Origin of the sequence: Sphingomonas montanisoli, assembly GCF_008274695.1 — a bacterium.
GTDB lineage: Bacteria > Pseudomonadota > Alphaproteobacteria > Sphingomonadales > Sphingomonadaceae > Rhizorhabdus > Rhizorhabdus montanisoli.
Map to the genome: position 1 here is coordinate 949463 of NZ_VTOU01000003.1, position 55875 is coordinate 1005337.

Genomic DNA, 55875 nt, shown 5'->3' on the forward strand with positions numbered 1-55875 from the left:
AAAAAATCGCCACCAGACCTGGTTAATCGTCGGTAACCACGATTCTGCTGATGCTTGACGCGCGGGGTGCACGGACCCACATTCCGGACATGGAAAAGCCCAAGCTCACCGAGGCCGAATGGCGCGAGCGCCTGTCGCCGATGCAATATCATGTGCTGCGCGAGGCAGGCACCGAACGTGCCTTCACTGGCGAATATTGGAATAACCACGACACGGGCGATTATGTCTGCGCCGGCTGCGGCGCGCCCTTGTTCGAAAGCGACGGCAAATATGATTCGGGCTGCGGCTGGCCCAGCTTCGTCGAGGCTGCGGTGGGCGAAAACGTCACCGAGCATCGCGACGTCAGCCACGGCATGGTGCGCACCGAGGTTCGCTGCGCCAATTGCGAAGGCCATCTCGGCCACGTCTTTCCCGATGGCCCGCGCGACCGTGGTGGGCTGCGCTACTGCATCAATTCGGCGTCGATCGACTTCAAGAAAGCCGAATGAGCCGTTCAGCCGCCTGCAAGCTGTCTTAGTCTAGCGATACGGTTCGGCGCGACGATGCTTGTGGCGCGCGGGCTAAGGCGATAGGGGCGCGTTCGGTGACATCTGGTGTCATTTCCTTGGCCGATCGGGTTCCTTCATGGGCTGGCTGAAGACCGCCGCCAAATATCTGCTTCTGCTGATGCTCGCCGGGTTGGGCGCGCTCGTGATCGCGGTGCTGATCGCGATGGCGTCGCTGCCGGGTTTCGATGAGCTGAAGTCGAGCCCCAACGGTCAGATGGTCCGCGTCCGCGCGGCCGATGGATCGGTGATCGTCTCGCTCGGGCCGAGCTATGGCGACTGGCTGGTCGGCGACCAGATCCCCGAATCGATGAAGACCGCGATCGTCGCGGTCGAGGATCGGCGCTTCTACATGCATCCGGGCATCGATCCGGTGGGCATCGCGCGCACGATCTGGGTTGCGAAACGCCTGCATGACGAAGGCCGCCGCCTGCAGGGCGCGTCGACGATAACCCAGCAGCTTGCCCGCAACCTGTTTCTCACCAACGCGTACAGCGCCGGCCGCAAGCTGCGTGAGGTGGTGCTGGCACTGGCGATGGAGCGCAAATTCTCCAAGGCGCAGATCCTCGAACTCTATCTGAACCGCGTTTACTTCGGCGGTGGGGCTTATGGCGTCGATGCCGCGAGCCGGAAATTCTTCGGTCATCCCGGCAGCAAGATGAGCATGGGCGAGGCGGCGATCGTCGCGGGTCTCGTCAAGGCGCCGTCCAATTACTCGCCCACCGCCGATCGCGATGCCGCCGTCGGCCGCGCCAAGGTGGTGCTGGAGGTGATGCAGGACACCGGCGCGATCACTGCGTCGCAGGCCGAAGCCGCCGATCCCGAAAAGGTCCGCCTTGCGCCTGAGACCGATCAGAATGCGGTCCGCTACTTCACCGACTGGGCGCTCGCGCAGCTCGACGATCTGGTCGACGAACGGACCCAGCCGATCGACGTATGGACCACGATCGATCCCGCGATGCAGGTCGCCGCCGACAAGGCGATCCGCGCCGATACGCCCGAAGGTGCGCAGGGCGCGCTGATCGCGCTCGATCGCGACGGTGCGGTGCGCGCGATGGTGGGTGGGCGCGATTATGTCTCGTCGATCTACAACCGCGCGACATCGGCGGTGCGCCAGCCGGGCTCGGCGTTCAAACTGTTCGTCTATCTGACCGCGATGGAAGCGGGGATGAAACCCGATACGCCGGTGGTCGACGAGCCGGTGACGATCGACGGCTGGAGCCCGCGCAATTCCAACCGCGAATATGCCGGGCCGATCGACATCCGCACCGCCTTCGCCTTCTCGATCAACACGGTCGCGGCGAAACTGGGGTCCGAAGTCGGTTTTTCCGCGATAGCCGACATGGCGCATCGCTTCGGTATCGGGACAGAGATCAACACGCATCCCTCGATGGTGCTGGGCACGTCCGACGTCCGCCTGATCGACATGACCCGCGCCTTCGCCGCCGTCGCGCGCAAGGGCGTGGCCGTCACGCCCTATGGCATCGTCAAGGTGACGACGGCCAAGGGCGACATGCTGTACGAGCATAAGTCCGACGACAATCGCGTCCTCGTCGCCCCCTGGGTCGCGGCCGAAGTGACCGATCTGCTCCAGACTGCGGTCAACACCGGTACCGCTCGCGCCGCGCAGATCGGCCGGCCGGTCGCGGGCAAGACGGGCACGACCTCGTCGAACAAGGACGGCTGGTTCCTCGGCTTCTCCAGCGGGATCACCACAGGTGTCTGGATGGGCCGCGACGATGCAAAGCCGATCCCCGGCCTGCAGGGCGGCCGTGCGCCCGCGCGCGCCTTCGCCGATTTCATGCGCGTCGCGGTCGCCAAGCGACCGGTTGAGCAATTCGAAACGCAGGTGACTTTGCCCGAATGGCAGCTTGAGCCCGACGAGGAAGCCTATTTCGGCGAACCCGACGAGGGGCTCGCTCCGAACCCCGATTCGGTGATGGACCAGGCGCTCGACGCCGCCGGGGTGCCTGAGGATCAGCAGGATCCGCCATCCCAGCAGGCGCCCGCGCCGGCTGCACCGCAGGCGCGCCAGCCGCGCACCGAACTCGACGGCCAGTTTCTCGACGGGGTCGTCGGGCGCGGCGGTGAGCGCCCGGCGCAGCGTCAGGGATCGCGCCCCAACCAGTGAAGCGACGCGCCGTTGGCGCGCAGCCAGGCGCGCTCGGGCGCCGGATCGCGGCCCAGCAGCCGGATGACCGCTGCGTGGAAGGCGGGGCTGTGATCCATGTGCAGCCGATGTGCCACTTCATGCGCCACGGTCGCCTCCAGCACCGCGTAGGGCGCCAGGATCAGCCGCCAGCTGTAGCGTATGTCCCCGCGTGCCGAACAACTGCCCCAGCGCGAGCGCGGATCGCCCACCGCGACTTTGGTGACGGTGATATCCGCCAGCGCGGCGAATCGATCGGTTTCGGCCTGTAGCCGCGTCAGCGCTTCGCGCTTCAGCCAGCGGACGAGGCGGCTGGCGAGCATATCCTCCGGCCCCGCGACGAGGAGCCTATCGCCATCGCGTTTGACGCCGCGACCGCTGACGAGCGTCACGGTCAGCGTCTCGCCCGCGACGTCGATCGCCATTCCGTCGGTCAGGCTGCGGGTCGGCGGCAGAGCATCGAGGGCGTTCTCGATCCAGTCGCGCTTCGCCTCGGCCCAGCGTAGCGCCTCGCGCATCGATCCGCGTTTCGGCAGTACCAGCCGCACGCCTCCGTCGCGCGGATCGACCGATAGCCGCATCCGCCGTGCCAGCGGGGAGCGCAGGATCTGCAGCGCCCGCGTCCGCCCACCGCCGTGAAAGACGAGGTCAGAGCTCACGATCGATGAGATGATGTTCGAGATCGTCGCCCACATCGGTTTCGGATACCGTCCATCCGCGCACGGACACCTTCGCGGTGTGGACCGCCTCGCGATCGCCGCACACCAGATAGTGCCAGTCGGCAAGCGGCTTGCCCTCGTCGATCAGGCGATAGGCGCAGGTGGTCGGCAGCCAGTCGATCTGACGCAGTTTGCGCGGGGTCAGCCGCACGCATTCGGGGACGAAGGCGTGTCGATTGCGGTAATTGCCGCACTGGCCGCTGCGCCGATCGAGCAGCTTGCAGGCGACGTTGGTCGCCATCAGTTCGCCCGTCTCCTCGTCCTCCAGCTTGTGCAGGCAGCATTTGCCGCATCCGTCGCACAGCGATTCCCATTCAGCCCGGCTCATCTCGTCGAGCTGCTTGGTCTCCCAGAAGGGCCTTTCGTCGGTCACTTCACCCAGCGTTTCATCTCCGCCGCCATTTCGGCGGGCGACTTGTCCTGCGGGATCAGCGCCAGCGGCGCACCGTTCGGATCGAACAGCACCATCTGGGTCGAATGATTCATCAGATAATTGGGGTTGCCGTCCTTGGTCGGCACCTTGGCGTGGAACACCGCATATTCCTTTGCCACCGCATCGATCTCGGCCTGCGTGCCGGTCAGCCCGATCAGGCGGGGGTGGAAGGCGGGGACATAGGCTTTGAGTATGGCGGGCGTATCGCGCGCCGGATCGATGCTGATGAAGATCGGCTGGATCTTCTCCGCGGCCGCCGCATCGTCCTTTTCCAGCGCGCGCATCCCCTGTCCCAGCTTCTGCAGATCGGTGGGGCAGATGTCGGGGCAGAAGGTGTAGCCGAAATAGACGAGCCGATATTTGCCGGCGAAATCCTTGTCGCTCACGCGCTTGCCGTCCTGATCGGTCAGCGTGAAAGGCCCGCCGATCCTGGCGCCGGCGAGCGGGGGCGTCTCATTGCCTCCTCCGCAGCCAATGGGGCCGGCAAGGGCCAGTGCGATGGCCAGTGCTACGGGTGCGAAACGGTTGCGATACGGATTGTTCATGGCGGCGCCAGCCATGCTTTGCTATGCGCGCCCTTTCAAGAGCGACGAGCCCCAGGGACCAGACAGTCAGATGAAATATACGGCATCGAAGGCGGCGCGGATGATCGGACGGGCGGCGATTGTCGCGACGGCGACCCTGATGGCCGCCGGCCCGGCGATGGCGCAATTCTCCGACAGCTACAATTTCCTGAAGGGTGTCCGCGATGCCGACGGCGCCGTCGTCACCAAGGCGCTCGACAAGAGCGCCAACGGCATCGTCAACACCCGCGATTATACCAATGGCGAAACCGCGCTCCACATCACGGTGAAGCGCCGCGACATGACGTGGACGACCTTCATGCTCGCCAAGGGCGCGAACCCGAATGTGAAGGACCAGCAGGGCGAAACGCCTTTGATGGCCGCCACCCGAGTCGGCTTCATCGAAGGCGCGAACCTGTTGATAGAGCGTGGCGCGCAGGTCGATCTGCCCAACGGCAATGGCGAAACCCCTCTGATCGTCGCCACGCAGGCGCGCAACGTGCCGATGGTGCGCATCCTGCTCACCGCCGGCGCCGATCCCAAGAAGGGCGATCGCATCGCGGGCAAGTCGGCGCTCGATTATGCCACCAGCGATCCGCGCTCGGTCGCCGTGCTCAAGGTGCTGCAGGAAGCGCCTGCCGCCGCCAAGCCCAAGCCGAAGATTGCCGGCCCGGGCCTCTAACGCGCGGCTTTGCGCCGGCTCAGTGCCGCGATGCATGAGGCGCGGTCGATATCGTCGCCAGCCGGCGACCGTGCGTCGATGTGGGTGACGAGGGGCTCGCGTCCCGCCGCAGGCGGATAGAGATAGGCATCGAGCACGCATACCCCGCTCGCATATTGCAGCTTGCGCGCGGGCGGCTCGCGCATGTCCTGGTCGGGATTGCCGAACAGGGCGATCAGCGCACGGGCATCATGCCCCATCACGCGATCCAGCCCCATGTCGACACGGACCGGCGGCGGCGTGGCGTTGACGACGGGGATGGTTTCGCCGCACGCGGCGAGCATCAGAGTGAGGGCGATGAGGGGGATCGAGCGCTTCATGTCGCCTGACAGCATCTTTCCGACGAGAATCGCAACCCTCGATGCGGTCGACTGCTTTGCCGGGACGCCGCAATCGGCTAGCGGCAGGCGATGACCGCGCCCCAGTTCGATATCGTCGCGATCGGCAATGCGCTGGTCGACGTGCTCAGCCACCAGGAAGACGAGTTCGTCGTCGTGCGCGGCATCACCAAGGGGCTGATGGCCCCCATCGCCCCGCAGCGCGCGGTCGTCCTCCACCGCGAGATGGGGATTTGCGAGGAGGTGAGCGGGGGATCGGCCGCCAACACGCTGGCGGCGCTTGCCGGCGCAGGTGCGCGGTGCGCGTTCGTGGGGCAGGTGGGCGATGATCGGCTGGGCACCTTGTTCGCCGACGATCTCCATCGCCATCACATTGCGTTTGACGTGGCACCCTTGCCCGAGGTGCCGACCGGCCGATGCCTGATCATCGTCCATCCGGATGGGCACCGGACGATGAACACCGCTATCGGAGCGTCCGAATATCTGCCGCCCGCCTCGCTCGATCCCGCGCTGATCGCGAGCAGCGGCATACTCTACGTCGAAGGCTATATGTTCCGGACGGAACAGCCGCGCGCCCGCGCGATCGAGGCGATCGGGTTCGCGCGCGAGGCTGGGCGCAAGGTGGCGTTTACCCTGTCGTCGGAATTCTGCATTTCGGAACATGGCGACGAATTCCGCGGGCTGATCGCGGATGGACTGATCGACATTCTCTTCGCCAATGATGGTGAGCTGTGTGCGATCACCGGCATCGCCGATTTCGATGCGGCGCTGGCGCATCTGGCGACTCAGGTGCCGCTGCTGATCGTCACGTGCGGCCCTGAAGGCGCGGTCGGTGTGGCGGGTGGCAAGCGCTTCGATGTGCCTGCCGAGCCTGCCGGACCAGTAGTCGACACGACGGGTGCAGGCGATGCCTTTGCGGCCGGCGTATTTGCCGGTCTGGTGCGGGGCGAGCCGCTGCCCGTCGCCCTGCGGATGGGATCGGTCGTCGCGGGCGAAATCATCACCCGCATCGGCCCGCGCTTCCGCGAGGGCGAGGACGTCGCCGCCCTGATCTCGGAGCGGATGGGGCGCTGACCCCACCCGCTCGCGACGATCAGTTTACCGGCGGAACCGGCGGCGGCGGGATGTCCGCGTCGGTCTCATGCGTATCGATCACGCCGCGGCCCACATGGCTGCGCGATCGGCTGTAGCCGAAATAAACCAGCAGGCCGATCGCCGCCCAGATCACGAAGAGGATGATGCTCTTATGATCGAGGCTGGCGAACAGATAGACGCAGCCCAGGATCGAGAGCGGCGCGGTGATGTTGATCAGCGGCGTACGGAACGGGCGATGACGGCTCGGATCGGTCCGGCGCAGCACCATCACCGCGATCGAAACCGCCGCGAAGGCGAACAAGGTGCCCGAATTGGAGATGTTGGCGAGCTGCCCCACCGGGAAGAACGCCGAGAACAGGACCACGAACACACCGGTGATGATCGTGATCACATGCGGCGTGTGGAAGGTCGGGTGGATCTTCGAAAAGGCACGCGGCAGCAGGCCGTCGCGGCTCATCACGAAGAAGATGCGGGTCTGACCGAACATCATCATCAGGATGACCGAAGGCAGTGCCAGCCCGGCGGCGAGTCCGAGCAGGTTGCCGATCTGCGGCCAGCCGATTTCGCGTAGCGTGAAGGCCAGCGCCTCCTTCGAACAGACAACGTCCTTGAAGCCTTCGGTGGCGCGGACGGCGCATTGCTGCGCCAGTTCGCGGCTGCCCGGTTCGAGGATCGCGCCTGCGGCTCCGACCACCGGCTGGGTGCTCAGACCCGGGGCACCGATTACGCCCGCTGCGACGAGGATGTAGAAGATCGTGCAGATGCCCAGCGAACCGATCAGGCCGATCGGCATGTTGCGCTGCGGGTTCTTGGTTTCCTCGGCCGCGGTCGAAACCGCGTCGAAGCCGACATAAGCGAAGAAGATCGATGCCGCCGCCATGGAGATGCCGACGAAGCCGGTCGGTGCGAACGGCGAGAATTGCGGCGTGTTCATCACCGGCACGGCCAGCGCGATGAACAGGGTGAGTGCCGCGACCTTGATCGCCACCAGCACGGCGTTGACGGTCGCGCTTTCCTTGGTGCCGATGACGAGCAGCCAGGTGACGAGCGAGGCGATCGCCATCGCGGGCAAGTTGATCAGCCCGCCGTCGAACGGCCCGAGCACAAGCGTGTCGGGAATATCGATCCCGAAACTATGTTCGATCAGGCCGACCACATAGCCCGACCAGCCGACCGACACCGCGCCGGCGGCCACCGCATATTCGAGGATCAGTGCCCAGCCGACCAGCCACGCGATCAGCTCGCCCATCACGGCGTAGCTGTAGGTGTATGCGGAGCCGGAAACCGGCACCATCGACGCCATTTCGGCATAACAGAGTGCGGCGAAGGCGCAGACCACGCCGGCGATGATGAACGACACCATCATGCCCGGCCCGGCTTTCTGCGCGGCCTCGGCCGTGAGCACGAAGATGCCGGTGCCGATGACAGCGCCGATGCCCAGCATCGTCAGCTGGAAGGCGCCAAGAGAACGGTGGAGTGATTTTTTCGCCGCTGTGGCGAGGATGGCATCGAGAGGCTTTACGCGCCCGAAAATCATGCGGATTTCCCCAGTCGCCGGCGTCCCTAAGCGCCGACGGTCATGGGGTGGGGAGCCTAGCCGTCTTTTCGTGACGCGCAATAGCGCGCGGCGGCAGGAAACGCCGAGACGTTCAGACCCCCGGAATCATCTCGCGGAACTGGCGCCCGCCGAAGATGTGGACATGAAGGTGCGGAACCTCCTGATGGCCGTGGCCGCCGATGTTGGCGAGCAGGCGGTATCCGGGCTCGACCAGACCCGCCTCGCGGGCGACATGCCCCACCGCGCGGATGAAGCCGGCAAGCTCGACATCGCCCGCCTTCGTGCTGAAATCATCCCACGAGACATACGGCCCCTTGGGAATCACCAGGATATGGACGGGCGCCTGCGGATTGATGTCATGGAAGGCGAGGGCGAAATCGTCCTCATAGACTTTCTTGCACGGTAGCTCGCCGCGCAGGATTCTCGCGAAGACGTTGCCGTCGTCATAAGGCTGGGTCGCGTCGATCGGCATGTCTCTCTCCGGTCAGTCTCTCGGTCGCGCTGCTTTTTCGGCGATGCCCGAGACGCCCTCGCGTCGATCAAGCTCGGCCATCACGTCGGCGATCGGAACGCCCGACGCACCGAGCAGGACCATCAGGTGGAACAGCAGGTCGGCGGCCTCGCCGGTCAGTTCGGCCGCGTCGCCGCGCATCGCCGCGATCACCGTTTCGACAGCTTCTTCGCCCAATTTCTGCGCGATCTTGGCCATGCCCTTGGCGTTGAGCCGGGCGACATAAGAGGAGTCGGGATCCGCGCCGCGGCGGGCGGCGATGGTCGATTCGAGCCGGTCGAGGGTCGCGGTCATGCGCCCCCCAAAGCGCATGAAGCGGTTTCGGTCAATCCGGCGTGATCAATCGAGGGTTACTTGCTGCCCTTGCGACGGCTGGCGATCGCGAAGCGGCCGATGATCAGGCCGGCGGTGCCGATCATGAGCATCACGATCGCGCTCGGCTCGGCCAACATGTCGCCAACCGAGTGTTTGGGGGCGGCCAGCGTGGCCCATGCCGGGGCTGCCAGCGCGTTGACATAAGCGATCAACATCAGTCGCGCCGTGATCTTTTCGAGAACCATCGTCTTCCCCCAATTCTATCTGCAAACGTTAACGCAAACGTCATGCCAGAGTGAGGAAAGCGCCGATTTCGGGCGTCGGACGAAATGGTGGCCGTTAACCGTGTAAAATGTTCCGACAGCTTAGCTGCGGACAGGAAGCCCCGCTTGCCGCAAAGCATTGCGCGCTTCGGCGACACTGTGCTTGCCGAAATGGAAGATCGATGCCGCGAGGACGGCGCTCGCATGCCCTTCGGTCACGCCCGCGACGAGGTGGTCGAGATTGCCGACGCCCCCACTCGCGATCACCGGCACGTCGACCGCGTCGGCGATAGCGCGGGTCAAGGCGAGGTCATATCCGTCGCGCGTGCCATCGCGGTCCATCGAGGTCAGCAGAATCTCGCCCGCGCCCAGCGAGGCGAGCCGCCTGGCATGGTCTACCGCGTCGATGCCGGTCGGCTTGCGGCCGCCGTGCGTGTAGATTTCCCAGCGGCCCGGGCCCACATTGCGCGCGTCGACCGCGCCGACCACGCATTGTGCGCCGAAGCGTTCGGCCATCTCGGCGCACAGTTCGGGCCGCGCGACCGCCGCCGAATTGACCGCGACCTTGTCGGCCCCTGCCAGAAGCAACGCACGGGCATCGTCGACGGTGCGCACGCCGCCGCCGACGGTGAGGGGCATGAAACAGACCGCCGCGGTGCGCGCGACCACGTCGATGATAGTGCCGCGTCCCTCATGGCTGGCGGTGATGTCGAGGAAGCAGAGCTCGTCGGCTTGTGCGGCGTCATAGACCTTCGCCTGCTCGACGGGGTCGCCCGCATCGGCGAGGTCGACGAAGTTGACGCCCTTCACCACGCGGCCGCCCGCGACGTCGAGGCAGGGAATGATGCGGACGCGAACCGTCATCCGCGTTTTACTTCGGAACGGGCGACCCGAATCGCCTCGGCCAGATCGAGCCGTCCATCGTAGAGCGCGCGCCCGGTGATGACGCCCTCGATCCCGTCGACGGCATGGGGCGTCAGCGCCTCGATATCGGCGATCGATGCGACGCCGCCGCTCGCGATCACGGGGATCGATGCATGGCGGGCGAGCGCGACGGTCGCCTCGACATTGCAGCCCTTCAGCAGCCCGTCGCGACCAACATCGGTGAACAGGAGCGACGCGACCCCCGCATCGGCGAAGCGATCGGCGAGGTCGTAAATGCTGACGGTCGACACATCGGCCCAGCCATGCGTCGCGACGAAGCCGTCGCGCGCATCGACACCAACGACGATCCTGCCCGGCAGCGCGCGGGCGGCCTCCTTCACAAGTTCGGGATTCTCCAGCGCGGCGGTGCCGATGATCACGCGCTCGACGCCCAGATCGAGCCAGCGATCGATCGCGGCGCGGTCACGAATGCCACCGCCGAGTTCGACTTTGCCGGGAAAGGCATCGAGGATCGCTTCCACCGCCTCGGCATTGACCGCGCGGCCGGCGAATGCGCCGTCGAGATCGACGACATGAAGCCAGTCGGCGCCCGCTTCCGCGAACTTGCGCGCCTGATCGGCGGGATCGTCGCCATAGACGGTCGCGCGCGCCATATCGCCTTCGGCCAGGCGCACGACCTGCCCACCCTTGAGGTCGATCGCGGGAAAGACGGTGATCGGCATCTACGGTTTCCAGTCGAGAAAGCGGGAAAGGAAGGTGAGGCCGTAGGCCTGACTCTTTTCGGGGTGGAATTGCGCGCCGACGATATTGTCGCGGCCGACGGCGGCGGTCAGCGTCGCGCCATGCGTCGTGGTCGCAAGGACATGCGCAGGATCGGTCACGTCGAAGGCATAGCTGTGCAGGAAATAGGCTTCGCCGGGAACGATCAGCGGGTGCGTCACGGCGGGCACCACATCATTCCATCCCATGTGCGGCACCTTGATCGCGGGCTCGGTCGGCTGGATCAGCCGCACGTCGCCGCCAATCCAGCCGAGGCCGGGGGTCGACCCATATTCATGCCCCGCATCTGCGAGAAGCTGCATGCCCACGCACACGCCCAGGAACGGCGCGCCGCGTGTGAGGACGGCCTCGCGCAGTGCATCGACCATGCCGGGGATCGCTTCCAGCCCACCCATGCACGCGGCGAAGGCGCCGACGCCGGGCAGGACGATGCGATCGGCGGTGCGGACGATCTCGGCATCGGCGGTAACCGTCGGATCGCCGCCGGCCGCCCGCAACGCATTCTCCACCGACCGCAAATTCCCCGCGCCATAATCGATCAGCGCGATCGTCTCGGCCACTTCAGAGCGTCCCCTTGGTCGACGGAATCGCGTCGGCCTTGCGCGGATCGATCTCGGTCGCGACGCGCAGCGCGCGTGCCAGCCCCTTGAAGCAGCTTTCGACGATATGGTGGTTGTTCGAACCGTAGAGATTTTCGACGTGCAGCGTGATCCCCGCCGACTGCGCGAAGCTGTGGAACCAGTGTTCGATCAGCTCGGTGTCCCATTCGCCCAGGCGCGGCATGTTGAGCGCGACCTTCCACACGATCCAGGGCCGGCCCGAAATGTCGAGCGCGACGCGGGTCAGCGTCTCGTCCATCGGCGCATAGGCATGGCCGTATCGGGTGATGCCGCGCTTGTCGCCCAGCGCCTTGGCCAGCGCGTCCCCGATCGCGATGGCGCAATCTTCGGTCGTGTGGTGCTGGTCGATGTGGAGATCGCCCGAAACCTTGACGTCGAGGTCGATCAGCGAGTGGCGCGACAGCTGCTCGATCATATGATCGAGGAAGCCGATTCCGGTCGACACCGTATAAATGCCAGTTCCATCGAGGTTGAGCGCCACCGAAATATCGGTTTCGCTGGTCTTTCGCGTGATCGTCGCGGTGCGCATCGCGTGCTTGTCCCCCGGGCCTTTATGGCGCCGCCGCCTATAACGGGTCGACGCCGCACTGCAACGCACGACTTGACCCGGCGGGCGGGGGCGTTCACCTAAAGCGCCATGAGCGACCAAGCGCCCGACAGCCTGATTCCCTATGACGAGATCGTCCAGGAGGCGCTGCGCGCCGTGGTCGGCCGCGTGTTGGGCGAGGTCGAAAGTGCTGGCGGGCTGCCCGGCGAGCACCATTTCTACATCACTTTCAAGACGGGCGCACCGGGAGTCGACATTCCCCGACACCTCGTCGAACGCTTCCCCGACGAAATGACGATCGTCATCCAGAATCGCTTCTGGGATTTGAAGGTGAAGCCGGACGGCTTCGAAGTAGGGCTGTCGTTCAACCAGGTTCCGGCCAAGCTGATCATCCCGTTCGGCGCGGTCACCGGCTTCGTCGATCCCGCGGTCAACTTCGCACTCCAGTTCCAGGCGCAGATCGACGATGACGGCGAGGAGCCCGGCCACGAGACCGCCGGCAACGACGCGCCGATCGCGACCCCGGTCGAGGACGGATCGAACGTCGTCTCGATCGATTTCACCCGCAAGAAGTAAGCGCTTGGCCTGACGGCTGATCGTCCTATGTTGCGATCGATTCGCAAGTAGGAGATTCGTCATGGCCGATACCCGCACCGAAACCGACAGCTTCGGGCCGATCGAGGTGCCGGCCTCGGCCTATTGGGGTGCACAGACCCAACGATCGATCGAGAATTTCCCCTTCGGCGAGCGCGAGCGGATGCCGATCGCGATCCCGCATGCGCTGGCGATCGTGAAGCAAGCGGCGGCACGGGTGAACCGGGCGCATGGTCTCGACGCCAAGGTCGCCGACGCGATCGAGGCGGCGGCGGCGGAGGTGGTTGCGGGCACGCTCGACGATCAATTCCCGCTCGTCATCTGGCAGACGGGGTCGGGCACCCAGACCAACATGAACGTCAACGAGGTGATTGCCGGCCGCGCGAACGAAGCGCTGACCGGCAAGCGTGGCGGCAAGGCGCCGGTCCACCCCAACGATCATGTGAACATGGCGCAATCGTCGAACGACAGTTTTCCGACCGCGCTCCACATCGCGGCCGCGCGGACGGTGCACGATCGCCTCTATCCCGCGCTCAACCGGCTGACCGACGCGATCGAGGCGAAGGTGAAGGCGTGGGACGGGATTGTGAAGATCGGACGAACCCATTTGCAGGATGCGACGCCGCTGACGCTGGGGCAGGAATTTTCAGGCTATGCCGCGCAGCTTGTGGCCGGGCGTAAACGGATTGAGGCGGCGGCGGCAGGCGTGTTGCTGCTCGCGCAGGGCGGCACGGCGGTCGGCACCGGGCTGAACACCTCGCCGGGATTTGATGTCGCGGTGGCGGCCGAAATTGCGGATCTGACCGGCCTGCCCTTCGTCACTGCACCCAATAAGTTCGAGGCGCTGGCGTCGAACGATGCGCTCGTCCACCTGTCGGCGGCGCTCGCGACGTTGGCGGTTTCGCTCACCAAGATCGCGAACGACATCCGCCTGCTGGGATCGGGGCCGCGCTCGGGGCTCGCCGAATTGATGCTGCCGGAAAACGAACCTGGAAGCTCTATCATGCCGGGTAAGGTCAATCCCACCCAGTGTGAGATGCTGACGATGGTCGCAGCCCAGGTGATCGGCAATCATCAGGCGGTCACGATCGGCGGATTGCAGGGGCATCTCGAACTCAACGTGTTCAAGCCGCTGATCGGTGCGGCGGTGCTGCGTTCGATCGATCTGCTCGCGACCGGCATGGAAAGCTTTGCCGAGCGCGCCGTCGACGGGATGGAGGCCGACGAGCGCCGGATCGCCGAACTGGTCGGCCGCTCGCTGATGCTCGTCACCGCGCTGGCGCCCGAAATCGGCTATGACAATGCCGCAAAGATCGCCAAGCATGCCCATCATGAGAGGCTGACCCTCAAGGAAGCGGGCCTGGCGCTGGGCCTGATCGACGAAGCGACCTTTGATCGCGTGGTGCGGCCGGAGGATATGATCGGGCGCTAGACGCCCACCACCCCACACCGTTCGTTGGGGATCAGACGAGACTCTTCGAAACCTGCTCGAACACGTCCTTCGACAGGCCCGGCGTTGAGACGATGCGCTCCAGTTCGGCGCGCATTGCGGTCTGCGCCGTCTCGCCGAATCGGCGCCAGCGGCCGAGCGGCGGGACGAGCTTCGCGGCGGTCTGCGGGTTGAGCTTGTCGACCGCCAGAACCATGTCGGCCAGGAAGCGGTAGCCGCGCCCCGATGGATCGTGGAACACCAACTGGTTCGCGGAGAGAGCGCCCACCAGCGATCGCAGCCGGTTAGGGTTGTTCAGCGTGAAATCGGGATGGTCGGCAAGGTCGATCACTTGATCGATCGTGTCGGGCCGCACCGACAGCGCCTGGGTGGTGAACCATTTGTCGAGCACCAGCCCATTGTCGCGATAGCGCGCGTAGAAGTCCGAAAAGGCCGCGTCGCGTTCGGGCGCATAGACGTTGGATAGGATGCCGAGCGCGCCCTGCCGGTCGGTCATGTTGTCGGCGGCGTCGAACTGGTCCTTGGCGATGCCGGGCACGTCGGTCGCCTTGCCCGCCATCATGAAGCCGAGCGAGACGTTGCGCAGCCGCCGCGCGCCCTTGGCCTGCGGAGTCTGTTCGAAACGGTTGGCGCGGCTGCGATCATAAGCGTCGCGCCATGCGTCGGACAGGGTGGTGCCCAGATCGCGGCGCAACGCCTCGCGCGCCTGATGGATCGCCTGCGGATCGACGACGAGCATCTGATCGCCGATGAAACCCTCGGACGGCAGCAGGACGGCCTCGCCGATGAAGGCACTGTCGAGCATCGGGTCGGTCAGGGTGCGCTGCACCGCCTCGATCACCGGTCCGTGATCGGCTTTGCCGTTCGCGACACTGCCCACCAGCGTGTCGAGCATCAGCTGCTGCATCGCCTCATACCGGGCGAAAGGATCGTCATCATGCGCCGACAGGAAGGCGAGGTCGGCCGCGGAGCGATCCGTTTCGATGATGACCGGCGCTGAAAAGCCGCGGTTGATCGACAGGACCGGGCGCTCGCCAATGCCCTCGAACGTCACGTCGAGCCGATCGTCGTCCAGCATCACCAGCCGTTCGCCGCCGAAGCTGCGCTGCGTCTTCTCGCCGAACAGGTCGAGCCGCAATGGGATCGGCATCGGTTGCTTGTCGGGCTGGCCCGGCGTCGCTGGCACGCTCTGTTCCAGTGTGAGGTGCGCACGTCCGCTCGCCGCCTCATGGGTCAGCGTCGCCTTGACGCGCGGGGTGCCCGCCTGACTGTACCACAGGCGGAAGCGCGACAGATCGACCCCGCTCGCCTCCTCCATCGCCAGCACGAAATCCTCGCAGGTCGCGGCGGTGCCGTCATGGCGGGTGAAATAAAGGTCGGTGCCCGCCCGGAAACGCTGCGGCCCCAACATGGTGTGGAGCATGCGGATGATCTCCGCGCCCTTGTTATAGACGGTCGCGGTATAGAAGTTCGAAATCTCGATATAGCTTTCGGGCCGGATCGGATGGGCCAGTGGCCCTGCATCTTCGGGGAATTGCGCTGCACGAAGCCCGCGCACATCCTCGATCCGCTTGACGGCCGGCGAACCCTGATCGGCCGAAAAGGCCTGATCGCGGAAGACGGTGAAGCCTTCCTTCAGCGATAGCTGGAACCAGTCGCGGCAGGTGACGCGGTTGCCCGACCAATTGTGGAAATATTCGTGCGCGACAACGCCGGCGACCGCGTCGAAATCGGCATCGGTCGCGGTTTCGGGATCGGCGAGAACGTAGCGCGAGTTGAAGATGTTGAGGCTTTTGTTCTCCATCGCGCCGAAATTGAAATCGGCGACCGCGACGATGTTGAATTCCCCCAGATCATATTCGCGGCCATAGACCTTTTCGTCCCACGCCATCGACGCCTTGAGCGCGGCCATGGCATGACCGGTCTTGGGGAGGTCGGCCTCGGCCACCCAGATGGCGAGCTTGACGTTGCGGCCGCTCATTGTCGCGAACTGATCGACATTCGCCTTCAGGTCGGCGGCGACCAGAGCGAAGAGGTAGGTCGGCTTGGGAAAGGGATCGACCCAACGCGCGAAGTGGCGCCCCCCGTCCAGATCGCCCGAGCCGACCAGATCGCCGTTCGACAGAAGCACGGGGAAGCGCGCCTTGTCCGCCTCCAGCCGCACCGTGTAGCGGCTGAGGATGTCGGGCCGATCGGGGAAGAAGGTGATCCGACGGAAACCTTCGGGCTCGCACTGGGTGCACAACATGCCGGTCGAGGCGTAAAGGCCCATCAACTGGGTGTTGGCCTGCGGGCTGATCTCGACCTCGGTTTCGATCAGGTGCGATTCGCCGCTCAGGTCGATCAGCAGGTCGTCGCCAGCCATTCGCCAGGCGTCGTCGTCGGCCGCGCCGTCGATCGTCACAGACAACGCCGTCAGCCCGTCTCCATCCAGGCGCAGCGGGCGGTGGTGCGCGCCGTTGCGGGTGACGTGGAATCGCGCCTTGATGCGCGTCGCCGCGGGATCGAGTGCGAAGTCGAGCTCCACTTCGGGCACCAGCCAGTCGGGCGCGCGATATTCCTCGCGGCGGATGATCGGCGGGGCGGCGGTGGCGGATTGGGCGTCGAGCATGGTGGGTGGTCTAATCCTGGGCGGGGGGCGAAACAATGGTTTCGGCTCTGGGTCAACGCGCTAAGAGCACCCGATGTCCTCGATCCTGATCTTCGGCCCCGGCTATACGGCGAGCCGCATCGCCGCTGCGTTGAACGCGTGCGGCTGGCATGTCGCGATGGTGGGGCGATCGGCGATTGGCGACCTGGCGGCGGTTTCCGCGCAGATCGCGGCGGCGACGCACATCCTGTCGTCTGTCCCGCCCGATGCTGACGGCGATCCCGTGCTGGTTCGCCATGCCGATGCCCTTGCGGCGTCGGACGCCCGATGGATCGGCTATCTGTCGTCGTCCGGCGTCTATGGCGATACGGGCGGCGCATGGGTTGACGAGACTGCGCCGGTGGGCGGCGGCCGGCGCAGCGCGCGGACCGACGCCGATCTGGCGTGGCAGGCGCTGCACGCCCAGGTTCGGGTCTTCCGCCTGCCGGGCATCTACGGCCCCGGCCGTTCGCCGCTCGATCGGGTGCGGGAGGGTAAGGCGCATCGCATCGACCTGCCCGGACAGGTGTTCAGCCGGATCCATGTCGACGACATCGTTGGTGGGGTGCTGGCGAGTGTGGATCGCGGGCCGGCGGGAGTGTTCAACATCGCCGACGATCGGCCGGTGCCGCAGAACAAAGTCATTGCCTATGCCAGTGCCTTGCTGGGTGTCGCGCCGCCGCCGCTCTTGACGCTGGCCGAAGCGAAGCTGTCGCCCGCCGCCGCCGCTTTCTATGCGGAGAATCGCCGCGTCTCGGCGGGCAAGGCGCGTCGCCTGCTCGGCTGGCGCCCGCTTTATCCCGATTATCGCGCGGGCTTGGCGGCCCTCAGCGCGATGACCAGCCCGATCAGCGCCAACGCCGATCCCGCGATTGCCGGCAGCGACCAGCGATAGCCTTCGAGGATCGTCGACAGGATCATCGCCACGATCGGCACCGTCACCCCCGAATAGGCCGCGCGCGCCGGGCCGATCTGTCGGATCAGGAAGAAATAGAGCGGGAAGGTGAGCGCCGATCCGAACAGGCCAAGATAGACGGTCGATAGCACAAAAGCAGGGGAGAGTGCCGTCGGCGGCAGCATGCCCGATCGCCCATATCCCAGGATCATCGCGGCAATCGACGCGATCACCATCGACCAGACCAGCACCGCGATGGGCGGTAGTGACTTTGCATAGCGGCTCGCCTGCGCGACGTTTGCAGCCGATGAGAATAACAGGCCGACGAGGGTCAGGGTGATGCCGATGATCGCGGCCTCGGCATTGCCGTGCGCGACAGCGGCGATCTCGCTGGCGAACAGCATCGCCATGCCAACGATCGCCACCGCCGATCCAATCAGGAATTCTCTGCTCATCGGCATCTTCAGGAAGATGCGCGCCAGGATCGCATTGGGCACGATCAGCAACGCGAAGAACATCGCGACCACGCCCGACGTCACATGACGCTCGGCTTCGTAGATGAACAGGAAGCAGAGGAAGAACTGCAGAAGGCCGATGATCGCAGCATAGGCGACGCCGCGCGGTGGCAGGCGCAGCGGCGCGCGGATCAGCAGCGACCAGCAGATCATCGCGATCGCGCCGATCAGTGCGCGCAGGCTCATCGCCCAGAACATGTCGACCCCGGCGTCGATCTGATACCGGATCGCCGTCCACGTCGATCCCCCGCTCAATGTCACGATGATGAAGGGCAGGATGATACGGGTCGGCACCACGCCGACGGGAGCTGGACCGACTGGCGTTGGCGGGGCGATGCTGCCCATCAGGCTGGCTTGCGCGCGCGCATCGCGATCACGAGACCGCCGAGCGCCAGCAGCGATCCGATGACAGCGGGCATCGACCAGCGATAACCCTCCAGGATCGTCGACAGGATCATCGCGATCACCGGCACCGCCACCCCGGTATAGGCCGCGCGCGCCGGGCCGATCTGGCGCAGCATGAAGAAATAGAGCGGGAAGGTCAGCGCCGATCCCGCCAACCCCAGATACAGGGTCGATCCCAGATAGAGCGGGGTCAGCCCCGTCGGCAGGCCGCTGCGCACGAGCGCGACCAGGATCGCGAAGGTCGCGCCCGCGGTCATGCCCCAGGCGAGGACGCCCAGTGGCGGCAGCGCACGGACGCGCACCGCCCCCTGCGAGACATTGGCGAAGGACGCGAAGATCAATGCGATCATCGTATAGCCGATGCCGAGCGCCGCCTTGTCCGATCCGTCGCGCGCGACAGCGCCGATTTCGTGCGCGAACAGCATGGCCAGGCCCGCGCCGGCGATCAGCGATCCGATGATGAATTCGCGCCCCACCGACGCCTTCAGGAAGATGCGGCCGAGGATGGCATTGGGGATGATGAGCAGCGCGAAGAACATCGCGACCACGCCCGACGTGACGTAGCGTTCGGCCTCGTACACGAACACGAAGTTCAGGAAGAATTGCGAGCTGCCGAACGCGATCGCATAGGCATAGCCGCCGATCGGCAGGCGCAGCGGCTGGCGAAGGGCGGCGCCATAAGCGAAGATCGCGGCCGCGGCGATGCTGAAGCGCAGGCCGATCGACCAGAAGGGATCGATCCCCGCCTCGATCTGATATCGGATCGCCGTCCAGGTCGATCCCCAGATCAACGTCACGATGATGAAGGGCAGGATGACGCGGGTCGGGACGATGCCGACCGGCGCGGGTGGGGCGAGGCTGCTCACAGGGCCGCGACCGCGGCCGCAAGTGCTTCGACCTGTTCGGCCGGTTGATCCCAACTCGTCACCAACCGTATCTCCCCCGGCGCCCAATCGTAGAAATCGAAACCCTGCGCACGCAGCCTCGCCGCTTCGTCGGATGAAACGCGGACGAACAGTTCGTTCGCCTGCACGGGATATACGAGCCGGCCGTGGGCGGCATCGGCAACGCGCGTCGCGGCGGTGTTGGCCGCACGGGCGTTGCGCAGCCAGATGTCGTTGTCGATCATCGCCAGGATCTGCGCGGCGGCGAAGCGGCCCTTGGAAAAGAGGTGACCTCCCCGCTTGCGGCGGTACCGCGCCTGCGCGGCGAGCTCGGGGCGGAAGAAGATCAGTGCCTCGGCTGACATGCCGCCATTCTTGACGAAACCGAAGCTGAGCACGTCGACCCCGCCGCGCCACGTCAGATCGGCGGGCGAGGCCCCGGTGGAGGCGACGGCATTGGCAAAGCGTGCGCCGTCCATGTGGAAGCCCCAGCCGCGCGCCTTCGCGATGTCGCCCAGCGCGCCGACCTCGGCGGGAGAGTAGGTCAGGCCATATTCGGTGGCGTTGGTGATCGAGAGCGCGGCCGGCTGCGTTTGGTGGACGTCGTGGCGGATCGGCGCGACCCGCGCGGTGACGGCCTCAGGCGTCAGCTTCGCACCTTCGCCGCCGACGAGCATGAGCTTCGCGCCGCCCGTGTAGAATTCGGGCGCGCCACACTCATCCTCCTGGATATGCGCCTGTTCGTGGGTGACGATCCCCTGATAGGGCTGGACCAGCGATGCGAGCGCCAGCGAATTGGCCGCGGTGCCAGTCGCGATCCACAAAGCGGCGACTTGGGTTTCGAACAGGTCCGAAAACGCGCCGTCGAGCCGCTTGCTGAGCGCGTCGCCATCATAGGCGGTGTCGACCGCATTGGCGCGGGCGATGGCGTCCAGGACTTCGGGGCAGACACTGGCGGCATTATCGGAGAAAAAGCGCATGACGCCCGCATCGCGCGGGGCAAGCGGCCAAGTCAATCGCGCTGCGTGCGACTCCGAAAGCCCGTAGCGACAGTCAGGACCAGCGCGATCTGTGCCGCGAGCATCGTCCACAGATGATAACGCAGATCGGAAGCCACGCTAAACACCGTATAACCGAGGCCGTAGCACAGCGCCGATGCCGAGAGCGCCGCGACGAAGCGCCGCTCGGCCAGCCAGGGCGACAGGATCAGCAGGACGGCCGCACAAAGAATCCAGACGAATGGTCGGCCGAGCGGCGACCGAGCCATCGCCCATGCGGCGTCGGATACGGCATGCGCCGCCGGGCGGGCGGTGAAGCTGAGGCTCAGATCGTTCGGCGCGCTCATCACATAGACCGCATCGTTGGGGATGACGGGCGGCGCGACCCGCCAGTTGCGGTTGAGATGCGCGATGCGGTGCGCGGCATAGGCGCGGGGCGAGGTCAGGACCGCGTTGACCCACACGCCGACGCCGCTTTCGCCCGGCCGCTCGATCCAACTGGCCAGGCTTTCCTCGGGCGCGGCGCAGCCGACCTGATCCTTCAGGCCGTAGAGGGCGGGGTCGTAGCAATGCGCGGTGTAGCGCCTGGCCTCGGCGTCGCTCAACGCCGGATAACCATTGGCGCCGCCATGCGCGACGATCCCAGCAAGGTCGAAATTGACGAGGCTGAGGAAGGGTTGCGACCGGTGGGGCTTGAGCGCCTGCACGTTGATCAGGTTGCTCGTGATCGCGAGGCCGCCGAGCGCGGCGACCAGCAGGCTCAGGATGATCCACGGCCGCCGGGTCCAGCGTGTCGGTAAGGCGAGCAGGAGCAAAGGCGCGGCGGCGAACAGGGCGTTGAAGCGGGTGGCGGCGGCAATGACGATCAGGACGACGGTGACGAGCCGCCCGGCGGTCCATCCGCGCCACAGCAGGGCCGCCGCCATCGTCAGCAGGCAGGCGAGCAACGTGTCCTTCAACAGCGCGCCGATCTGCCCGAACGAGATTGGTAGCAGCCCGACCATCAGCAACGCGACTGCCGCCGCGACACCCGCCTTGCGTCGCAGCCCATCGGCGATCAGCGCGAGGCCGCCCCAATAGAGCGCAGCGTCGAAAATCAGATATCCCGCCCCACCCGGCGCCACGCGCAACAACTGCCGCCACAGCCAGGCCGTCACCGGCGGGTGCCAGTCGTCATATCGGCCGGTCAGCGCCTGCCCATATTGCAGCACGCCGTCGGGCGTGACGACGCCCCAGCGGAAGATCGCGATCTGGACGATGGCGAAGATCGCCGCCAGCGCCGGGATGGCGAACGAGGCGGCTTTTTCAGGCCGCATCGACCCGGCCCGATCGTTCGAGCTTGCCCCAGCCGACCTTCGGCCCGCGCATCGCCTGCGCGATCGCCTTCAGAACGACATAATACATGATCTGGCGATAGCCGATCCGCTGCGGGATCAGCAGCCACAGCAGCCGCCATTTCTCGCGCCGTTCGAGCGCGAAGGCGATCACGGCGGCGAGCAGGTCGATCGCGGTGAAGACCAGCCAATAGGTCAGCATCTTGTCGATATCGGTCTTGGTCTGCGCCCAGCCATGCTGCTCGACCGAGATCCACGTGCCCGCGATGCTGACGATCAGCGCAAGGTCGATCACCGGCGATATGGCGGCGAGCAGGATCTGGAAGATGATCGCTTGCGGCAAGCCGATCCGGGCCAAGCCCTTCGGTTTCCCGCTCTTGATCGCGCCGCGATGCTTGAACAGGCATTGCAGCGTACCATAGGCCCAGCGGAAGCGCTGCTTGGCGAGGGCTGCGAAGCTTTCGGGCGCCTCGGTCCATGCGACGGCGAACTGGTCGTAATCGACGCGCCATCCCGCGCGCTGGATCGCGATCGTCAGATCCTGATCCTCGGCCAGCGTATCGGGCGGATAGCCGCCCACTTCGCGGATAGCCGCCAGCCGCCACGCGCCGACCGCGCCGGGCACCACCGTGATCGCATCGAGCCGGGCGAGCGCGCGCCGCTCCAGATTCTGCGCGGTGATATATTCGAGCGCCTGCCAGCGGGTGACGAGGTTGACGCGGTTGCCCACCTTCGCATTGCCTGCAACCGCGCCCAGCTTCGGATCGTCGAACCAGCGCGCGAGCCGCGCGATCGTCGTCGGCTCGAACTGGGTATCGGCATCGAGCGCGATGACCAGATCGGATCGGACCAGCTCGAGCCCCTTGTTGAGCGCGCGCGCCTTCCCGCCATTTTCCAGAGTCAGCAGACGGACGCGATCGTCCCCCGCGAACGTCTCCGCGACGATCGCGGAGGTGCGGTCCTTCGAACCGTCGTCGATCACGATCACCTCGATCTTGACGTCGCGGCTGTCGAGCACGCGGCGCACCGATCGCTCGATCACCCGCTCCTCGTTGAAGGCGGGGATCAGGACGGTGACGAATCGATCGGGATCGATCGGGGGAAACACGGTCTTCTGCTCACGCCGCGCCTGCCACAAGGCGAGACCCGACAGCGCGATGGCGCGTAGGATGCCGACCGTGATCGCCACCCCGAAGATCCATTTGAGTGCGATCACGATCCCGCCCAGCGCGCTGAACATCGCCAGATCGGCCTCGGCCGCGAAGCGATCGCCCTTGGAGATCGGCGGATTGACCGCGGCGTGGCTCAACCCCGCCAGCGTCGAGACCGGCACGAAGCGATAGCCGCGCGCGCGCAGTTCGCGGATGATGATCGGCAGCGCCTCCACCGTCTGCGCGCGATCACCGCCGGCATCGTGGAGCAGGACGACATTGGCGCTGAAATCGTCGCGCGCGCCCTCCACCCCGTCGATCGTGCGCTGGACGATCTGGTCGACGCCGGGGCGCATCCAGTCGTCGGGGTCGACATGCAGGCCGACCGAGAGATAGCCGCGCTTCTGCGCTTCCTCGATCGGCACGATTTCGTCGGCGGTGGTCGGTTCGGCATCGCCGAAATAGGGCGCGCGGAACAGGCGCAGCGATCGGCCGGTATAGGCCTGGAACAGCCGCTGGTTGGCGTTGAGCTCGAGTGCGGTTTCGCGCGGCGTGGCATTGGCAAGGTTGGGGTGGGTGTACGTGTGGCTCCCCACCTCATGCCCCTCGCGGATCACCCGCTCGATCAGCGGGCGCTGGGTCAGCGCATTTTCGCCGACCATGAAGAAGGTGCCGGGAACGTGGTTGGCCTTCAGGATGTCGAGGATCTTCGGGGTCCAGACCGGGTCGGGCCCGTCGTCGAAGGTGAGGGCGATCAGGCCGGGGCGGTGGCCGGTCCGCTCGATCTGATAGGGGCTGGGCAGCCGAACGAAGCGAATGTCGGTGATCGCGCCGCTCTTGTCGGTGGTGACGGTGCGGTGGCCGGGCACCGGCACGGCACCGATGCGCAATATCTCGCCGGTGCCTTCGATATCCACGTTCGTGCCCGCGGGGATGTCCTCGATCGCAGTCGCAGGCGGGATGCGACCTTTGCCGCGCCCGAACATCGTCCAGATCGACGGATCCTCGGTGCCCAACCGCCACAGAGCGGTCGCGTTCAGCCCGATTTGTTGGAGCGCGCTCAGCTGCGCGCGCATCGCCGCTGCGTCGAGCAGCCAGATGTCGTGGCGGGCATCGCCCTCCTGATAAGCGAAGCGGCTGTTCGCGCTTGGTCGATCGAAGCGGACGTCCGCGCCAGATTCGCGCGCCATCAGCCACACATCCTCGACCGAGTGGGCGACCACATCGCCGCCCTTCTGCCAGTCATAGGCGTAGGATCCGAGCGCCACGACCACCTTGGCCCGCGGCAGGCCACGCACCGCGCGCGCGACCGAATCGGCGAACCAGGGCGTGCTCGCGATCGGTCCGGGATCGCCGACCTCCGAATGCTCGTCATAGGCCATCAGGAACAGCCGGTCGGCGACCTTGGCATAAGCCTTCAGATCCCACGCCTCGTCGGCAACGGGCACCGCGATCGACACGATCATGTTGCGCGGGGCGAGCCGCGCATGCGCTTCGGCCAGGAAGGCGCGATAATCGGCATGGGCGCTGTCGGGCAGTTCTTCGAAATCGAAGAAGACGCCGCGCGCCTGATTGTCGATCAGCAGCTTTTCAACGCGGTCGAGCGTCCGCGCGCGGGCGGCCGGATCATGGAGCAGGGCAGCGATCCCTGCGCCGTCCCACCCGCCATCGAGCGCATTCTGCACCATCGGCATCAGCTTGGGCCGGTGATGTGCGCTGCTCAGCACCGCCTTGCCGCGCGTGTCGGGGAAGCTCGTCACCTTGTGATCGGATCCGGTGATCGAGATCCAGCCGGGGATAACCCAGTCGACATCGTTGATATGGCGCGCCAGCGAGGCCGAGGATGCGTCGTCCCACGGCGCATGGAAGGCGTAGCTTTCGGGAGGGAGTCCGGTCGCAGGGCGCGTGCCGGTCAGCGATCGTTCGAAGTCGCGCCACAGATGGCGGATGCGCCGCCCGCCGTCGCGCACCAGCGTATCCTTGCCCGATGCGGGCCTGATCGGCGGGCTATCGACCGCGAACGGCAAAGGCGGCTGTGGCTGCACCTCGACGATCGAGCCGAAGAAGATGCCCGCCGACAGCAGGATCAACCCGATGAAGGCCAGTAGGGCCAGCGCGAAGCGGCGGCGGCGGCGGCCGGAGGCATCGTAGAATATCGGCCGATCGTCCATTCCGCATCCGTCATGCGCGTGTCGCAACTTGCGAGGTTAGAGGCGCGTTGAGCGCCTTAATCAAGAGATTGAAAAGAGGGGATGGCGATGGGCGATGCGGCAATCACGGGGCTGCAATGGTATGGTGCCGTGGCGGGCGCGGTCGCGGCGTTGATCGTGTCGCTCGATCTGGGTCGGCGCTGGACCGGGATCGGCTTCGTCATCTTCGTCACGTCGTCGATCGCGCTAGTCCTGTGGGGATTCCTCGGCCCCGAGGCGAAGGGGATCGGGACGCAGAATATCATCCTGTTCGTCATCAACCTGATCGGCGTCTATCGCTACCTCATCCGGAAGAAGGCGCCATCGCCGGCGTAGAAAAAGGCCCGCCCCACGAGGGGACGGGCCGATAGTCTCGAATGCCTGTCTGCGTCAGGCCACGTGCGCGAGCGCGGCGAGCAGCAGCAGGGCGACGATGTTGGTGATCTTGATCATCGGGTTCACGGCCGGGCCGGCCGTGTCCTTGTACGGATCGCCCACGGTGTCGCCGGTCACCGCGGCCTTGTGGGCCTCGCTGCCTTTGCCGCCATGATTGCCGTCTTCGATATACTTCTTGGCATTGTCCCAGGCGCCGCCGCCCGACGTCATCGACAGCGCGACGAACAGGCCGCTGACGATCACGCCGAGGAGGAGGGCGCCCAGCGCCGCGAAGCCGTTCGCCTGTCCCGCCACCGCCTTGATGACGAAATAGACCGCGATCGGTGCCAGAACCGGCAGCAGCGACGGAATGATCATCTCGCGGATCGCGGCGCGCGTCACCAGATCGACGGTACGGGCATAATTGGGACGGCTGGTGCCTGCCATGATGCCCGGATTGTCGCGGAACTGGCCACGCACTTCCTCGACCACCGCACCCGCCGCACGGCCGACCGCGGTCATGCCGAATGCGCCGAAGATGTACGGCAGCAGCGCACCCAGCAGTAGTCCGACGATGACGTAGGGGTTGCTGAGCGAGAAGTTGACCGCAAGGTCGGGGAAATAATGCTGCAGATCGGTGGTGTAGGCGCCGAACAGCACGAGCGCGGCAAGGCCCGCCGAACCGATCGCATAGCCCTTGGTCACCGCCTTGGTGGTGTTGCCGACCGCGTCGAGCGCGTCGGTCTTGACGCGAACGCTCTCGTCCAGCCCCGCCATCTCGGCGATGCCGCCGGCATTGTCGGTGACGGGACCATAAGCGTCGAGCGCGACCACCATGCCGGCCAGCGCCAGCATCGCCGTCGCCGCGAAGGCAATGCCGATCAGGCCGGCGAGCTGATAGGCGACGATGATGCCCACGCAGATCACCAACGTCGGCAGTGCGGTCGCCTCCAGGCTGATTGCCAGACCCTGGATCACGTTGGTGCCGTGGCCGGTTTCCGAAGCTTTGGCGATCGACCGGACCGGGCGATAGTTGGTGCCGGTATAATATTCGGTGATCCACACCAGCAGGCCGGTGACGGCCAGCCCGACCAGCGCCGACCAGAACAGGTTGATCGCCGGGAAATCGACCCCGCCCACGCCGATTGGCGAGTTCATGTCCTGAACCGTCCAGTGAACCACGCCGTAGATTGCGGGGATGGAGAGGATCGCGGTGGTCCAGAAGCCCTTGTAGAGCGCGCCCATGATCGACTGGTTCTTGCCCAGGCGGACCATGTAGGTGCCGATGATCGATGTGATGATGCACACGCCGCCGATGATCAGCGGCAGCACCATCAGCTTGCCGATCCAGCCGGCGTCGCCGGTGACAAGCAGGGCGGTCAGCACCATCGTGGCGCCGACGGTGACGACATAGGTTTCGAACAGATCGGCCGCCATGCCCGCGCAGTCGCCGACATTGTCGCCGACATTGTCCGCGATCGTGGCGGGGTTGCGGGGATCATCCTCGGGAATGCCGGCTTCGACCTTGCCGACCAGATCGGCGCCGACGTCGGCGGCCTTGGTGAAGATGCCGCCGCCCAGACGCGCGAAGATCGAGATCAGCGAGGCGCCGAAGGCGAGCGCGACGAGCGCGTCGATCACGACACGGTCATTAGGCGCGTGGGCCGCGGGGCCGGTGAGGTACCAGAAGAAGACGGCGATCGCGAGAAGGGCAAGGCCGGCGACGAGCATGCCGGTGACGGCGCCTGCGCGGAACGCGACGGTCAGGCCGTTCTGCAGGCTGACGCGCGCGGCCTCGGCGGTGCGGACATTGGCGCGAACCGAGATGTTCATGCCGATATAACCGGTCACGCCCGACAGCAGCGCGCCCAGTACGAAGCCAATCGCCGAAGTAACGCCCAGGAAATAGGTGACCAGCACGGCGACGACGATGCCGACGATCGCGATCGTGCGATATTGACGGCCGAGATAAGCGCCCGCCCCTTCCTGAATGGCGGCGGCGATGTCTTGCATCGTCTGATTGCCGGGCGAAGAGGCCAGAACCTGGCGGCTTGTTATCAATCCATACAAGATGGCGATCAGGCCGCAGCCGATCGCGACTTCCAAGATGAGCATCGCTTCTCCTTCCCTCTTTTTGAACCGTGCGGAGCGAGGATTGCCTTTTGGTTTTTTGGCGACCGCACGGATTATCGAAAGTCTGTCAGTCTTGGCGCGGGGCCGCAAGCGGGCATTTCAGGCGAGTCGCGAGGGATGGAGCAACGGTTCTGGCGTCTGCGCAATCGTTGGAAGTTGCCAAAGTTGTCACCACGTCCCCGCCCGAGAGCGTCACGCTGCGTCGCCGTCAGGCGACGGCGGAGCGGGGCTTTCGAATTGGGCATGCGCGCAGGTTAGCGGGGGTGGCGCCATGTAGGACAGCGCTAGGCCATCCATCGATTTATCTCAGGCGCCGTGTTCCCAGCCGAGTGACGCGGGCAGGTCGATGGGCGTGCCCGCATCGACGAGTGCAAGTCCCTCGCCCTCTTCGAAATACCCGATAGGCGAGGCCGCGGCGCGATGTTCGGCGGCGATGCGTTCGACATCGACGGACGAGGTGGCGAAGAGGAGTTGGTAGTCGTCGCCGGCGGTGGCGGCTGTCAGCGGATCGAGACCGAGGGTTTTCGCTTCGTCGGAGAGGGGGACGGCGGCGAGGTCGATCGTGACGGCGAGGCCCGATGCGGCGGCGATGCGCCGGGCGTCGATCAGCAGGCCGTCCGACACGTCGGCCATTGCCGAGACGTGCGGTGCGAGCGCACGGCCGAGCGCGAGGCGGGGCATCGGCAGTCGATAGGCCTTGAGCAGGCGGCGCGGGCCTTCGATCTGGCCGAGCGCAATCTGGAGGCCGAGGCCGGCGTCGCCGATGGGACCGGTCACCCAGAGCCGATCGCCGGCCTTTGCACCGCGCCGATCGGGCACGCCGCCCGCCGGTGCCTGCCCGACGGCCGTGAGGCCGAGGACGCGGGCTTGCCCGCTCGGCTGCGCGACGGTGTCGCCACCCAGCAGCGATACGTTGAAATGGGTGAGAGCGCGGGCAAGGCCGTCGACGAAAGCTGCATCCCATGCGGTATCGCCGGTCAGGCCATAGCCCATCAGCACCCCGATCGGGGTCGCGCCCTTGGCGGCGAGATCGGAGAGGTTCACGGCCAACAGCTTCCACGCGACGTCGCCGGGCGGGCAATCGGGCAGGAAGTGGACACCCTCGACCAGCATGTCGTGGGTCAGGACGAGATCGCGGCCCACAGGCGCCGGCAGGACGGCGGCATCGTCGAGCAGGCCGCGCGCGGCGGGGTGGGGCGCCAGAGCGCGCAGCCGCGCGATCAGGTCGCCCTCGCCGCTCATGCCACCAAGGCGTTCCGGATCAGGAGGATGCCGATGAGCAGCAACAAGGTGTAGGCGATCAGATAGAAGGATTCGGGCTTCACCCGCCGGACCAGCTTCACCCCGGCCAACGTCGAAATGATCGCGATCGGCAGCAGCGCGGCCGACGCGATCAGGTTCGCCGTCGTGAAGGCGCCGAGACCCGCATAAGCGGGCACCTTCACCCAGTTCATCACCGCGAACTGGATCGACGTCGTCCCGACCAATACGTCGCGTGGCAGACGGCGGGGCATCACCCACAGGGCATAAGGCGGCTGGCCGGCATGGGCGATCTGGCTGGTGATGCCCGATCCGATCCCGCACAGGAAGCCGGCCCAGTCGGGCCACATCTGCGCAGGCGCGGCGCGACCGCCCCGTTCGATCCACAGGCGGTGGCTGGCGAAGCAGACCGACATGACGCCCAGCGCGCCGAGAACCCAGCGATCGGGCAGCACGGCCGCGAAGGCCCAGCCGATCGCGATGCCGACGATAGCGCCGGGGATCATGATCTTCAGGACATGCGCGTCCCATGATTTTCGGAACGCCCAGACGCCCACCGCATCCTGCACCAGCAACAGCGGCAGGATGATCGCGGCGGCCTGAACCGGCGGCACCGCCAGCGCAAGGATCGGCGTGCCTAGCATGCCGAGACCCGTGAACCCGCCCTTGGCGAGCCCGATGATGAAGATGGAGAGGAAGCCCATCACCCAGAAGGCGGGCTGGTGCAGCACCGCCACCTGGGCGATCAAGCGCGCGCCGCCTTTGCCACCGCGTCGAGCACGCCGTTGACGAAGCCCTTTTCGCGCTTGTCGTAAAAGGCGTCGGCGACGTCGACATATTCGCTGATCACGGTCGCGGTGGGCACGTCCTGCCGCGCGAGCAGCTCGTAAGTGCCGGCGCGCAGGATCTGGCGCATCGGCTTGTCGAGCCGCTCGATCTTCCAGTCGGCGGACAGCTTTGCCGAAATCGCCGCGTCGATCTCCTCGCGGCGCGCATCGACGCCCTTGACGAGATCGTCGAAGAAATCGGCCTCGGCGTCCGCATAGGTCACGTCCTCGATCGTCGCGCCGAGGCGGTGGCGGTGAAACTCGTCCAGCAGGCGGACGAGGGGGGTGCCCTCCATCTCCTGCTGATAAAGTGCCTGCACCGCGGCGAGGCGGGCGGCGCTGCGGGTGCGGCTGCGTTCGTTGGTCTTGGTCATATCTTATCCTAACCGCAAAGCGACGGAGGCGGCATGTGCGGGAAGTCCCTCAGCCTCGGCCAATGCGACCGCGGCGGGACCGATCGCGCGCACGGCGGCGTCGTCCAATGCGATGAAACTGGTGCGCTTCATGAAATCGAGCACCGAAAGGCCCGATGCGAAGCGTGCGCGGCGCCCGGTCGGCAGCACATGGTTGGGGCCGGCGACATAATCGCCGACGGCTTCGGGGGTGTGGCGGCCGAGGAAGACCGATCCGGCATGGCGGACCTTGTCGAACAGGCGCTCGGGATCGGCGACCGCCAGTTCGAGATGCTCGGGGGCCAGCCGGTCGCAGAGCGCCGCGGCTTCGTCGAGCGAGCCGACGAGGACGATCGCACCGTTGTCGGCCCAGCTGGTCGCGGCGGTCGCGGCGGTCGAAAGGTTGGGGATCTGCCGCTCGACTTCGGCGGCGACCTTGTCGGCGAAGCCGGCATCGTCGGTGATCAGGATCGACTGGCTGGTCGGATCATGTTCGGCCTGGCTGAGCAGGTCGGCGGCGATCCAGGCGGGATCGTTGGCGGCGTCCGCGACGACGACGATCTCGGACGGGCCGGCGACCATGTCGATGCCGACGACGCCGTAAAGCTGGCGCTTGGCCTCGGCGACCCAGGCATTGCCGGGGCCGACGATCACGTCGACGGGCGCGATCCGATCGGTGCCGTAGGCAAGCGCGGCGATCGCCTGCGCTCCGCCGACGCGCCACACCTCATCGACGCCAGCGATGGCGGCGGCGGCGAGGACCAGCGGGTTGGTCGCGCCCTTGGGGGTGGGGGTGACCATCGTCAGCCGCCCGACGCCCGCGACCTTGGCGGGGATCGCGTTCATCAGCACCGACGACGGATAGGCAGCGCGGCCGCCGGGAACATAGAGGCCGGCGGCGTCGACCGCGGTCCAGCGCGCGCCCATGCGAACGCCCGCCGCGTCGATCGAATCGCGATCCTCGGGGCGCTGTGCGGCATGATAGGCCCGAATGCGCTCCGCCGCGAGTTCGAGCGCCTCACGAAGCTTGGGATCGAGCGTGGCGAGCGCGGCCTCGCATTCGGCACGGTCGACCTTCCAGCCGCCGGCATCCAGATCATGCCCGTCGAAGCGCTGCGTATAATCGGCGAGCGCCGCGTCGCCTTTCCCGCGCACCTTGGCAATGATCGCGGTCACGTCGCGCGAGACATCCTCGTCGGCTTCGCGGCGGGCGTCGACCAGATCGGCGAAGGCTGCGGCGAAACCGGGGTCGCGGCTATCAAGCCGAAGCGGCATCGCTGCCTCCGACGGCCTCGCGGAACGCCTCGACCAGCGGCACGATGTCCCCCGCGCGCGTCTTGAACGCGGCACGGTTGACGATCAGGCGCGACGAGACCTCCGCGATCGTCTCGACTTCGGCCAGGCCGTTGTCCTTGAGCGTGCGGCCGGTCGACACCAGATCGACGATGCGGCTGGAGAGGCCGAGGACGGGTGCGATCTCCATCGCGCCGTTCAGCTTGACGCATTCGGCCTGCACGCCGCGCGCCTCGAAATGCCGGCGGGTGATGTTCGGATATTTGGTCGCGACGCGGACGTGGCTCCACTCGCGCGGATCGTCGTTCGCGGCCATCGCCACCGGCTCGGCCACCGAGATGCGGCAATGGCCGATCCCCAGGTCGATCGGCGCATAAATCTCCGAATAATCGAACTCCATCAGCACGTCCGAACCGACGATGCCGATCTGCGCCGCGCCATGCGCGACGAAGGTCGCGACGTCGAAGGCGCGCACGCGGATCAGGCCGATATCGGGCCGATTGGTCGCGAAACGGAGCAGCCGGCTGTCCTCGTCGCCGAACGCGGCCTCGGGGACGATGCCGACGGCTTCGAACAGCGGCAGCACTTCCTTGAGGATACGTCCCTTGGGGACGGCGATGATGATCTGATCGGCCATGACGGGCGGGCCTTAGACGAGCAGATCGCGAATCGCCAGTATTCCGAGGGCGAGGAAGATCAGCGCCGCGGCAATGCGCATCCACTTGAGCGGAATGATGCGCGTGATTCGGTCGCCCACGAAGACGGCAGGGACATTGGCGATCATCATGCCCAGCGTCGTGCCGATCGCGACCAGCGAGACCGCGTGATAGCGCGCGCCCAGCGCGATGGTGGCGATCTGGGTCTTGTCGCCCATCTCGGCGGCGAAGTAGGCGATCGTGGTTGTCAGGAACACGCCGAATCGGGCGGGCTTGTCGTTCGCGTCATCGTCCATCGCGTCGGGAACAAGCGTCCAGGCGGCCATAGCGAGGAAGCCGATCGCGACCGCGAGGCGGAACCAGTAACCGTCGAGCAGGCCGGCAATCTCGGCCCCCGCCCACGCGGCCAGCGCATGATTGACGATGGTCGCGGCGAAGATGCCGGCAATGATCTGCCACGGCGCACGGAAACGCGCGGCCAATATGATCGCAAGCAGCATCGTCTTGTCGCCGATTTCGGCGAAGGCGACGAGCAGGGTGGAGGCGAGGATGACGTTCATCGGGCAATTCCGGGGCCGGGCAGGCGGTTGACGGACGACACCGGCACCTTCCCGCCCGGCCATGAGCGGAAAGTCCCGGTGTCATCGGTCTTGCCGCGGCTGGCCTATCTGGCCGGGCCGGATCGCACCATGAGGTCTCCCCCAAGTATGTTGACGCGATCTTCCGTTCGGATCGAACGGACGGGCTACTCCCCGGATGACGGCGTGCCATTAGCCTAACAGCGGGGAGCCATCAAGCTGTCGGCTGGGTCAGAAGGAATAGGACGACATGACGAGAAATCCGCTCTGCTCGCGTTGCTTGTAGCGGATGTCGATTTCGCCAGGCGGCAGAGGCTGATTTTCCTCGATTCCGTCGCCTAGAACCTTGCTGTCGATATCGTACATTACGCCGATGCCGATGTTGAAGCTGTCGGTCGCTTCGGGTGATCGACGAAAGCCCACCATGATTCCTGCGCCGATCGCATCGATCACCGCATCCGAGCCGGGTTGCAGGGCGACGAAGGGGCCAAACCCCCACTTGGGTTGCTTCTCATATCGATTGCTGATGAGGCCGAGAAAGCTGACTTTCGGCGTGAACAAATAGTGCGATTCGAGAACCAGCCGAGCTTTCACATTGTCCGAATTCTTAACCCGTACCACACCCCCCACGACACTGGCGTCGCGGATGCGATTGTGCTTGCCCAGATCATAGGTGAAAGCCGCGCCCACGCCGAACTCGATGCCGCCAAAGGTTTGCTTGCCGTTGCCGTCCCGCAGCGCGGTCTGGCTATAGGGCTCGACCCTAACCTCGGTAGTACCGTCCATTTTGGTTGATGCCGTCGCGACAACACCTTGTGTGGCGCCAGCGGCTTTCGCGGCGGCCACGCTGGCTTGCTCCAGTGCCGTCGCCGTTGTCGTCGCAGGGATCGGATTGCTGATGGCGGTGACGATGCCCGTCTTCAGTTCAGTTGCGCCGGGTTCGAGTTTGGCCAGCAGTTTGCGTGCCTCCGCGGCATGAGCAACAGCTTGTGCTTCTGCGGCAATGGCTGCCTTGGCCGCTGCGACCTGCATGGCGACAAGTTCCGCATCCAGTTCCTGCTGCCGTTTTACCGCCTCGTCTCTTTCCCGCTGCACGTCGGCGAGCGTTCGGTCTTTGGCATGGGCGCAGGTGGACCACGCCAGCACGGCAGATATGACGAGGAGATGTACTGAAAGGCGAGGTGTGCGGAAATGCTGTTTCACGTCAGAATGCCCCCAAACCACGTGATCTGGGGGCATTCTAAACGATCATGATCGCCTCATGACTGAAGACGTGTCCGTTATGGACTTGAACGATCAGCCGTTGCGCGATGCTTCGAACAGGAACCAGGCGCGCTCCTCGGCCTGGTCGGTCCATTCGTCGAGAATGCCCGAAGTGGCATTGTCCTTGGCCGCGTCGACGATGTCCTTGGCCTCGCGCAGCTTGGCGACGAGCGAGAGATTGTCCTCGCGCAGTTCCTTCAGCATGTCCGCTGGCGCGACATAATCGGCGTCATTGTCCTTCACCGACTGGCGGCGCGCGATGTCGCCGATCGAGCGCAACGTGACGTTGCCGGTCTTGCGCACGCGCTCCGCAATCGCATCGGTGGTCGCGAAGATCTGCGCGGCCTGATCGTCGAGCAGCAGATGATAGTCCCGGAAATGCGGACCGGAGACGTGCCAGTGGAAGTTCTTGGTCTTGAAATAGATCGCATAGCTGTCGGCAAGGATGCCGTTCAGCGCGTCCGCCACGCTCATCGCGCTGTTGCTCTGCAGATCGGTTGGCGTCGCGAGCGGCGCCTTGGGCTTCTTGGCCATATCTCTTCTCCCGCTGGATTCGATTCGGAACGCTAACGAACCATGTGCCAAATGGTGGCAGATAAAGGGAGTAAATTTCGTCGCTTGCTGATATCGACTGGCCCGATAAGCGGACTCGTGCTTGACTCTGTGGGCTTGGCGCGGTTAAGGGCGCGTCCGATCAGCGGCGGCGACGCCGCTTTATTTTTTCTGGCGGCCAACCTTCGAGGGTGCCCGTCGCACCAACGCTTAGGGAATCAGGTCATGGCAAAGCCGACCACCGTCAAGATCCGCCTCGTCAGCACCGCTGACACCGGCTTCTTCTACGTCACGAAGAAGAACCCGCGCACCCAGACCGAGAAGTTCAGCTTCCGCAAGTATGACCCCGTCGTGCGCAAGCATGTCGAGTTCAAGGAAGCCAAGATCAAGTAAGCCGCGCCGGCCCCGCGGGGCCGCATCGCTGAACGGACGAGCGCCCGCCCTTATCGGCGGGCGTTTGCGTTTGTGCCAATAGTCGGGGCGCGCTCAGGCCCGCGCGAAGCCCAGCCCGTCGTTCATCCCGTCGCCGAGCGGGCCGATCAGCTCTTCGACCGAGGCGACGAATCGCATCACCGTGATCGGCTTGGAAACGTAGGAATCGGCCCCCGCCTCGCGCACGCGGGCTTCGTCGCCCTTGCCCGCATAAGCGGTCACCGCCATCACCGGGATCTTCTCGAGGTCGGGCAGCGCGCGCAGCCGCTGGATCAGCTCGACCCCGCTGACATGCGGCAGATGGATGTCCATGATGACCAGATCGGGGTGGAATTCGGCGATGCGATCGACGGCGACGCGCGAGTCGCGCACGCCCACCACATCGGCGCCGTGCGCACGCAACAGATCCTGAAAGAGCCGCAGGTTCAGCTCATTGTCCTCGACAATCAGGACTTTCTTCGCCACGCACCCTCGCACACCTGTTCAAGCTCACGTTAAACTATCCGAGTCCGGATACAAAATTGAGAAATCACGGAATTGACAGCAGCGAGGCGATGGGCATGGCGCTTTCGGCGCTGGGCTGGGCGCTGTCCGAATCCGCGCGCGCCGAACGTCTGCTCGCCCTTACCGGGCTGACGCCCGAGGGCTTGCGCGCGGGGCTTGGCGACCCGGCGCTGCTGGGTGCGGTCCTCGGTTTCGTCGAGGCGCACGAGCCCGATCTCATCGCCTGCGCCGACGCGATCGGCTCCAGTCCGGAGAAGCTGGTCGCCGCGCGCCACATATTGTCACCGGAGGGGAACTGGGAATGAGTGGAAGGCCGCTGCTGATCACCGATTGCGACGAGGTGCTGCTCCACATGGTGGGTCCGTTCCAGACCTGGCTCGATCGTGATCATGCGATCGACTTCGATCTGGAAGGCGAGAATTTCGAAGGCGCGCTGGTTCGCCGCCACGATGCCAGCGTGGTGCAGCCGGGCGAGATCTGGCCGCTGCTCGATGCCTTCTTCACCAATCAGATGCACAGCCAGACCCTGGTTCCCCACGCCGACCGCGCGCTTGCGACGATCGCGGAGGTGGCGGACATCGTCGTCCTGACCAACATCACCGAACAGTTCCACGCCGGCCGGGTCGATCAGCTCGCGGCGCTGGACATCCGCCACCGGGTCCAGTGCAACCAGGGCGGCAAGGGTGAGCCGATCGCGCGGCTGGTCGAGGAATTCCAGCCGTCGGTCACCGTCTTCGTCGACGACACACCCTTCCATCACGGCTCTGTCGCCAAATATGCGCCCGAGGTGTGGCGGCTCCACATGATCGCCGAGCCGCGCGTCGCCGTGCGCCGCCCGCCCGCGCCCGATGCGCATGCACGGATCGACGATTGGAGCGACGCGCTGCCGTGGATCCTCGGTCGATTCGGCGAGGGCGTGAAAGCCGCAGCTTGACGGCATGGAAGCCGGTGGCGACAAGGCGGGCATGACGATCGAAGCCCGCCTGTCCGAACTGGGGATCACCATCCCCGCCCCCGCCGCCCCCGTCGCCGCTTATGTGCCGACCGTCGAGGTGAACGGGCTGCTCCATATCTCCGGCCAGCTGCCATTCCGCGAGGATGGCAGCTTCCAGAAGGGCTATCTGGGCAAGGATGTGAGCCTGGAAGAAGGCCAGGAGGCGGCGAAGCGCTGCGCGATCATGCTGATCGCGCAGATCAAGGCTGCGCTCGGCGGCGATCTGGACCGGGTCGAGCGGATCGTGAAGCTCGGTGCCTTCATCTCATCGACGCCCGACTTCACCGATCAGCCCAAGGTCGCCAATGGCGCGTCCGAACTGATGGTCGCGGTGTTCGGCGATGCAGGCCGCCATGCGCGCAGCGCGGTGGGCGTGCCGGTGCTTCCGTTGGGCGCCGCGGTGGAAATCGACGCGATTGTCGCTGTTCGGCCTGCTTGATCGGATCCGCTACAGGCGGTCCGAAGCGCGCCGCATCGGCTGGCTCGCCCGGGTGCCCTACGCCCATCGCGGGCTGCACGGCACGCAGAATGTCGAGAATAGCCGCGCGGCGGTCCGCGCCGCAGTAGAGGCCGGCTATGGGGTCGAGGTCGATGCTCGGCTCAGCCTCGACGGCATGGCCTATGTCTTCCACGATGCGACGCTCGATCGGCTGACCGACAGCAGTGGGGAGCTTCGCCGCATGGCGGGGCACGATCTGTCGCAGACGAAGCTGAAGGGCAGCGACGAGACGATCCCGCGCCTCGCCGAAATCCTGGAGATCGTCGCGGGGCGGGTGCCGATCCTGATCGAGATCAAGGCCGAAGGACCCGTCGCGCAGACCTGCGTCGCGGTTCGCCACGCGCTTGCCGGCTATCGCGGCAATGCGGCGGTGATGAGCTTTTCGGGCGACGTGGTGAAGTGGTTCTCCGAACATGGCGAACATATCACCCGCGGTCTGATCCTGTCGTCGAAGGACAAGGATCAGCGGCGCGATCGCAATTTGCGGATGCGCGCGGAGTTCGTGGCGGTCGACATCCGCGATCTGCCGAGCCGGTTCGCGCGTCGCCTGCGCTCGCGCCGCATCCCTGTGCTGACCTGGACGGTGCGTGATGCGGCAGCGCAGGCGCTGGCCAAGGACGAGGCCGATCAGATCATCTTCGAGGCCCCGGGATGGTGAAAGGCGCATGGTAGAGGACGCCGTTGCCCGGATGGGCGAGGGAGTCCTGGGCTTCGACGCGGGCGAGTGGGATGCGTGTGCGGGCGCCGACAATCCCTTCGTCAGCCACGCTTTCCTGTCGGCGCTGGAAGAATCGGGAAGCGCGGTCGCGCGTACCGGATGGCAGCCGATCCCCATCGTGGTCGACGATACGGACGGACGGCCCGCAGCGATCCTGCCGGCTTATGCCAAGAGCCACAGCCAGGGCGAATACGTGTTCGATCATGGCTGGGCCGATGCGTGGGAGCGCGCCGGCGGGCATTATTATCCCAAGCTGCAGATCGCGGTTCCGTTCAGCCCGGTGCCGGGGCCGCGCCTGTTGCTGCGCGATCCCGATCTCGCTCCGGTGCTGATCGCAGCCGCCGAGGCTGTCGTGCAACGGCACGGTTTGTCCTCGGCTCATGCGACCTTCGTGGAGGAGGCGCAGATTCCATTGTTCGAGGCGGCGGGCTGGCTGATCCGCACCGATCGACAGTTTCACTGGGCCAATCGCGATTATGGCAGCTTCGACGACTTCCTGGGCGCGCTCGCCTCCCGCAAACGCAAGGCGATCCGCAAGGAGCGGGCGGCGGCGGTCGAAGGGCTGGAGATCGTGCGGCTGACCGGCGACGCGATCGGCGAAGCGCATTGGGACGCCTTCTGGCATTTCTATCAGGATACCGGCGCGCGCAAATGGGGGCGGCCTTATCTGACGCGGGCCTTCTTCACGCTGCTGGGGCAGCGGATGGCCGACAGGATCATATTGGTGCTGGCACTGCGCGATAGAGTTCCGATTGCGGGGGCGCTCAACCTGATCGGCGCCGACACGCTCTACGGCCGCTATTGGGGATGCACCGAGGAGGTGCCCTTCCTCCATTTCGAGCTGTGCTATTATCAGGCGATCGACATAGCGATCGAACGCGGCCTCGCCCGCGTGGAGGCGGGGGCGCAGGGCGAACACAAGCTCGCGCGTGGCTATGAGCCGACGCCGACCTGGTCGGCGCACTATATTCCCGATCCGAACTTCCGGCGCGCGGTGGCGGACTATTTGGTAGCCGAACGTCGGGCCATTGCCGAGAATATTCAGGATCTCGGCGAATATACGCCGTTCAAGAAGGGCTGAGTCTTTTTGTTTAAGCCCTCAAACGCCGGGCGCCGGGCATCCGCCCGGCTTGGCTTCCTCGCATAAGCTCGGGCGGCCGTTCGGCCTTGCGGGGCCTGCGGCTCCGACCCTCATTCAAGCGATCACGCGGCCAGGCGGTTGCCCATGCCCAAAAACGCACGCGCCTGGCGCTGCGCTTCGATGATCTCGCGGGCGGACATGTCTTCGGAAATCTCGCTGCGATATTCGGCGGCCAGGCTGTTGCCCTTCACGGCGGCGATGTTGAACCACTTATGGGCTTCGATCAGGTCGAGGTCACAGCCGTCGGTGCCGGCCGAATAAGACACGCCCAGTTCGAAACAGGCATCGCCGTCGCCGCGCATCGCATCGCGCCTACGGCTTTCGGTCAGGAAGATCTGCGTGTTGATGCTGTGGCCCATGATTGTCGCTCCTCAAGTCGGGAGCGACGAGCCTCGTCAAAACCTCTTCCGTCGGTCCCTGTGAGGGTTAACGGCGTCTGCACCTTAACGTTTAGTAACCGGCCTCAACTACTCATTCGAAAGTCTATTCGCGATCGTTCGATTTTACATCGATTTGACATTTTCGACCGAAATATTGTCGATCAGCCGGGTTCTTCCCAACTTGGCGGCGGCGATCAGGCGTGCCGGCGAATCGATCGATTCGACGGGCTCGAGGCTGTCGGCATCGACCAGCGCGACATAATCGATCGGCCCGAACCCCGCTTCGGTCAGCCGTGCCTTCGCGGCGTCGAGCGCCGCTGCGACGGATGTGCCACGCCCGATCGCGGCAACAGCGTCGCCCAGCGCGCGGGGGAGGGCGCGCGCGGCGATCCGCTCCTCGGGCGAGAGATACGCATTGCGCGAGGAGAGGGCGAGCCCATCATCGTCGCGCTGGGTCGGCACCCCGACGATCTCGATCCCGACGTCGAGATCGCGGACCATCCGGCGGATGACGGCAAGTTGCTGGAAATCCTTTTCGCCGAAAAAGGCGATGTCCGGTCGCACCTGAAGCAGCAGCTTGGCGACGACGGTGGCGACCCCGGCGAAATGGCCGGGCCGCGCCTCGCCTTCCCAACGCGCGGTGACGCCCTCGACCTCGATCGAACTCGCGAAGCCCGCCGGATACATTTCCGCGACATCGGGTGCCCACAGGATCGCGGCGTCGGCCGCCTCCAGCATCGCGGCATCGGCCGCCTCGCGGCGGGGATAGGCGTCCAGATCCTCGTTCGGTGCGAACTGGGTTGGGTTGACGAAGATCGAGACCACCACCTGGCATCCGCGCGCGCGCGCCGCATCGACCAGCGCGATATGGCCGGCATGGAGCGCGCCCATCGTGGGGACGAGTGCGACCGGGCTTCCAGTGTTCACCAGCGCACGTACGGCGACGCGCAGCTCGGTTATGTGACGAATGATTTGCACGGCTGCACGGCCTCGGATAATCGCGGAACCGGGCTTCTTTGGGTGACCGGGGGGCATGAATCAAGCCCACCAGAAACAGGACAGGACGCCTTGGGGAACGGTCATCTCATTGTATTCGCGAACGAAAAGGGCGGTTCGGGAAAATCGACCACCTCGGTTCACGTCGCCGTCGCGCTGAGCGTTGCGGGCAAAAAGGTCGCCGCGGTCGACATGGACACGCGCCAGCGCACGCTCGGTCGCTATCTCGAAAACCGCGCCGCGACTGTCCGTCGGACCGGACAGACGCTCCCGCTGCCGCATTTCGAAACCTTCGATCCCGCAATCGATGACGATGCCGGCGCGCTGATCGAACGGCTGCTGTCCGAATATGAAGTCGTCGTGGTCGATACGCCCGGGCGTGACGACGTCTATACGCGCGCCGCGATCGAGCGGGCGGACACGCTCGTCACGCCGATCAACGACAGCTTCATCGATCTCGACCTGATCGGGCAGGTCGACCCCGATACGTTCAAGATCAGGAAGCCCAGCTTCTATGCCGAGGTGGTGTGGGATGCGCGCAAGGCCCGCGCCCGCGCCGATGGCGGCACGGTCGACTGGGTCGTCCTGCGCAACCGGCTCCAGCATCTCGAAGCGCGCAACATGCGCCGCGTGGCCGAGGCGATGGGCGATCTGGCCAAACGCGTCGGGTTCCGCGTGATCCCGGGCCTGTCGGAGCGGGTGATCTATCGCGAACTTTTCCCCAAGGGACTGACCCTGCTCGACATGGGCGCGCTGGGTAGCGAGGCGGGGCTAGCCCATATCGCCGCGCGGCAGGAACTGCGCGAGATGATCGCCGGCCTCGCGCTCTCGCAATGGCCCCAGCACCAGGCGCCGCAGCCGCAGGCTATTCCCCGGTGATCCTCGCGCTGCTGGCCGCCCTCGGCGTCGGCTGGTGGATGTGGAAGAAGGGCGAACTGCGCCGTTTCGATACCAATGATCTCGCGATCGCCGGCTTCGCGATCGTCGGCCTGATCCTGACGATGAAGGGTAATGAGATAAGCGGCCCGACGATGTTGATCATCGCCGCGATCTGGTTCGCGCGGACCTATGCGCCCGGCGGATCGAAGCGGTCGCACCCCATGGGCCGCAGCGAGGCGCTGCGTATCCTCGAACTCGGGCCGGATCCCGATGCCGCCGCGATACGCGACGCGCATCGTCGGCTCGTTTCGCGCGTTCATCCCGATCGCGGCGGCTCGGCTGAGCTTGCCGCGCAGGTCAATCGGGCGCGCGACGTGCTTCTTTCGCGTGCGAACTGACCTGCCGCAGTTGACGACGTAACAAAGCCGCACCAATCCTTGCGCGCTTCTTCAGTATTGGAGGTTTTCTTGACCCATCGTTTCGATCCGACGTCCTTGCGCGAATATGACATCCGCGGCGTCGTCGGGAAGACGCTCGGGCCGGCCGACGCTTATGCGATCGGACGCGGCTTCGGCACCCATATCCGCCGCGCAGGCGGTACGCGGGTGGCGGTGGGCTGGGACGGGCGCGTCTCATCCGAATCGCTGCGCGACGAACTGATCCGCGGTTTCGTGGAAACCGGCGTCGACGTCGTCCGCATCGGCCTGGGCCCCACGCCGATGCTTTACTTCGCCGAAGCGACGCTGGAGGTCGATGCCGGCGTGATGATCACGGGCAGCCACAATCCGGCCGAATATAACGGCTTCAAGATGGTGCTGCAGCATAAGCCCTTCTTCGGCGAGCAGATCCAGGCGATCGGCAAACTGGGCGCAGAAGGCGATTGGGAAGACGGCGAAGGCACCGTCAGCGACGCTTTCGTCGAAGATCTCTACGTCGATCGCATGGTCGAGGATTTCGGCGGCACGCTCGCCCACCGCATCGGTTGGGACAATGGCAACGGGTCGGGCGGTCGCATCCTGGAAAAGCTGGTCAAGCGCCTGCCGGGTGAGCACCACCTGCTCTATGCCGAAATCGACGGCACCTTCCCGAACCACCATCCCGATCCCACCGTCGAGGACAACCTCATCGACCTGAAGAAGCTGGTCGCCGAGAAGAATCTCGATTTCGGCATCGCCTTCGACGGTGACGCCGATCGCATCGGCGCGATCGATGGGCAGGGCCGCGTCGTGTGGGGCGACCAGATCCTCTCGATCCTCGCCGCGCCTGTTCTCAAGGAAAAGCCCGGCGCGACGATCATCGCCGACGTGAAGGCCAGCCAGGCACTGTACGATCGGATCGCCGAACTGGGCGGCAAGCCGGTGATGTGGAAGACCGGCCACAGCCTGATCAAGGTCAAGATGGCCGAAACCGACAGCCCGCTGGCGGGCGAGATGTCCGGGCACATCTTCTTCGCGTGGCGCTGGTATGGTTGCGACGACGCGCTTTACGCTGCCGTGCGTCTGATCGAGGCGATCGACGGGCTGGGCGGTTCGCTGACCGATCTCAAATCGGCGATGCCCGAACTGGTGAATACGCCGGAAATGCGCTTCCAGGTCGACGAAAGCCGCAAGTTCGCGGTGGTCGACGAAGTGCTCGACCGGCTCGAGGCTGCCGGCGCGGAGGTCAATCGCACCGATGGCGCACGCGTCAACACGCCCGACGGCTGGTGGCTGCTCCGCGCGTCGAACACGCAGGACGTTCTGGTCGCCCGCGCCGAGGCGAAGGATCAGGCGGGCCTCGATCGCCTGCTCGCGCAGATCGACGATCAGCTGGCGAAGTCAGGATTGGTGCGCGGCCCGCAGGCGGCGCACTGACCTCGCCACCCGGACTCGTCATTGCGAGCGTAGCGAAGCACTCCATTCCGGCGTTGGAGTGGGTTGCTTCGTCGCCTTTGGCTCCTCGCAATGACGAGACTTGGGGGTTGAGCCAGGCGTGCTTATCTAACGGATAGATGCCCGCCCTTCCCCCCGCCCTTACCGACTGGTTCGCCGCGAAGGGCTGGGACGTTCGCCGTCATCAGCGCGAGATGCTGGCGGCCGCGCGCGATGGACGCGATGCGCTGCTCGTGGCGCCGACGGGATCGGGCAAGACGCTGGCGGGGTTCCTGCCGACGCTCGCCGAGCTGATCGAGAATCCGCAGGATGGGCTGCACACGCTCTACGTTTCGCCCTTGAAGGCGCTCGCGGTCGACATCCAGCGCAACCTGTTGGGGCCGATCGAGGAGATGGGGCTCGATATCCGTGTCGAGACGCGCACCGGCGACACGCCATCCGATCGCAAGGCGCGGCAGCGGGTGAAGCCGCCGCAGATCCTGCTGACCACCCCCGAATCACTCAGCTTGCTGCTGTCCTATCCTGAGAGTGCGACCCTATTCGCGAGTCTGCGGACGGTCGTGATCGACGAAGTTCACGCTTTCGCCACCACCAAGCGCGGTGATCTGCTCGCCTTGTCGCTCGCTCGGGTCGCCAGCCTGGCGCCCGACATGCGCCGCGTGGCGCTCTCGGCGACGATCGCCGACCCCGATGCCTATCGCGGCTGGGTGTCGGGTGACGGCGATTATGAACGCGTCGCGTTGGTGCAGGGCGATGTCGGCGCGCGGCCGCAGATCGACATATTGATCCCCGAAGATCGCATCCCCTGGGCCGGCCATTCGGGCCGCTATGCCGCGCAGCAGGTGATGGCGGAGATCGAAACGCATCGCACCACGATCATCTTCTGCAACACCCGCAGTCTGGCCGAACTGATCTTCCAGGATCTGTGGAAGGCCAATGACATGGGCCTGCCGATCGGCATCCACCACGGTTCGCTGTCGAAGGAGGCGCGGCGCAAGGTGGAAGGCGCGATGGCCGAGGGGCAGCTGCGCGCATTGGTCGCGACCGCCAGCCTCGATCTCGGCGTCGACTGGGGCGACGTGGATCTGGTGATACAGATGGGGGCTCCCAAGGGGGCGTCGCGCCTGCTCCAGCGGATCGGCCGCGCCAACCATCGGCTCGACGAGCCGAGCATGGCGGTGCTCGTCCCCGGCAACCGCTTCGAATATCTCGAAGGGCGCGCCGCACTGGACGCGATCGACGCGGGCGAGCTCGACAATGATCCCTTCCGCCCCGGATCGATCGACGTGTTGGCCCAGCATGTCATGGCGCTCGCCTGTGCAGGGCCGTTCTTTGCGGAAGACATGCTGACCGAGGTCAACCGCGCCGCGCCTTATGCGACGCTCGCCGCCGACCAGTTCGATCGCGTCCTCAACTATATCGCCAATGGCGGCTATGCCCTGCGAGCTTACGATCGGTTCAAGCGGCTGACGCGCGACCCCGACGGGCGCTGGCGGATCAGCCACCCGCAATTCATCGCGCAGCATCGCCTCAATGCCGGGATCATCGTCGAGGCGCCGATGCTCGACGTGCGTTTCAGGAACGGCCGCAAGCTGGGCAAGGTCGAGGAGGGGTTCGCCGCGACGCTCAGCCCCGGCGACGCCTTTTTCTTCATGGGACTGGCGCTCGAGGTCGAGAAGGTCGACGTTACCGATCTGATCGTCCGCGCCACCGCCAAGCCCGCGCGCATCCCGACTTATGGCGGCGCGCGCATGCCGATCTCGACCCATCTCGCCGATCGTGTGCGCCATTATCTGCACGAACCCGAACAATGGCCGCGTTTTCCCGGCGATGTGCGCGAATGGCTGGAGATGCAGGCGCGCCGTTCGCGCCTGCCCGCGCCCGACGAATTGCTGGTCGAAACCTTCCCGCATCAGGGACGCCATTATTGGGTGATCTACAGCTTCGAAGGGTGGAATGCGCACCAGTCGCTGGGCATGCTGCTGACGCGGCGGATGGAGAGCGCGGGGTTGCTCCCCCTCGGCTTCGTCGCGTCGGACTATGCGCTCGCCTGCTATTCGCTGAAGCCGGTCGAAGATCCGCGCGCCTTGTTCAATGCCGAGATACTGGAGGACGAGTTCGTCGCCTGGGTCGAGGGATCGGCACTGTTGAAGCGCGCTTTCCGTGAAGTCGCGGTGATCGGCGGCCTCGTCGAGCGTCAGCATCCGGGCAAGAAGAAATCGGGGCGGCAGGTCACCTTCTCGACCGACCTGATCTACGACGTGCTGCGCCGCTACGAGCCCGATCACCTGCTCCTCGACGCCGCCTGGGCCGATGCGCGCGCCAAGATGACCGATGTCGGGCGGCTGGGTGCGCTGATCGAGCGCGCGGGCGATTCGATGGTGCATGTGCCGCTCGACCGCGTCTCGCCGCTTGCGGTGCCGGTGCTGGTGCTGATCGGGCGCGAGACGGTGGCGACGGGGCTTGCCGACGATGCGCTGCTGATCGAGGCGGAAGCGCTCGCAGCGGAAGCGATGCGGGAAGGCTAGACCGAACGAACCTCGTCATCCCAGCGAAAGCTGGGACCTCTGGAGATCATCCCCGCATCGATGCCAGCACCGACACCACTTCGGCCTGTCGGGTCACGCCCATCTTCGCCATCAGGCTTTTAAGGTGCGACCGCGTGGTCGAGATCATCGTGCCGGCCAGATCGGAATGGTCCTGGGGCGAAAGGCCGCCGAGCAGGCTGGCGCATAGTCGCTCTTCGGCGGCCGTAAGCCCGTAATGGATCGCGGCATCGCGCACGCGGCGCGCGGCTTCGGCGGCGGTGTCGCGCACGCGGATCAATGCCAGCGGACGGCGGCTCGGCGGATCGCGGACCGGATCCACCTCGATCGCCCAACGCCCGACGCGCAGCAGGCTGCTCTGGCCCGCGCCACCCTGCGTCGCCATGCGGATAGCCGCACCAAGGCCATGCCCGACATCGATCCGCTGCTGCCCGCCGGCTTCGGTCGTGCGGACCGGCGCGTCGACCGGGATCGGGTGGTTGATCCACACCAGCCCGAATCCGCGATCGGCGAGGATCGTGAGCGGCGCGCCATCCTGCGCGAGTTCGAGGCGGGAGATATGGTCCGCCTGCTGCTGCAGCCTTGCGGTGGTCAGGAAGGCGCGGCGCAACGAAGGGAGCAGCGAATCGAATCGCGCCTCGGCTGCCTCATCGAACGGCCCGACGCTCAGCGCGCGTTGGAACGACAGGGCATAAGTCTGCCCTTCGAGGTGAAAATGCGCGCCCATGCAATGCACATAGTCGGCGCGTTCGCGCATATAGTCCGTGTAGAACTCGCCGTTCAGGAAGCTGTTCACCGGGATATGGTGATCGAGGCTATGCGCCTTGCCGGGTGACAGCGTCATGCCCTTGGCCAGCCACGGATCGATCGCGTAGAAACGCTCGACGTAGAGGCGCTCGCCGCTCATGTCGAAGCCGTGGGCGGTCATCACCTCGCCATGCGTCGGATTGACCCGCTGAATCCAGCAGCCCTGCGTGCCCAGCACCGCCGACAATTGCGGCCCAAGCTCCGCCATCGCCTCGGCGTGCAGCCCGGCGTCGAAAATAGCATCGTCGATCGCAGACGAAAGCATACCCCAATTCCCCGGGCGCAATCGTAATCGCTCGGTCGCTGTCGTCCAACGGATTCTTGTGAATTTGTTGAAAACTAATTCAGATCAGTTTTTGTAGAGCGTGTCGATCCGATCGCCATAGACCTGACGGATCGCGTGGCGGCGCGCCTTGAGCGAGGGCGTCATCTGCTCGTTCTCGATCGAGAAGGGCTCGTCGGCAATCAGGATGCGGCGCACCTTTTCGATCACCGAAAGCCCGCCATTGACCTTGTCGACCGCAGCCATGAGCGCGCGGTGGAAGGCCGGATCCTCCTTGAGCGCGTCGAGATCGCGGGGCTTGTCGTTTGCCGCCGCCCATTCGGCGATCCATTCGGCATCGGGCACGATCAGGCCGACGATGTAGGGCCGCCGATCGCCCGAGACGACCGCCTGCGCGATTTCGGGCTGGAGCGTCAGCATCCCTTCGATCCGCTGCGGAGCGACATTGTCGCCCTTGTCGTTGATGATGATGTCCTTCTTTCGATCGGTGATGACGAGGCGACCGGCTGCGTCGAGATGGCCGATATCGCCGGTGTAGAGCCAGCCGTCCTTCAGGACGCGCGCAGTCTCCGCCTCGTTGCGCCAATAGCCGGCCATCACGAGTTCGCCCTGCACCAATATCTCACCATCCTCCGCGATCTTAACGGTGACATCCTTCATCGGCGGGCCGACCGTCGACGAATCGATGCCTGCCGCAGGGCGGTTGCACGAGATGACCGGTCCCGATTCGGTCTGGCCGTAGCCCTGAAGCACGGTGACGCCGAGGGCTGCGAAGAAATTGCCGACGTCTGGATTGAGCGGCGCTCCGCCCGAAACCAGCGCCTTCACCCGCCCGCCGAAGCGTTTCGACACCTTGGGCTTCAGCAGCAGGTCGATCGCGAGCTTGGCAGGGCGATCGACGAGGCGGACGGGGCCGGTGCCCAGCGCGATCGCCTTGTTCAGCAGCTTCTGCCCGATCCCGCCCTGTTTCTCGACCGCCTTGATCAGCCGCGCGCGGATCAGTTCGAACAGGCGCGGGACGACGACCATGATCGTCGGGCGAACCTCCTCGATATTGGCGGTGAGCTTCTCCAGCCCCTCGGCATAATAGATCTGACCGCCCAGCCCGATCGGCAGGAACTGCCCGCCCGAATGCTCGTAGGCGTGGCTCAGCGGCAGGAAGCTCAGGAACACCTCGTCACCCCAGCCGAAATCATTCTCGATGATGTCGATGCAGCCGGCGACGTTGAGCAGGATCGCGCCATGATGCTGGCGCACACCGCGCGGCGCGCCGCCAGTGCCGCTGGTGTAGATCAGGCAGGCGAGGTCGGACCGCTTGAAGGCGGCGGCCGCCGATCGTGCTTCGCCGATATCGACGGGGCCGGAACACATCACGTCGAAGCCGACGCAGCGCACGCTGCTCTGCCCCAACGGCTCCATCGGGATCACCAGTTCGCACGCTGTCGACCGCACGACTGCGGGCAGCAGCGTCTGCGCGAGTTTCGCGTTGGAGACGATCGCTGCGCGCGCGCCGCTATTCTCCAGGATATGCGCGTGGTCGCGCTCGGTGTTGGTGGTGTAGGTCGGCACGGTCACGCAGCCAGCCGCCATGATGCCCAGATCGGCGATGCACCAGTCGGGTCGGTTCTCGCTGACCAGCACCACGCGGTCGCCGGGGTTCAGCCCTTCGGCGCGCAGCGCCTTGGCGAAGGCGGCGACGCGGCGCGCGGCCTCGTTCCAGCTGATCGATGTCCAGGCGCCGTCCTGTTTGGACCACAGGAAGGGGGCGTCTCCCTTCGCTTCGGCGCGCGTGAAGAACATCGCGACGAGGCTGTCGAAGCGTTCAAAGCCAGGCATCACATCTCCTCGTCACCGTTCCTTGAATGACGGTGATCTCTCTTGGTTCCTACCTTATTCGGACGGACGGTTCACCTGGTCGCCGATCGGCCTGGGCTTCACCGCCTTGCCGTCGAGGCCCATCGACACGCCTTCGCTGCGCGGATCGGCCGCGCCGCGCGTCGTGCCGCCGACGAACTCGATCGCATTGGCCTTCAGCCCCAGCGGCGCGACGACGACCTTCTCGCCCAGCGCCTGCAGTGCCGGCACCATCGCTTCGCGCTCGGTGCCCTTCTCTGCGACGGCGTTGAGCGTGGGGGCGTAGAGCAGGCCCAGCGAGATCGCGTCCTGTGCGCTCAATTTCCAGTCGACGACGCCGATGATCGCCTTGGCGACCTGCGCGATGATCGTCGATCCTCCCGCCGCGCCGATCGACAGGCGGACCTTGCCCTGGGGATCGTAGACGATCGTCGGAGACATCGAGCTGCGCGGGCGCTTGCCGCCTTCCACGCGATTGGCGGCGCGATAGCCGTCCTTGACGGGAAAGAAGTCGAAATCGGTCAGCTCGTTGTTCAGGAAGATGCCGTTGGTGGTCAGCCCCGATCCGAACACGCTTTCGATCGTGACCGTTGCCTGCGCGACGTTGCCGGCGGCGTCGACGACGGTCAGCGAGCTGGTGCCATGTTCGGGCTGCAGATCGGCGCGAACGCGCTTGGGAGCGCCTGCGGGCATGCCCGGCTCGACCGAGGTCATCGTGGAGCTTTCGGAGATCAGCGCCGAACGCCTGGCGATATAATCCTTCGCCAGCAGCCCCGCGATCGGCACCTGCACATATTGGGGATCGCCGAGCCAGGTGTCGCGATCGGCATAGGCCAGGCGTGAGCTTTCGGCGAACAGATGCCACGCGACGGGCGAATCCTTGCCCAGCTTCGCCATGTCGAAGCGTTCGAGCTGTTTCAGGATTTCGAGCACGATCACCCCGCCCGAAGCCGGCGCGCCCATCCCGCAGATCTTGTAGCCGCGATAGGTGTCGCACACCGGCGTGCCGTCCCGCGCGCTGTAGGTGCTGAGGTCGCCCGCCGTCATCTTCGACGGGTGGCGCGCCGATCCATTGACCGTCGTCACGATGTTCTGCGCGACCGGCCCGGTGTAGAAATAGCCCGGTCCGATGCTCGCGATCTTGCCGTAGAGATCGGCGATATCGGGATTCTTCATGACGGTGCCGACCGGCTTGGCGGTGCCGTCCGCATTCTTCAGATAGCCGGTCGCCCAGGGCGTGAAGAAGCTGGCGGGCATGCGCGACACGAAATTGTAGAAGCGCGGGGTGATCGCCCAGCCGTCGCGCGCATAGCCGATCGCCGGCTGGAACAGCGCAGGCCATTTCAGCTTGCCATGCTCGCGATGCGCAGCCTCCATCAGCCGCAATTCGCCGGGCACGCCGACGCTGTGCCCGCTGTTGATCGCGTCGCGGAAGGGCAGCGGCTTGCCGTTCGCATCGAGGAACCAGTTGCCGTCGGCCGCCATCGGCGCGGCCTCACGCGCATTGTAGGTCGAAATCTTCCGGGTCTTCGCGTCGTAATAGACCAGGAAGCCGCCCCCTCCGATCCCCGAATGGCCCGGTTCGACCACGCCCAATGCCGCCATCACGGCCACCGCCGCATCGGCCGCGGTGCCGCCCTGTTTGAGGACTTCGATGCCCGCAGCCGCCGCGCGCGGATCGGCGGCGGAGACCATCGGCTCGGCGGCGAGCGCCGGCACGGATGCGGAGAGGAGGAAGGCGGCGGCGACCAGCTGTTTCTTCATGGGGCTAGACCCTAACCGCCTTTGCCGCCCGGGCAAGCCTCAGGCGGTGCCGACAGCCTCGGAAACACTCGAAAAGCCATCGCGCGCCATCAAGGCTGGCAGGCCGCGCTTGATCCGCATCGCAAGGTCCGGTCCTTCATAAACCAGCGCCGAATAGATCTGGACCAGGCTCGCCCCCGCCCGGATCCGCGCCCAGGCGTCTTCGTCCGTCTCGATTCCGCCGGCGGCGATCAGGGGGATGCCGCCCTCGGTCGCGCGGCGGAAGTCGCGCAGCCGATCGAGCGCGAGTTGCCTGAGCGGTGCGCCCGACAGCCCGCCGGTCTCGCCGGCATGACGCGATCGAAGCGGCGGGCGACCGATCGTGGTGTTCGACACGATCAATCCGTCGAGCGGGCGATCAGCCAGCGCTGCCGCGACGTCGTCGATGTCGGCGGGTTCGAGATCGGGCGCGACCTTGAGAAAGATCGGAATGGCCTTGTCCCCGCGTGCCTCGCGCACGGCGGCGAGCAGTTCGTCGAGCGCGGCCCGATCCTGGAGCGCGCGCAGCCCCGGCGTATTGGGGGAGGAGATGTTGACTGTCAGGTAGGTCGCCACCCCCGCCATCACCCGCACGCCGTTCGCATAATCGGCGATGCGATCGGTGGCGTCCTTGTTCGCGCCGATATTGACGCCGACGATACCGGGTCGTTCCCGGCGACGCAGCAGCCGTTCATAGGCGGCCGCCTGTCCGCCATTGTTGAACCCCATCCGGTTGATGACGGCACGGTCCTCGGCCAGCCGGAACAGCCGCGGGCGCGGATTGCCGGCCTGGGGAAAGGGGGTGAGCGTGCCCACCTCGACGAAATCGAAACCGCGCCCGAGCATCGCGTCGGGCACCTGCGCGTCCTTGTCGAACCCGGCTGCCAGGCCCACCGGCCCCGGAAAATCGATGCCTGCCACCGCTATCGCCAGCCGCGGATCGGGCGCTGGCGCAACGCCGTCAGGCGCTATGCGAAGCGCGCTTATGGCCAGACGGTGCGCACGTTCGCCGTCGAGGCGGAACAGGAGCGGGCGGATCATGGCATAGGTCGACATGGCCCGCCGCTTAGCGGCATTTTCGCGCTCGTGGAAAGTCTCGCCGAAACGGAGAGGTCTCTCCCCCAAAAAGGGGATGCGTCGTCCCGCCGGTTCGGCGAAGGAACGGATGAAAGCAATTCGTCGAATCCGTGCAATTTTTCGACGAGAAGCTTGCATAGTTAAGCGAGGCGACCCGAGGGGCGCGGCCGGTTTCGGCAGCACCCTTCAACAACTGGATCCGGCGCGTTCGCGCGCCGGATCCAATTTTATCAGGGAATCACGGTCGCTTCGGACGAGGGGACTGTCGATATGCCTATGATGGCGATGTTCAGGCGATTGGAGCGCGCGTCGCCCATCGGCCTTCGTCATGTTGCACCGTCACCCGCGCTGCGGCCTTATGTGTCGAGCTTCTCGGTGTTCCACGCTGATCTGGCGGAGATCGACGAGCCGATGCGCGCCGATCTTCCGCAGCTGCGCTTCGTACTCGCCGGGCAGAGTGAGATGTCTTTGGCGGGCCGTCCGCCCGAACCCCTGCCGCCGATCAGCCTGGTCGGGCCGACGATGGCGGCCGCGCGATTCCGTGCGAAGGGGCCGATGCTGATGTTCTCCGCGGCGCTTCTGCCCGCAGGCTGGGCGGCGTTCGTGCGCGAGGATGCGATGCTTTATCGCGATCGGCAGATCGACGCGACGCACATCTTCCCGGCCGCTGGCGACGTCCTCGACGCGATGGCGAGGTTGCCGATGGTGTCGGCGATGACCGAGGCGCTCGATCGGTTGCTGATCGGCGCGCTGCCCGGACCGCGCACGCGCATCGATCTGTCGAGCCGCTTCACCGCGATCACCGACCGGTGGCTGCTCGGCGCGCCGTCGCCCGATGTCGGCGACCTGCTCGGCCAGCTCGAATTGTCGGCACGCCAGGTCGAACGGCTGGCTGGGCGTCTGTACGGCGCGCCGCCCAAGCTGCTCGCGCGCAAATATCGCGCGCTGCGTTCTGCCTCGCTGTTGCGTCACGATCCGGCGCAGTGGCAGGCGACCGCCGCCGAAGCCTTTTACGATCAGTCGCACATGATCCGCGAAGTGCGGCACTTCACCGGCCTCACCCCGCGCCGCCTGCAGATCGATCCGCCGATCATGATGCGCTTGAGCCTCGAACGGCGGAATTTGGACATCCTGCCCCCGCTCGCCGCCCTCACCTGAAGGGTTGACGCGAGGGGGCCGAACGCCCATTTGCCCAATCGGATCGAATCAGTCCGATTGAAGGGATGTCTGCGCGAGATGCGCCTGTCGAGCTTAGCCGATTATGCCGTCGTGATGTTGTCGGCCGCCGCCCGTCACGGGATTGGCGGGCGCCTGACCGCGACGAGCCTGTCCGAAGAAACCGGCGTTCCGCTGCCCACCGCACAGAAATTGATGGGGCGGCTGGCGGCGGCGGGGTTGCTCGTCTCCACACGCGGCACCGGCGGCGGCTTCGCGCTGGCACGTGGTCCGGGCGCGATCAGCCTGGCCGACATCGTCGAGGCGGTCGAAGGGCCGATCGCGCTGACGGCGTGCGTCGACGATCATCGCCACGATTGCGGGCTCGAAAGCGCTTGCCGGGTCAAGCCGCACTGGGGCGTCGTCAACGGCACGATCCGCAGCGCGCTGGGTGGTGTCAGTCTTGAGACCCTTTCCGGAGTTCAGGCGTCGGGAGTTTCGGCATGAGTGACGTCCGCAACGCCGAAGCGCAGGCCGCCGCCGATCGCGCGTCGACCTACGAATGGGGCTTCACCAGCGATATCGAGCAGGACTTCGCGCCGAAGGGGCTTTCCGAAGACACTGTCCGCTTCATCTCCGCCAAGAAGAACGAGCCCGAATGGATGCTCGAATGGCGGCTCAAGGCCTATCGCCACTGGTTGACGATGACGCCGCCCGACTGGGCGAAGCTCAACGTGCCGCCGATCGATTATCAAGACGCCTATTATTACGCGGAGCCGCGCAAGAAGGACGGCCCGGCGTCGCTCGACGAGGTCGATCCCGAAATCCTGCGCGTCTATGAGAAACTCGGCATCCCGATCGAGGAGCAGAAGGTGCTCGCGGGCGTCGAGGGCGCGCGCAAGGTCGCGGTCGACGCGGTGTTCGACAGCGTTTCGGTCGCCACCACCTTCCGCGCCGAGCTTGAGCGCGCGGGCGTCATCTTCCGTTCGATCTCGGAGGCGATCCGCGAATATCCGGATCTGGTGAAGCGCTGGCTGGGCAAGGTCGTGCCGATGCGCGACAATTATTTCGCCACGCTCAACTGCGCGGTCTTTTCGGACGGCACCTTCGTGTACATTCCGGAGGGCGTGCGCTGCCCGATGGAGCTGTCGACCTATTTCCGCATCAACGCGGAAAATACCGGCCAGTTCGAACGCACGCTGATCGTCGCCGACAAGGGGTCGCATGTTAGCTACCTCGAAGGCTGCACCGCGCCGATGCGCGACGAGAACCAGCTGCACGCGGCGGTAGTTGAACTGGTCGCATTGGACGATGCCGAGATCAAATATTCGACCGTCCAGAACTGGTATCCCGGCGACGCCGAAGGGCGCGGCGGCATCTACAATTTCGTCACCAAGCGCGCGCTCTGCCAGGGCAAGAACAGCAAGGTGTCGTGGACGCAGGTCGAAACCGGATCGGCGATCACCTGGAAATATCCCAGCTGCGTCCTGGCGGGTGAGAACAGCGTCGGCGAATTCTATTCGGTCGCGGTGACCAACAATCGCCAGCAGGCCGATACCGGCACCAAGATGATCCACCTCGGCAAGAATACGAAGTCGACGATCGTGTCGAAAGGCATTTCGGCCGGGCGTTCGGACAACACCTATCGCGGGCTGGTGCGTGTCGCCCCGACCGCCGAAGGCGCGCGCAACTTCACCCAGTGCGACAGTCTGCTGCTGGGCAGCACCTGCGGCGCGCACACCGTCCCCTATATCGAGGTGCGCAATCCCTCCGCGCAGATCGAGCATGAGGCGACCACGAGCAAGATCAGCGACGACCAGCTCTTCTACGCGATGTCGCGCGGGCTGGATCAGGAGGCGTCGGTCGCCCTGATCGTCAATGGCTTCGCGAAGGAGGTGCTCCAGCAACTCCCGATGGAGTTCGCGGTCGAAGCGCAGAAGCTGCTGGGGATCTCGCTGGAGGGTTCGGTCGGATGACCATCATTTTCTTCGTCATGCCGGACGTTTCGTATGGAAGCCAGAATGCTCAAGATTGAAAACCTCCACGCCGAAGTCGATGGCAAGGCGATCCTCAAGGGGCTGTCGCTCACGATCAATCCGGGCGAGATCCATGCGATCATGGGGCCGAACGGGGCGGGCAAGTCGACCTTGAGCTACACGCTCGCGGGGCGGCCCGGCTATGACGTGACCGAGGGCAAGGTGACGTTCGACGGGCAGGATCTGCTCGATCTCGAACCGCATGAGCGCGCGGCCGCCGGCCTGTTCCTGGGCTTCCAGTACCCGGTCGAGATTCCGGGCGTCTCCAACGTCCAGTTCCTGCGCGAGGCACTCAATGCGCAGCGCAAGAAGCGCGGCGAGGATGCGCTGTCGGGCGGCGATTTCCTCAAGCGCGCGAAGGTGCAGGCCGATGCGCTCGGCTTCAGCATGGACATGCTCAAGCGGCCGGTGAACGTCGGCTTTTCGGGCGGCGAGAAGAAGCGCAACGAAATGGTGCAGATGGGGATCATCGATCCCAAGCTCGCGATCCTGGACGAGACCGACAGCGGCCTCGACATCGATGCGCTGCGCGTCGTGTCCGACGGCATCAACCGGATCATGCGCACGCCCGACAAGGCGGTGCTGCTGATCACCCATTATCAGCGGCTGCTCGATTATGTGAAGCCGGACTTCGTCCACGTCCTCGCGGGCGGGCGCATCGTGCGCACCGGCGGCGCGGAGCTTGCGCACGAGCTCGAGCGCGAGGGCTACGGGACGATCGCGGCGTGACATTGGCGCTCCCCACGACGCGCGATGAAGATTGGCGCTGGTCCGACCTGTCGGCGCTGCCCGCGCTGGCGGATGCGGCCGCGAACGGCGGTGCCGTCGTGCCGCGCTGGATCGGCGAGGGGCCGCGCCTGCTGTTCGTCGACGGGCGTTATGATGAAGCTGCGAGCGACCCCGGCCCGGTGACGATCGGTGCGATCGACGCCGCGACCGATCATCCGCTTGGGCGCCTGGCGACGGGCGCCGGCTGGACGCTGTCACTCGATAAGGACGGCTTTGGCGGCACGATCGAGATCGTCCATATCGCGATCGGCGGGGCGAACCACGTACCCGCGCGCATCATGCTGGCCGAGGATGCGACCGCGTCGATCGTCGAGAGCTATATCGGCGATGGCTGGGCGAACCGGCTGACCCGGATCGACCTTGCCCGTTCGGCGCGGCTGATGCGCGCGATCCGGATCGATCAGGCGTCGGGTTTCACTTCGCTGCGCGACGAAGCGACGCTGGCGGGGGGCGCGAGCCTCGTCACCACGATCCTCGGCGCTGGCGAAGGCGGCACGCGGATCGATGCGCATATCGCGCTCGACGGCTCTGGCGCCTTTGCCGAACATGGCGGCGCATTGCTGGCGCGCGATGCCCAGCGTCACGACGCCGCGATCGTCGTCCGCCATGCCGCGGCCGAGGGCACCAGCCGCCAGCTGTGGCGCGCGGTGGCCGACGACAAGGCGACCACCAGCATGGCCGCCCGCGTCGAAGTCGCCCGCGACGCGCAGAAGACCG

The 55875-nt window shown here is 65.8% G+C and carries 57 protein-coding genes and 1 riboswitch (1 of these 58 running past the window's edge); of the genes, 23 read left to right on the forward strand and 34 right to left on the reverse strand.

The features are described from left to right. Positions 1–50: 50 nt before the first annotated feature. Positions 51–488: a peptide-methionine (R)-S-oxide reductase MsrB gene (msrB, locus tag FYJ91_RS15855; RefSeq protein ID WP_149523211.1), complete on the forward strand. Its 438-nt coding sequence runs from the start codon at positions 51–53 to the stop codon at positions 486–488. Between the two features lie 136 nt (positions 489–624). Beyond that, positions 625–2676, forward strand: a complete 2052-nt coding sequence (locus FYJ91_RS15860; RefSeq protein ID WP_149523212.1) for a transglycosylase domain-containing protein — start codon at positions 625–627, stop codon at positions 2674–2676. On the opposite strand, the gene FYJ91_RS15865 is transcribed toward FYJ91_RS15860, so the two are convergent. From FYJ91_RS15865 to FYJ91_RS15875, 3 genes are read right to left on the reverse strand one after another with little or no spacing between them, the layout of a single operon-like run. Beyond that, complete coding sequence (locus FYJ91_RS15865; RefSeq protein WP_246152657.1) at positions 2652–3353, reverse strand: M48 family metallopeptidase; 702 nt, start codon at positions 3351–3353, stop codon at positions 2652–2654. The genes FYJ91_RS15860 and FYJ91_RS15865 overlap by 25 nt on opposite strands. Beyond that, complete coding sequence (locus FYJ91_RS15870; protein WP_246152681.1) at positions 3343–3741, reverse strand: YcgN family cysteine cluster protein; 399 nt, start codon at positions 3739–3741, stop codon at positions 3343–3345. Before FYJ91_RS15870 ends, FYJ91_RS15865 begins: the two co-directional genes overlap by 11 nt. A gap of 41 nt (positions 3742–3782) precedes the next feature. Further along, positions 3783–4391 carry an SCO family protein gene (locus FYJ91_RS15875; protein ID WP_246152658.1) on the reverse strand — a complete coding sequence of 203 codons (609 nt, stop codon included), beginning with the start codon at positions 4389–4391 and terminating at the stop codon, positions 3783–3785. Here FYJ91_RS15875 and FYJ91_RS15880 point away from each other — a divergent pair. Next, a complete protein-coding gene (locus tag FYJ91_RS15880; RefSeq protein ID WP_342788021.1) occupies positions 4390–5091 on the forward strand; it encodes an ankyrin repeat domain-containing protein in 702 nt (233 codons plus the stop codon). The two genes, FYJ91_RS15875 and FYJ91_RS15880, sit on opposite strands and share 2 nt — an antisense overlap. Here FYJ91_RS15880 and FYJ91_RS15885 read toward each other — a convergent pair. Then, on the reverse strand, positions 5088–5450 hold the full coding sequence (locus tag FYJ91_RS15885; protein ID WP_149523215.1) for a hypothetical protein: 363 nt from the start codon (positions 5448–5450) through the stop codon (positions 5088–5090). The two genes, FYJ91_RS15880 and FYJ91_RS15885, sit on opposite strands and share 4 nt — an antisense overlap. A gap of 90 nt (positions 5451–5540) precedes the next feature. Here FYJ91_RS15885 and FYJ91_RS15890 point away from each other — a divergent pair, with 90 nt between their 5' ends. After that, a complete protein-coding gene (locus FYJ91_RS15890; RefSeq protein ID WP_149523216.1) occupies positions 5541–6542 on the forward strand; it encodes an adenosine kinase in 1002 nt (333 codons plus the stop codon). A 19-nt stretch (positions 6543–6561) separates the two neighbouring features. Here the strand turns inward: FYJ91_RS15890 and FYJ91_RS15895 are convergent, their stop codons facing one another. From FYJ91_RS15895 to hisB, 8 genes are all read right to left on the reverse strand, one after another. Beyond that, the gene (locus tag FYJ91_RS15895; RefSeq protein ID WP_149523217.1) at positions 6562–8100 is read right to left on the reverse strand and encodes an amino acid permease; all 1539 of its coding nucleotides are present in this window, start codon (positions 8098–8100) and stop codon (positions 6562–6564) included. Between the two features lie 112 nt (positions 8101–8212). Continuing rightward, positions 8213–8593: a histidine triad nucleotide-binding protein gene (locus tag FYJ91_RS15900; RefSeq protein ID WP_149523218.1), complete on the reverse strand. Its 381-nt coding sequence runs from the start codon at positions 8591–8593 to the stop codon at positions 8213–8215. A 12-nt stretch (positions 8594–8605) separates the two neighbouring features. After that, on the reverse strand, positions 8606–8926 hold the full coding sequence (locus tag FYJ91_RS15905) for a phosphoribosyl-ATP diphosphatase (RefSeq protein WP_149523219.1): 321 nt from the start codon (positions 8924–8926) through the stop codon (positions 8606–8608). 56 nt (positions 8927–8982) lie between these two features. Further along, positions 8983–9192: a hypothetical protein gene (locus tag FYJ91_RS15910; protein ID WP_149523220.1), complete on the reverse strand. Its 210-nt coding sequence runs from the start codon at positions 9190–9192 to the stop codon at positions 8983–8985. Between the two features lie 120 nt (positions 9193–9312). Then, positions 9313–10074, reverse strand: a complete 762-nt coding sequence (hisF, locus tag FYJ91_RS15915) for an imidazole glycerol phosphate synthase subunit HisF (RefSeq protein ID WP_149523221.1) — start codon at positions 10072–10074, stop codon at positions 9313–9315. Beyond that, positions 10071–10817 (reverse strand): 1-(5-phosphoribosyl)-5-[(5-phosphoribosylamino)methylideneamino]imidazole-4-carboxamide isomerase, encoded by a 747-nt coding sequence (hisA, locus tag FYJ91_RS15920; RefSeq protein WP_149523222.1) that lies wholly within the window; start codon positions 10815–10817, stop codon positions 10071–10073. The genes hisF and hisA overlap by 4 nt, the downstream gene beginning before the upstream one ends. Beyond that, positions 10818–11435, reverse strand: a complete 618-nt coding sequence (gene hisH, locus FYJ91_RS15925; RefSeq protein WP_149523223.1) for an imidazole glycerol phosphate synthase subunit HisH — start codon at positions 11433–11435, stop codon at positions 10818–10820. Between the two features lies 1 nt (position 11436). Next, entirely contained in the window at positions 11437–12024 is a 588-nt protein-coding gene (hisB, locus tag FYJ91_RS15930; RefSeq protein WP_149523224.1) for an imidazoleglycerol-phosphate dehydratase HisB, read from the reverse strand. A 108-nt stretch (positions 12025–12132) separates the two neighbouring features. Here hisB and FYJ91_RS15935 point away from each other — a divergent pair, with 108 nt between their 5' ends. Both FYJ91_RS15935 and fumC read left to right on the forward strand, forming a co-directional pair. Continuing rightward, on the forward strand, positions 12133–12618 hold the full coding sequence (locus FYJ91_RS15935; RefSeq protein WP_149523225.1) for an SspB family protein: 486 nt from the start codon (positions 12133–12135) through the stop codon (positions 12616–12618). A gap of 61 nt (positions 12619–12679) precedes the next feature. Next, the gene (gene fumC / locus FYJ91_RS15940; protein ID WP_149523226.1) at positions 12680–14068 is read left to right on the forward strand and encodes a class II fumarate hydratase; all 1389 of its coding nucleotides are present in this window, start codon (positions 12680–12682) and stop codon (positions 14066–14068) included. 31 nt (positions 14069–14099) lie between these two features. Here the strand turns inward: fumC and pepN are convergent, their stop codons facing one another. Further along, entirely contained in the window at positions 14100–16697 is a 2598-nt protein-coding gene (gene pepN / locus FYJ91_RS15945) for an aminopeptidase N (protein WP_149523227.1), read from the reverse strand. Positions 16698–16770: 73 nt separating this feature from the next. Here pepN and FYJ91_RS15950 point away from each other — a divergent pair, with 73 nt between their 5' ends. Then, positions 16771–17610, forward strand: coding sequence for a Rossmann-fold NAD(P)-binding domain-containing protein (locus tag FYJ91_RS15950; RefSeq protein WP_149523228.1), 840 nt, complete (start codon positions 16771–16773; stop codon positions 17608–17610). Here the strand turns inward: FYJ91_RS15950 and FYJ91_RS15955 are convergent. The 5 genes from FYJ91_RS15955 to FYJ91_RS15975 are packed head-to-tail and all read right to left on the reverse strand — an operon-like array spanning position 17520 to position 25068. After that, on the reverse strand, positions 17520–18470 hold the full coding sequence (locus tag FYJ91_RS15955; RefSeq protein WP_149523229.1) for a DMT family transporter: 951 nt from the start codon (positions 18468–18470) through the stop codon (positions 17520–17522). The genes FYJ91_RS15950 and FYJ91_RS15955 overlap by 91 nt on opposite strands. Next, positions 18470–19396 (reverse strand): DMT family transporter, encoded by a 927-nt coding sequence (locus tag FYJ91_RS15960; RefSeq protein ID WP_149523230.1) that lies wholly within the window; start codon positions 19394–19396, stop codon positions 18470–18472. The genes FYJ91_RS15955 and FYJ91_RS15960 overlap by 1 nt, the downstream gene beginning before the upstream one ends. Beyond that, positions 19393–20394, reverse strand: a complete 1002-nt coding sequence (locus tag FYJ91_RS15965; protein ID WP_149523231.1) for a threonine aldolase family protein — start codon at positions 20392–20394, stop codon at positions 19393–19395. Before FYJ91_RS15965 ends, FYJ91_RS15960 begins: the two co-directional genes overlap by 4 nt. Positions 20395–20426: 32 nt before the next feature. After that, a complete protein-coding gene (locus tag FYJ91_RS15970) occupies positions 20427–21728 on the reverse strand; it encodes a hypothetical protein (protein ID WP_149523232.1) in 1302 nt (433 codons plus the stop codon). Further along, positions 21718–25068 (reverse strand): glycosyltransferase, encoded by a 3351-nt coding sequence (locus FYJ91_RS15975; RefSeq protein ID WP_149523233.1) that lies wholly within the window; start codon positions 25066–25068, stop codon positions 21718–21720. Before FYJ91_RS15975 ends, FYJ91_RS15970 begins: the two co-directional genes overlap by 11 nt. 87 nt (positions 25069–25155) lie before the next feature. Between FYJ91_RS15975 and FYJ91_RS15980 the strand changes: the two genes are divergently transcribed. Beyond that, the gene (locus FYJ91_RS15980; protein ID WP_149523234.1) at positions 25156–25422 is read left to right on the forward strand and encodes a hypothetical protein; all 267 of its coding nucleotides are present in this window, start codon (positions 25156–25158) and stop codon (positions 25420–25422) included. 54 nt (positions 25423–25476) lie between these two features. Here the strand turns inward: FYJ91_RS15980 and FYJ91_RS15985 are convergent, their stop codons facing one another. From FYJ91_RS15985 to FYJ91_RS16025, 9 genes are all read right to left on the reverse strand, one after another. After that, the gene (locus FYJ91_RS15985; RefSeq protein WP_149523235.1) at positions 25477–27576 is read right to left on the reverse strand and encodes a sodium-translocating pyrophosphatase; all 2100 of its coding nucleotides are present in this window, start codon (positions 27574–27576) and stop codon (positions 25477–25479) included. 324 nt (positions 27577–27900) lie between these two features. Further along, positions 27901–28836 (reverse strand): thiamine-phosphate kinase, encoded by a 936-nt coding sequence (gene thiL / locus FYJ91_RS15990; protein WP_149523236.1) that lies wholly within the window; start codon positions 28834–28836, stop codon positions 27901–27903. After that, a complete protein-coding gene (locus tag FYJ91_RS15995) occupies positions 28833–29558 on the reverse strand; it encodes a sulfite exporter TauE/SafE family protein (RefSeq protein WP_149523407.1) in 726 nt (241 codons plus the stop codon). The genes thiL and FYJ91_RS15995 overlap by 4 nt, the downstream gene beginning before the upstream one ends. A 41-nt stretch (positions 29559–29599) precedes the next feature. After that, positions 29600–30055, reverse strand: coding sequence for a transcription antitermination factor NusB (gene nusB / locus FYJ91_RS16000; protein WP_149523237.1), 456 nt, complete (start codon positions 30053–30055; stop codon positions 29600–29602). A gap of 3 nt (positions 30056–30058) precedes the next feature. After that, complete coding sequence (gene hisD, locus FYJ91_RS16005) at positions 30059–31348, reverse strand: histidinol dehydrogenase (protein WP_149523238.1); 1290 nt, start codon at positions 31346–31348, stop codon at positions 30059–30061. Continuing rightward, entirely contained in the window at positions 31332–32003 is a 672-nt protein-coding gene (hisG, locus tag FYJ91_RS16010; protein ID WP_149523239.1) for an ATP phosphoribosyltransferase, read from the reverse strand. Before hisG ends, hisD begins: the two co-directional genes overlap by 17 nt. A 12-nt stretch (positions 32004–32015) precedes the next feature. After that, positions 32016–32582: a TMEM165/GDT1 family protein gene (locus tag FYJ91_RS16015; RefSeq protein ID WP_149523240.1), complete on the reverse strand. Its 567-nt coding sequence runs from the start codon at positions 32580–32582 to the stop codon at positions 32016–32018. 71 nt (positions 32583–32653) lie between these two features. After that, a riboswitch (yybP-ykoY riboswitch) is annotated at positions 32654–32789 on the reverse strand. Positions 32790–32831: 42 nt separating this feature from the next. Then, on the reverse strand, positions 32832–33803 hold the full coding sequence (locus FYJ91_RS16020) for a hypothetical protein (RefSeq protein WP_149523241.1): 972 nt from the start codon (positions 33801–33803) through the stop codon (positions 32832–32834). 93 nt (positions 33804–33896) lie between these two features. Next, positions 33897–34397 carry a Dps family protein gene (locus FYJ91_RS16025; RefSeq protein ID WP_149523242.1) on the reverse strand — a complete coding sequence of 167 codons (501 nt, stop codon included), beginning with the start codon at positions 34395–34397 and terminating at the stop codon, positions 33897–33899. Positions 34398–34640: 243 nt separating this feature from the next. On the opposite strand from FYJ91_RS16025, the gene rpmG reads away from it, so the two are divergent. Further along, positions 34641–34808, forward strand: coding sequence for a 50S ribosomal protein L33 (gene rpmG, locus FYJ91_RS16030; RefSeq protein WP_149523243.1), 168 nt, complete (start codon positions 34641–34643; stop codon positions 34806–34808). 93 nt (positions 34809–34901) lie between these two features. Here the strand turns inward: rpmG and FYJ91_RS16035 are convergent, their stop codons facing one another. After that, positions 34902–35312, reverse strand: coding sequence for a response regulator (locus FYJ91_RS16035; RefSeq protein WP_149523244.1), 411 nt, complete (start codon positions 35310–35312; stop codon positions 34902–34904). A gap of 89 nt (positions 35313–35401) precedes the next feature. On the opposite strand from FYJ91_RS16035, the gene FYJ91_RS16040 reads away from it, so the two are divergent. From FYJ91_RS16040 to FYJ91_RS16060, 5 genes are read left to right on the forward strand one after another with little or no spacing between them, the layout of a single operon-like run. After that, positions 35402–35656, forward strand: a complete 255-nt coding sequence (locus FYJ91_RS16040; RefSeq protein WP_149523245.1) for a DUF3572 domain-containing protein — start codon at positions 35402–35404, stop codon at positions 35654–35656. Then, positions 35653–36285 carry an HAD family hydrolase gene (locus FYJ91_RS16045; RefSeq protein WP_181008534.1) on the forward strand — a complete coding sequence of 211 codons (633 nt, stop codon included), beginning with the start codon at positions 35653–35655 and terminating at the stop codon, positions 36283–36285. The genes FYJ91_RS16040 and FYJ91_RS16045 overlap by 4 nt, the downstream gene beginning before the upstream one ends. Positions 36286–36316: 31 nt before the next feature. Then, the gene (locus FYJ91_RS16050; RefSeq protein ID WP_149523408.1) at positions 36317–36784 is read left to right on the forward strand and encodes a RidA family protein; all 468 of its coding nucleotides are present in this window, start codon (positions 36317–36319) and stop codon (positions 36782–36784) included. Continuing rightward, the gene (locus FYJ91_RS16055) at positions 36762–37502 is read left to right on the forward strand and encodes a glycerophosphodiester phosphodiesterase family protein (RefSeq protein WP_149523247.1); all 741 of its coding nucleotides are present in this window, start codon (positions 36762–36764) and stop codon (positions 37500–37502) included. Before FYJ91_RS16050 ends, FYJ91_RS16055 begins: the two co-directional genes overlap by 23 nt. A 7-nt stretch (positions 37503–37509) precedes the next feature. Next, entirely contained in the window at positions 37510–38643 is a 1134-nt protein-coding gene (locus FYJ91_RS16060; RefSeq protein WP_149523248.1) for a GNAT family N-acetyltransferase, read from the forward strand. A 122-nt stretch (positions 38644–38765) separates the two neighbouring features. Here the strand turns inward: FYJ91_RS16060 and FYJ91_RS16065 are convergent, their stop codons facing one another. Both FYJ91_RS16065 and panC read right to left on the reverse strand, forming a co-directional pair. After that, positions 38766–39062: a sel1 repeat family protein gene (locus tag FYJ91_RS16065; protein WP_149523249.1), complete on the reverse strand. Its 297-nt coding sequence runs from the start codon at positions 39060–39062 to the stop codon at positions 38766–38768. Between the two features lie 144 nt (positions 39063–39206). Continuing rightward, entirely contained in the window at positions 39207–40061 is an 855-nt protein-coding gene (gene panC / locus FYJ91_RS16070) for a pantoate--beta-alanine ligase (protein ID WP_149523250.1), read from the reverse strand. A 90-nt stretch (positions 40062–40151) separates the two neighbouring features. Between panC and FYJ91_RS16075 the strand changes: the two genes are divergently transcribed. The 4 genes from FYJ91_RS16075 (at position 40152) to FYJ91_RS16090 (ending at position 45357) form a co-directional block, all read left to right on the forward strand. Further along, on the forward strand, positions 40152–40958 hold the full coding sequence (locus FYJ91_RS16075; protein ID WP_149523251.1) for a division plane positioning ATPase MipZ: 807 nt from the start codon (positions 40152–40154) through the stop codon (positions 40956–40958). Continuing rightward, on the forward strand, positions 40955–41356 hold the full coding sequence (locus tag FYJ91_RS16080) for a J domain-containing protein (RefSeq protein WP_149523252.1): 402 nt from the start codon (positions 40955–40957) through the stop codon (positions 41354–41356). Before FYJ91_RS16075 ends, FYJ91_RS16080 begins: the two co-directional genes overlap by 4 nt. 69 nt (positions 41357–41425) lie before the next feature. Then, positions 41426–42811 carry a phosphoglucomutase/phosphomannomutase PgmG gene (gene pgmG / locus FYJ91_RS16085; protein WP_149523253.1) on the forward strand — a complete coding sequence of 462 codons (1386 nt, stop codon included), beginning with the start codon at positions 41426–41428 and terminating at the stop codon, positions 42809–42811. 137 nt (positions 42812–42948) lie between these two features. Next, positions 42949–45357: a ligase-associated DNA damage response DEXH box helicase gene (locus FYJ91_RS16090; RefSeq protein ID WP_149523254.1), complete on the forward strand. Its 2409-nt coding sequence runs from the start codon at positions 42949–42951 to the stop codon at positions 45355–45357. Between the two features lie 46 nt (positions 45358–45403). Here the strand turns inward: FYJ91_RS16090 and FYJ91_RS16095 are convergent, their stop codons facing one another. From FYJ91_RS16095 to FYJ91_RS16110, 4 genes are all read right to left on the reverse strand, one after another. Further along, complete coding sequence (locus tag FYJ91_RS16095; protein WP_149523255.1) at positions 45404–46447, reverse strand: helix-turn-helix transcriptional regulator; 1044 nt, start codon at positions 46445–46447, stop codon at positions 45404–45406. 84 nt (positions 46448–46531) lie between these two features. Then, a complete protein-coding gene (locus FYJ91_RS16100; RefSeq protein ID WP_149523256.1) occupies positions 46532–48301 on the reverse strand; it encodes an AMP-dependent synthetase/ligase in 1770 nt (589 codons plus the stop codon). A 54-nt stretch (positions 48302–48355) separates the two neighbouring features. Continuing rightward, entirely contained in the window at positions 48356–50083 is a 1728-nt protein-coding gene (gene ggt / locus FYJ91_RS16105; protein WP_181008536.1) for a gamma-glutamyltransferase, read from the reverse strand. 39 nt (positions 50084–50122) lie between these two features. Beyond that, positions 50123–51157 carry a quinone-dependent dihydroorotate dehydrogenase gene (locus FYJ91_RS16110; RefSeq protein ID WP_149523257.1) on the reverse strand — a complete coding sequence of 345 codons (1035 nt, stop codon included), beginning with the start codon at positions 51155–51157 and terminating at the stop codon, positions 50123–50125. Positions 51158–51463: 306 nt separating this feature from the next. Between FYJ91_RS16110 and FYJ91_RS16115 the strand changes: the two genes are divergently transcribed. The 5 genes from FYJ91_RS16115 to FYJ91_RS16135 all read left to right on the forward strand — a co-directional run. Continuing rightward, on the forward strand, positions 51464–52336 hold the full coding sequence (locus FYJ91_RS16115; RefSeq protein ID WP_181008537.1) for a helix-turn-helix domain-containing protein: 873 nt from the start codon (positions 51464–51466) through the stop codon (positions 52334–52336). Between the two features lie 78 nt (positions 52337–52414). After that, on the forward strand, positions 52415–52840 hold the full coding sequence (locus FYJ91_RS16120) for an SUF system Fe-S cluster assembly regulator (protein ID WP_149523410.1): 426 nt from the start codon (positions 52415–52417) through the stop codon (positions 52838–52840). Further along, entirely contained in the window at positions 52837–54309 is a 1473-nt protein-coding gene (gene sufB, locus FYJ91_RS16125) for a Fe-S cluster assembly protein SufB (protein WP_149523259.1), read from the forward strand. The genes FYJ91_RS16120 and sufB overlap by 4 nt, the downstream gene beginning before the upstream one ends. A gap of 45 nt (positions 54310–54354) precedes the next feature. After that, complete coding sequence (sufC, locus tag FYJ91_RS16130; RefSeq protein ID WP_149523260.1) at positions 54355–55098, forward strand: Fe-S cluster assembly ATPase SufC; 744 nt, start codon at positions 54355–54357, stop codon at positions 55096–55098. Further along, positions 55095–55875: the 5' portion of a SufD family Fe-S cluster assembly protein gene (locus tag FYJ91_RS16135; RefSeq protein ID WP_149523261.1), read on the forward strand. 290 nt of this gene lie beyond the right edge of the window; only the first 781 of its 1071 coding nucleotides appear in the window; the start codon lies at positions 55095–55097; its stop codon lies off the right edge, out of view. The genes sufC and FYJ91_RS16135 overlap by 4 nt, the downstream gene beginning before the upstream one ends.

Coding starts and splice junctions, on each gene's coding strand:
- msrB (WP_149523211.1), top strand. CDS start 51: ATGCTTGACGCGCGGGGTGCACGGACCCACATTCCGGACATGGAAAAG.
- FYJ91_RS15860 (WP_149523212.1), top strand. CDS start 625: ATGGGCTGGCTGAAGACCGCCGCCAAATATCTGCTTCTGCTGATGCTC.
- FYJ91_RS15870 (WP_246152681.1), bottom strand. CDS start 3,741: ATGAGCCGGGCTGAATGGGAATCGCTGTGCGACGGATGCGGCAAATGC.
- FYJ91_RS15880 (WP_342788021.1), top strand. CDS start 4,390: ATGGCGGCGCCAGCCATGCTTTGCTATGCGCGCCCTTTCAAGAGCGAC.
- FYJ91_RS15875 (WP_246152658.1), bottom strand. CDS start 4,391: ATGAACAATCCGTATCGCAACCGTTTCGCACCCGTAGCACTGGCCATC.
- FYJ91_RS15885 (WP_149523215.1), bottom strand. CDS start 5,450: ATGAAGCGCTCGATCCCCCTCATCGCCCTCACTCTGATGCTCGCCGCG.
- FYJ91_RS15890 (WP_149523216.1), top strand. CDS start 5,541: ATGACCGCGCCCCAGTTCGATATCGTCGCGATCGGCAATGCGCTGGTC.
- FYJ91_RS15895 (WP_149523217.1), bottom strand. CDS start 8,100: ATGATTTTCGGGCGCGTAAAGCCTCTCGATGCCATCCTCGCCACAGCG.
- FYJ91_RS15900 (WP_149523218.1), bottom strand. CDS start 8,593: ATGCCGATCGACGCGACCCAGCCTTATGACGACGGCAACGTCTTCGCG.
- FYJ91_RS15905 (WP_149523219.1), bottom strand. CDS start 8,926: ATGACCGCGACCCTCGACCGGCTCGAATCGACCATCGCCGCCCGCCGC.
- FYJ91_RS15910 (WP_149523220.1), bottom strand. CDS start 9,192: ATGGTTCTCGAAAAGATCACGGCGCGACTGATGTTGATCGCTTATGTC.
- hisF (WP_149523221.1), bottom strand. CDS start 10,074: ATGACGGTTCGCGTCCGCATCATTCCCTGCCTCGACGTCGCGGGCGGC.
- hisA (WP_149523222.1), bottom strand. CDS start 10,817: ATGCCGATCACCGTCTTTCCCGCGATCGACCTCAAGGGTGGGCAGGTC.
- hisB (WP_149523224.1), bottom strand. CDS start 12,024: ATGCGCACCGCGACGATCACGCGAAAGACCAGCGAAACCGATATTTCG.
- FYJ91_RS15935 (WP_149523225.1), top strand. CDS start 12,133: ATGAGCGACCAAGCGCCCGACAGCCTGATTCCCTATGACGAGATCGTC.
- fumC (WP_149523226.1), top strand. CDS start 12,680: ATGGCCGATACCCGCACCGAAACCGACAGCTTCGGGCCGATCGAGGTG.
- pepN (WP_149523227.1), bottom strand. CDS start 16,697: ATGCTCGACGCCCAATCCGCCACCGCCGCCCCGCCGATCATCCGCCGC.
- FYJ91_RS15950 (WP_149523228.1), top strand. CDS start 16,771: ATGTCCTCGATCCTGATCTTCGGCCCCGGCTATACGGCGAGCCGCATC.
- FYJ91_RS15955 (WP_149523229.1), bottom strand. CDS start 18,470: ATGGGCAGCATCGCCCCGCCAACGCCAGTCGGTCCAGCTCCCGTCGGC.
- FYJ91_RS15965 (WP_149523231.1), bottom strand. CDS start 20,394: ATGCGCTTTTTCTCCGATAATGCCGCCAGTGTCTGCCCCGAAGTCCTG.
- FYJ91_RS15970 (WP_149523232.1), bottom strand. CDS start 21,728: ATGCGGCCTGAAAAAGCCGCCTCGTTCGCCATCCCGGCGCTGGCGGCG.
- FYJ91_RS15975 (WP_149523233.1), bottom strand. CDS start 25,068: ATGGACGATCGGCCGATATTCTACGATGCCTCCGGCCGCCGCCGCCGC.
- FYJ91_RS15980 (WP_149523234.1), top strand. CDS start 25,156: ATGGGCGATGCGGCAATCACGGGGCTGCAATGGTATGGTGCCGTGGCG.
- FYJ91_RS15985 (WP_149523235.1), bottom strand. CDS start 27,576: ATGCTCATCTTGGAAGTCGCGATCGGCTGCGGCCTGATCGCCATCTTG.
- thiL (WP_149523236.1), bottom strand. CDS start 28,836: ATGAGCGGCGAGGGCGACCTGATCGCGCGGCTGCGCGCTCTGGCGCCC.
- FYJ91_RS15995 (WP_149523407.1), bottom strand. CDS start 29,558: ATGGGCTTCCTCTCCATCTTCATCATCGGGCTCGCCAAGGGCGGGTTC.
- nusB (WP_149523237.1), bottom strand. CDS start 30,055: ATGACCAAGACCAACGAACGCAGCCGCACCCGCAGCGCCGCCCGCCTC.
- hisD (WP_149523238.1), bottom strand. CDS start 31,348: ATGCCGCTTCGGCTTGATAGCCGCGACCCCGGTTTCGCCGCAGCCTTC.
- hisG (WP_149523239.1), bottom strand. CDS start 32,003: ATGGCCGATCAGATCATCATCGCCGTCCCCAAGGGACGTATCCTCAAG.
- FYJ91_RS16015 (WP_149523240.1), bottom strand. CDS start 32,582: ATGAACGTCATCCTCGCCTCCACCCTGCTCGTCGCCTTCGCCGAAATC.
- FYJ91_RS16025 (WP_149523242.1), bottom strand. CDS start 34,397: ATGGCCAAGAAGCCCAAGGCGCCGCTCGCGACGCCAACCGATCTGCAG.
- rpmG (WP_149523243.1), top strand. CDS start 34,641: ATGGCAAAGCCGACCACCGTCAAGATCCGCCTCGTCAGCACCGCTGAC.
- FYJ91_RS16040 (WP_149523245.1), top strand. CDS start 35,402: ATGGGCATGGCGCTTTCGGCGCTGGGCTGGGCGCTGTCCGAATCCGCG.
- FYJ91_RS16045 (WP_181008534.1), top strand. CDS start 35,653: ATGAGTGGAAGGCCGCTGCTGATCACCGATTGCGACGAGGTGCTGCTC.
- FYJ91_RS16050 (WP_149523408.1), top strand. CDS start 36,317: ATGACGATCGAAGCCCGCCTGTCCGAACTGGGGATCACCATCCCCGCC.
- FYJ91_RS16060 (WP_149523248.1), top strand. CDS start 37,510: ATGGTAGAGGACGCCGTTGCCCGGATGGGCGAGGGAGTCCTGGGCTTC.
- FYJ91_RS16065 (WP_149523249.1), bottom strand. CDS start 39,062: ATGGGCCACAGCATCAACACGCAGATCTTCCTGACCGAAAGCCGTAGG.
- FYJ91_RS16090 (WP_149523254.1), top strand. CDS start 42,949: ATGCCCGCCCTTCCCCCCGCCCTTACCGACTGGTTCGCCGCGAAGGGC.
- FYJ91_RS16095 (WP_149523255.1), bottom strand. CDS start 46,447: ATGCTTTCGTCTGCGATCGACGATGCTATTTTCGACGCCGGGCTGCAC.
- FYJ91_RS16100 (WP_149523256.1), bottom strand. CDS start 48,301: ATGCCTGGCTTTGAACGCTTCGACAGCCTCGTCGCGATGTTCTTCACG.
- ggt (WP_181008536.1), bottom strand. CDS start 50,083: ATGAAGAAACAGCTGGTCGCCGCCGCCTTCCTCCTCTCCGCATCCGTG.
- FYJ91_RS16110 (WP_149523257.1), bottom strand. CDS start 51,157: ATGTCGACCTATGCCATGATCCGCCCGCTCCTGTTCCGCCTCGACGGC.
- FYJ91_RS16115 (WP_181008537.1), top strand. CDS start 51,464: ATGTTCAGGCGATTGGAGCGCGCGTCGCCCATCGGCCTTCGTCATGTT.
- FYJ91_RS16120 (WP_149523410.1), top strand. CDS start 52,415: ATGCGCCTGTCGAGCTTAGCCGATTATGCCGTCGTGATGTTGTCGGCC.
- sufB (WP_149523259.1), top strand. CDS start 52,837: ATGAGTGACGTCCGCAACGCCGAAGCGCAGGCCGCCGCCGATCGCGCG.
- sufC (WP_149523260.1), top strand. CDS start 54,355: ATGCTCAAGATTGAAAACCTCCACGCCGAAGTCGATGGCAAGGCGATC.